48 protein-coding genes and 2 pseudogenes (1 of these 50 only partly in view) are annotated in these 56871 nt (G+C 71.0%); 26 read left to right on the top strand and 24 right to left on the bottom strand.

Features of this window, described 5'->3' with window-relative positions; translation table 11 throughout:
* Positions 1–1098 carry the 3' portion of a hypothetical protein gene (locus UWG_RS0113645; RefSeq protein WP_016907775.1) on the top strand. Its footprint begins 147 nt before the window's first position, so only the last 1098 of its 1245 coding nucleotides appear in the window; its start codon lies off the left edge, out of view; the stop codon is at positions 1096–1098.
* Between the two features lie 197 nt (positions 1099–1295).
* Here UWG_RS0113645 and prcB read toward each other — a convergent pair whose 3' ends face one another.
* The 5 genes and pseudogenes from prcB to UWG_RS0113620 form a co-directional block, all read right to left on the bottom strand.
* The gene (gene prcB / locus UWG_RS0113640) at positions 1296–2141 is read right to left on the bottom strand and encodes a proteasome subunit beta (RefSeq protein ID WP_016907774.1); all 846 of its coding nucleotides are present in this window, start codon (positions 2139–2141) and stop codon (positions 1296–1298) included.
* A 477-nt stretch (positions 2142–2618) separates the two neighbouring features.
* Positions 2619–3419 (bottom strand): annotated as a pseudogene (locus UWG_RS30040) (histidine kinase dimerization/phosphoacceptor domain-containing protein); the annotation flags it as partial.
* Positions 3420–3498: 79 nt separating this feature from the next.
* The gene (locus UWG_RS0113630) at positions 3499–4395 is read right to left on the bottom strand and encodes an alpha/beta fold hydrolase (protein WP_016907772.1); all 897 of its coding nucleotides are present in this window, start codon (positions 4393–4395) and stop codon (positions 3499–3501) included.
* Between the two features lie 233 nt (positions 4396–4628).
* Complete coding sequence (locus UWG_RS0113625; RefSeq protein WP_016907771.1) at positions 4629–5195, bottom strand: Uma2 family endonuclease; 567 nt, start codon at positions 5193–5195, stop codon at positions 4629–4631.
* A 124-nt stretch (positions 5196–5319) separates the two neighbouring features.
* A complete protein-coding gene (locus tag UWG_RS0113620; protein WP_016907770.1) occupies positions 5320–5898 on the bottom strand; it encodes a TetR/AcrR family transcriptional regulator in 579 nt (192 codons plus the stop codon).
* A gap of 321 nt (positions 5899–6219) precedes the next feature.
* On the opposite strand from UWG_RS0113620, the gene UWG_RS0113610 reads away from it, so the two are divergent.
* Positions 6220–7464 carry an oxidoreductase gene (locus UWG_RS0113610; RefSeq protein WP_050988568.1) on the top strand — a complete coding sequence of 415 codons (1245 nt, stop codon included), beginning with the start codon at positions 6220–6222 and terminating at the stop codon, positions 7462–7464.
* Between the two features lie 339 nt (positions 7465–7803).
* Here UWG_RS0113610 and UWG_RS30035 read toward each other — a convergent pair whose 3' ends face one another.
* The gene (locus UWG_RS30035; RefSeq protein WP_016907768.1) at positions 7804–8943 is read right to left on the bottom strand and encodes an FAD-dependent oxidoreductase; all 1140 of its coding nucleotides are present in this window, start codon (positions 8941–8943) and stop codon (positions 7804–7806) included.
* 88 nt (positions 8944–9031) lie between these two features.
* On the opposite strand from UWG_RS30035, the gene UWG_RS0113600 reads away from it, so the two are divergent.
* A complete protein-coding gene (locus UWG_RS0113600; RefSeq protein ID WP_162130082.1) occupies positions 9032–9625 on the top strand; it encodes a TetR/AcrR family transcriptional regulator in 594 nt (197 codons plus the stop codon).
* A gap of 37 nt (positions 9626–9662) precedes the next feature.
* Here the strand turns inward: UWG_RS0113600 and UWG_RS33965 are convergent, their stop codons facing one another.
* The 7 genes from UWG_RS33965 to UWG_RS33680 all read right to left on the bottom strand — a co-directional run bounded on the left by UWG_RS33965 (position 9663) and on the right by UWG_RS33680 (position 15527).
* Positions 9663–9794 carry a hypothetical protein gene (locus UWG_RS33965; RefSeq protein WP_016907766.1) on the bottom strand — a complete coding sequence of 44 codons (132 nt, stop codon included), beginning with the start codon at positions 9792–9794 and terminating at the stop codon, positions 9663–9665.
* Between the two features lie 244 nt (positions 9795–10038).
* On the bottom strand, positions 10039–10578 hold the full coding sequence (locus UWG_RS0113590) for a hypothetical protein (protein WP_016907765.1): 540 nt from the start codon (positions 10576–10578) through the stop codon (positions 10039–10041).
* A 20-nt stretch (positions 10579–10598) separates the two neighbouring features.
* Complete coding sequence (locus UWG_RS0113585) at positions 10599–12587, bottom strand: hypothetical protein (protein WP_016907764.1); 1989 nt, start codon at positions 12585–12587, stop codon at positions 10599–10601.
* Entirely contained in the window at positions 12584–13747 is a 1164-nt protein-coding gene (locus UWG_RS0113580; protein WP_016907763.1) for a 5'-methylthioadenosine/S-adenosylhomocysteine nucleosidase family protein, read from the bottom strand. Before UWG_RS0113580 ends, UWG_RS0113585 begins: the two co-directional genes overlap by 4 nt.
* Positions 13748–14491, bottom strand: coding sequence for an NUDIX hydrolase (locus UWG_RS0113575; protein WP_029391426.1), 744 nt, complete (start codon positions 14489–14491; stop codon positions 13748–13750).
* 386 nt (positions 14492–14877) lie between these two features.
* Entirely contained in the window at positions 14878–15210 is a 333-nt protein-coding gene (locus UWG_RS0113570; RefSeq protein ID WP_016907760.1) for a helix-turn-helix domain-containing protein, read from the bottom strand.
* Entirely contained in the window at positions 15207–15527 is a 321-nt protein-coding gene (locus tag UWG_RS33680; RefSeq protein ID WP_016907759.1) for a site-specific integrase, read from the bottom strand. The genes UWG_RS0113570 and UWG_RS33680 overlap by 4 nt, the downstream gene beginning before the upstream one ends.
* Positions 15528–16425: 898 nt before the next feature.
* Here UWG_RS33680 and UWG_RS32165 point away from each other — a divergent pair.
* Positions 16426–16584 (top strand): annotated as a pseudogene (locus tag UWG_RS32165) (DUF255 domain-containing protein); the annotation flags it as partial.
* Positions 16585–16846: 262 nt separating this feature from the next.
* Here the strand turns inward: UWG_RS32165 and cas6e are convergent.
* Genes cas6e through UWG_RS0113530 form a run of 5 tightly spaced genes read right to left on the bottom strand, consistent with a single transcriptional unit; the run spans position 16847 to position 21943 of the window.
* Positions 16847–17578 (bottom strand): type I-E CRISPR-associated protein Cas6/Cse3/CasE, encoded by a 732-nt coding sequence (cas6e, locus tag UWG_RS0113550; protein WP_016907756.1) that lies wholly within the window; start codon positions 17576–17578, stop codon positions 16847–16849.
* Positions 17575–18414, bottom strand: coding sequence for a type I-E CRISPR-associated protein Cas5/CasD (gene cas5e, locus UWG_RS0113545; RefSeq protein WP_016907755.1), 840 nt, complete (start codon positions 18412–18414; stop codon positions 17575–17577). Before cas5e ends, cas6e begins: the two co-directional genes overlap by 4 nt.
* Positions 18411–19766 (bottom strand): type I-E CRISPR-associated protein Cas7/Cse4/CasC, encoded by a 1356-nt coding sequence (locus UWG_RS0113540; protein ID WP_016907754.1) that lies wholly within the window; start codon positions 19764–19766, stop codon positions 18411–18413. The genes cas5e and UWG_RS0113540 overlap by 4 nt, the downstream gene beginning before the upstream one ends.
* Before the next feature lie 4 nt (positions 19767–19770).
* Positions 19771–20370: a type I-E CRISPR-associated protein Cse2/CasB gene (gene casB / locus UWG_RS0113535; RefSeq protein ID WP_016907753.1), complete on the bottom strand. Its 600-nt coding sequence runs from the start codon at positions 20368–20370 to the stop codon at positions 19771–19773.
* Complete coding sequence (locus UWG_RS0113530) at positions 20363–21943, bottom strand: type I-E CRISPR-associated protein Cse1/CasA (protein ID WP_272943193.1); 1581 nt, start codon at positions 21941–21943, stop codon at positions 20363–20365. The genes casB and UWG_RS0113530 overlap by 8 nt, the downstream gene beginning before the upstream one ends.
* A 56-nt stretch (positions 21944–21999) precedes the next feature.
* Here UWG_RS0113530 and UWG_RS0113525 point away from each other — a divergent pair, with 56 nt between their 5' ends.
* Positions 22000–25020 (top strand): CRISPR-associated helicase/endonuclease Cas3, encoded by a 3021-nt coding sequence (locus UWG_RS0113525; RefSeq protein ID WP_078495653.1) that lies wholly within the window; start codon positions 22000–22002, stop codon positions 25018–25020.
* A gap of 276 nt (positions 25021–25296) precedes the next feature.
* Positions 25297–27339: a thioredoxin domain-containing protein gene (locus UWG_RS0113520; RefSeq protein WP_016907750.1), complete on the top strand. Its 2043-nt coding sequence runs from the start codon at positions 25297–25299 to the stop codon at positions 27337–27339.
* 52 nt (positions 27340–27391) lie between these two features.
* Here the strand turns inward: UWG_RS0113520 and UWG_RS0113515 are convergent, their stop codons facing one another.
* Positions 27392–28003: a TetR/AcrR family transcriptional regulator gene (locus UWG_RS0113515; RefSeq protein WP_016907749.1), complete on the bottom strand. Its 612-nt coding sequence runs from the start codon at positions 28001–28003 to the stop codon at positions 27392–27394.
* A gap of 149 nt (positions 28004–28152) precedes the next feature.
* Between UWG_RS0113515 and UWG_RS0113510 the strand changes: the two genes are divergently transcribed.
* A complete protein-coding gene (locus UWG_RS0113510) occupies positions 28153–29367 on the top strand; it encodes a pyridoxal phosphate-dependent aminotransferase (protein ID WP_016907748.1) in 1215 nt (404 codons plus the stop codon).
* 162 nt (positions 29368–29529) lie between these two features.
* A complete protein-coding gene (locus UWG_RS0113505; RefSeq protein WP_016907747.1) occupies positions 29530–29934 on the top strand; it encodes an SCO4983 family protein in 405 nt (134 codons plus the stop codon).
* A 174-nt stretch (positions 29935–30108) separates the two neighbouring features.
* Here the strand turns inward: UWG_RS0113505 and UWG_RS0113500 are convergent, their stop codons facing one another.
* Positions 30109–31962: a phosphoenolpyruvate carboxykinase (GTP) gene (locus UWG_RS0113500; RefSeq protein ID WP_016907746.1), complete on the bottom strand. Its 1854-nt coding sequence runs from the start codon at positions 31960–31962 to the stop codon at positions 30109–30111.
* 396 nt (positions 31963–32358) lie between these two features.
* Between UWG_RS0113500 and trhA the strand changes: the two genes are divergently transcribed.
* On the top strand, positions 32359–33150 hold the full coding sequence (gene trhA, locus UWG_RS0113495) for a PAQR family membrane homeostasis protein TrhA (RefSeq protein ID WP_016907745.1): 792 nt from the start codon (positions 32359–32361) through the stop codon (positions 33148–33150).
* A 59-nt stretch (positions 33151–33209) separates the two neighbouring features.
* Here trhA and UWG_RS0113490 read toward each other — a convergent pair whose 3' ends face one another.
* Together UWG_RS0113490 and UWG_RS0113485 are read right to left on the bottom strand one after the other, a co-directional pair.
* Positions 33210–34814: an N-acyl-D-amino-acid deacylase family protein gene (locus tag UWG_RS0113490; RefSeq protein WP_016907744.1), complete on the bottom strand. Its 1605-nt coding sequence runs from the start codon at positions 34812–34814 to the stop codon at positions 33210–33212.
* A 43-nt stretch (positions 34815–34857) separates the two neighbouring features.
* Positions 34858–36174, bottom strand: coding sequence for an amino acid deaminase (locus UWG_RS0113485; RefSeq protein WP_016907743.1), 1317 nt, complete (start codon positions 36172–36174; stop codon positions 34858–34860).
* Between the two features lie 378 nt (positions 36175–36552).
* Here UWG_RS0113485 and UWG_RS0113480 point away from each other — a divergent pair, with 378 nt between their 5' ends.
* The 4 genes from UWG_RS0113480 (at position 36553) to UWG_RS0113465 (ending at position 40574) form a co-directional block, all read left to right on the top strand.
* Complete coding sequence (locus UWG_RS0113480; RefSeq protein WP_237720082.1) at positions 36553–37572, top strand: sugar kinase; 1020 nt, start codon at positions 36553–36555, stop codon at positions 37570–37572.
* Between the two features lie 52 nt (positions 37573–37624).
* Positions 37625–38416, top strand: a complete 792-nt coding sequence (locus UWG_RS0113475; RefSeq protein WP_016907741.1) for an IclR family transcriptional regulator — start codon at positions 37625–37627, stop codon at positions 38414–38416.
* On the top strand, positions 38409–38825 hold the full coding sequence (locus tag UWG_RS0113470; protein ID WP_016907740.1) for a RidA family protein: 417 nt from the start codon (positions 38409–38411) through the stop codon (positions 38823–38825). Before UWG_RS0113475 ends, UWG_RS0113470 begins: the two co-directional genes overlap by 8 nt.
* 264 nt (positions 38826–39089) lie before the next feature.
* On the top strand, positions 39090–40574 hold the full coding sequence (locus tag UWG_RS0113465; RefSeq protein WP_016907739.1) for a GntP family permease: 1485 nt from the start codon (positions 39090–39092) through the stop codon (positions 40572–40574).
* Between the two features lie 85 nt (positions 40575–40659).
* Here the strand turns inward: UWG_RS0113465 and UWG_RS0113460 are convergent, their stop codons facing one another.
* Positions 40660–41709 carry an LLM class flavin-dependent oxidoreductase gene (locus UWG_RS0113460; protein ID WP_016907738.1) on the bottom strand — a complete coding sequence of 350 codons (1050 nt, stop codon included), beginning with the start codon at positions 41707–41709 and terminating at the stop codon, positions 40660–40662.
* A gap of 259 nt (positions 41710–41968) precedes the next feature.
* Between UWG_RS0113460 and UWG_RS0113455 the strand changes: the two genes are divergently transcribed.
* Positions 41969–42847 carry a S1 family peptidase gene (locus UWG_RS0113455; protein ID WP_016907737.1) on the top strand — a complete coding sequence of 293 codons (879 nt, stop codon included), beginning with the start codon at positions 41969–41971 and terminating at the stop codon, positions 42845–42847.
* A gap of 170 nt (positions 42848–43017) precedes the next feature.
* Here the strand turns inward: UWG_RS0113455 and UWG_RS0113450 are convergent, their stop codons facing one another.
* The gene (locus UWG_RS0113450) at positions 43018–44049 is read right to left on the bottom strand and encodes a chitinase (protein WP_016907736.1); all 1032 of its coding nucleotides are present in this window, start codon (positions 44047–44049) and stop codon (positions 43018–43020) included.
* 363 nt (positions 44050–44412) lie between these two features.
* Between UWG_RS0113450 and UWG_RS0113445 the strand changes: the two genes are divergently transcribed.
* The 12 genes from UWG_RS0113445 (at position 44413) to UWG_RS0113390 (ending at position 56845) form a co-directional block, all read left to right on the top strand.
* Positions 44413–45675 (top strand): Nramp family divalent metal transporter, encoded by a 1263-nt coding sequence (locus tag UWG_RS0113445; protein ID WP_050988570.1) that lies wholly within the window; start codon positions 44413–44415, stop codon positions 45673–45675.
* 370 nt (positions 45676–46045) lie between these two features.
* Positions 46046–47848 carry a hypothetical protein gene (locus UWG_RS0113440; RefSeq protein WP_237720079.1) on the top strand — a complete coding sequence of 601 codons (1803 nt, stop codon included), beginning with the start codon at positions 46046–46048 and terminating at the stop codon, positions 47846–47848.
* The gene (gene cpaB, locus UWG_RS0113435; RefSeq protein ID WP_016907733.1) at positions 47845–48579 is read left to right on the top strand and encodes a Flp pilus assembly protein CpaB; all 735 of its coding nucleotides are present in this window, start codon (positions 47845–47847) and stop codon (positions 48577–48579) included. Before UWG_RS0113440 ends, cpaB begins: the two co-directional genes overlap by 4 nt.
* A gap of 7 nt (positions 48580–48586) precedes the next feature.
* Positions 48587–50302, top strand: coding sequence for a CpaE/TadZ family protein (locus UWG_RS0113430; RefSeq protein WP_016907732.1), 1716 nt, complete (start codon positions 48587–48589; stop codon positions 50300–50302).
* Between the two features lie 3 nt (positions 50303–50305).
* Positions 50306–50707 carry a TadE/TadG family type IV pilus assembly protein gene (locus UWG_RS0113425; protein ID WP_016907731.1) on the top strand — a complete coding sequence of 134 codons (402 nt, stop codon included), beginning with the start codon at positions 50306–50308 and terminating at the stop codon, positions 50705–50707.
* A gap of 51 nt (positions 50708–50758) precedes the next feature.
* Entirely contained in the window at positions 50759–52159 is a 1401-nt protein-coding gene (locus UWG_RS0113420) for a TadA family conjugal transfer-associated ATPase (protein WP_016907730.1), read from the top strand.
* Between the two features lie 159 nt (positions 52160–52318).
* Entirely contained in the window at positions 52319–53263 is a 945-nt protein-coding gene (locus UWG_RS0113415; RefSeq protein ID WP_016907729.1) for a type II secretion system F family protein, read from the top strand.
* Between the two features lie 70 nt (positions 53264–53333).
* On the top strand, positions 53334–54224 hold the full coding sequence (locus tag UWG_RS0113410; RefSeq protein WP_050988569.1) for a DUF5936 domain-containing protein: 891 nt from the start codon (positions 53334–53336) through the stop codon (positions 54222–54224).
* Positions 54225–54680: 456 nt separating this feature from the next.
* Entirely contained in the window at positions 54681–54887 is a 207-nt protein-coding gene (locus tag UWG_RS0113405) for a hypothetical protein (protein WP_016907727.1), read from the top strand.
* 50 nt (positions 54888–54937) lie between these two features.
* On the top strand, positions 54938–55468 hold the full coding sequence (locus UWG_RS0113400) for a hypothetical protein (protein WP_016907726.1): 531 nt from the start codon (positions 54938–54940) through the stop codon (positions 55466–55468).
* Between the two features lie 31 nt (positions 55469–55499).
* Positions 55500–56084, top strand: coding sequence for a hypothetical protein (locus UWG_RS0113395; RefSeq protein ID WP_016907725.1), 585 nt, complete (start codon positions 55500–55502; stop codon positions 56082–56084).
* A 2-nt stretch (positions 56085–56086) separates the two neighbouring features.
* A complete protein-coding gene (locus UWG_RS0113390) occupies positions 56087–56845 on the top strand; it encodes an OmpA family protein (protein WP_016907724.1) in 759 nt (252 codons plus the stop codon).
* Positions 56846–56871 lie beyond the last annotated feature (26 nt).

Genomic DNA, 56871 nt, shown 5'->3' with positions numbered 1-56871 from the left:
CAGCACGAACTCGACGTGCGCCTGCCGGGCCCGGACCGCGAGCTGATCGAGGCGCTGGACGAGACGCAGCGCACGGGGGACTGGCGGCCGGTGGGTCGCCTCCTCGCCTTCACGGGGGACGAGTGGGAGCTGCGCTGGCAGCGGGTGCAGTCGATCGCGGGCGCGGCGGCTGTCGAACTCGCCCGTGAGCGGGAGGCGTTGCGCGAGGCGCAGGACGACAAGGGCGGCCGCAAGGGGCGCCGTGGGCAGGCTTCGCCGCTGGAGGACTCCGTCCCGGGTCCCTCGAAGGTGTCGTTCACCAAGGGCGAGCCGGCCTCGCCGCCCGAGGGCGGGTTGAGCGGTGCGGCGTGGCTGCGTACCTGGCGCGCGCAGGAGCCGCGCGACCCGGGCGGGGCGCAGGTGTACGCGCAGTTCCTCACCTGGCAGGCGCTCGCCGACGACTCGGCCGACCGGCAGATCGTCCTGGAGGAGGCGCGGAACGTCTGCAAGGACGCGCAGCGGCTCCAGGCCGACGACCCGACCCCGTACGTCACCGAGCTGGTGCTCGCGCGCCATCTTGGCTACCGCAAGGCCGACTTCGAGTCACTCTGGGCGACGGTGCGCCGCCACGCCCCCGACCACATGGGCGCCCACCTCGCGGCGCTGCCGTACTGGTCGCAGCAGTGGGCCGGCTCCAAGGAGGAGGCCGACGCCTTCGCGCAGACGGCGGCGAGCCACGCGACGCAGGGCAGCCTCCTCCCCGCGCTGCCGCTCTTCGCCGTCCACGACCACCTGCCCGACGTGAACATGGTGCGCGGCCTCTACCAGAGCGCCGAGATCGAACGGGCCATCGAGGCCGCCGAGTTCGCCGTCGACCAGGCGGCGGAGGACCACCCGGTACGCCCGCACGTCCTGCACCTGCTCGTCTGGTTCCTCGTGCGCGCCGAGCGGTACGGCGAGGCGATCGACGCCGTACAGGTCGTCGACGGCTACGTCGGCGCGCTCCCGTGGGCGGGCGCCCCCGACCCGGCCGCCGAGTACGCCGCGTACCGTGCCCTCGCCCTCGCCGGCTGGGAGGCGACCGGGGGAGCCCGCACCGAGCAGCCGCCGACCGCCTGATCGGACGGGGGCGCGGTGACGCGCCGGCGCGGGAGTTCCGCCTCTCCGGGCAGGGCGCCGGAAGAGGGGCGTCCGTCGCGCCGTCGGCCCGGGTGCGGCCGGCGTCGTCGCGCGCCCGAGGACACGGGAACCGGCCGACCCGGAGGTCGGCCGGTTCCCGGTGCGCGGGCTCCTCGGCCGTCCCGGCCGGGGCGGCGTCAGAGTACCGGTGCCTGGGGTCCGTTGGGGGATTCCATGCGGTTGTCGACGACCGACTGCGCGACGGAGGAGATCTCGTCCTGGGAGAGCTGCCGGTACCCGTCCTCGGTGACGAGGGCGACGAGGGGGAACAGGCGGCGGGCGAGGTCGGGGCCGCCCGTGGCCGAGTCGTCGTCGGCGGCGTCGTAGAGCGCCTGGACCGCGGCGGTGACGACGTCGCTCTCCGACATTTCCGGCCGGTAGAGCTTCTTCAGCGAGCCGCGCGCGTACACGGAACCCGAGCCGGTGGCGGCGAAGCCCGTCTCCTCCGTGCGGCCGCCGGTGACGTCGTAGGTGAAGATGCGGCCGCACGCGCGGTCGAGGTCGTAGCCGGCGAGGATCGGCACCACGGCCAAGCCCTGCATGGCCATGGCAAGGTTGCCGCGGACCATGGTGGTCAGCCGGTTGGCCTTGCCGACGAGGGAGAGCGCCGTGCCCTCGATCTTCTCGTAGTGCTCCAGCTCCAGTTGGAAGAGCTTCACCAGCTCGACGGCGAGGCCGGCCGTGCCCGCGATGGCGACGGCCGCGTGCTCGTCCGCGGGGAAGACCTTCTCGTACTCGCGGTGCGCGATGACGTTCCCCATCGTCACCCGGCGGTCGCCCGCGACCAGCACCCCGTCCGCGTAGGTGACCGCGACGATCGTGGTGCCGTGCGGTGCCTGGAACTCGCCCTCCACGCGCGGCAGCTCACGGTGCGAGGGGACCAGCTCCGGGGCCTGCGCGGAGAGGAAGTCCAGGAAGGACGACGTTTCAGAGGCCATGAAGGCGGCGGGCAGGCCACCGCTGGGGTTCGGTTGAGGACTCATCACAATCCTTCCTTGACGCGAGAGAAGCACGGAACGCGTCCGTGGACGTGCCTCCGCCTGCCGCACCTTACCCGCGCCCCCTCGCGGTTACGCCATGAAATCACTCACCGCGTCCGTGGCCGAAAACCGCCTGCACGCATCCGGCCTGCCGAGGAAGCGGCACCGACGACCTCGCACTCATGCTCGCTGGTGCGGCGAGCCTCCCCTCGGGCGGGGGCACGCATGCCGACGCTCGCCTTCACGGACGAGCCCGAGTCCCCGACGCCGGAGGACGACGGGCCTGCCGGGGGGCGACCGGGCGTCGGCCGCGCACCGAAATCCGTGCCTCGACCGGCTTCCTCCGGCGCTCGCCGCTCCGGCCGGCCGTTCGTCGTCGAGCGTGCGGGACCTCGTCAGTGCGCTCGCCGACCGTTCCGTGTCGTACGCACGGACCGACGGGGCCGATGTCTAACCGTCCGACCCGTGTGGACGCGAGCCGCCCGTCGGGGGCGTTCCGCTCTCCGTTCCGGTGCCGTCGCGGAGGGCGGTGCGGTGGTTCGGGTCGAGGAGATCGAGCAGGTGCCGCAGGTCGCCGATGGCGTGCCGGCCGGTGTCGGTGACGGCGCTGAGGGTCCGGTCGAGGCGTTCGGGCGCCGCGGTCAGACAGCGGGCCGCCTCCGCCTGCACGACCATGGCCGTCACATGACGGGTGACCACGTCGTGGAGACCCCTTGCGATACGGGCGCGTTCGACGGTGCGGGCCTCCTCGGCGACGCGGCGGCGGCGCGCGGCCTCCTCGGCCCGAGCGGAGCGCAGCCGCACCCCGAAGCCCCACGCGAGGGCCACCGCCGCGAAGAACGTCACGAACGCTCCGAGCCCCTCACCGGAGCCGAGCCGACCGAGCGCAACCGCCAACGGCACGTACGCCACGGCGAGAAGGACGAACGTGGGGCGCCGATGGCGGTCCAGGTGCGCCCCCGCACTCAGCAGCGCGATGGGCAGCCCGCTCCCGGCGAACGTGTGGTACCCCCGTAGCTGGTCGACGGCGAAGCCGAGCACGACCAGCACGACGCAGACGAGCGGCTGCCGGCGCCGCAGCGCCAGCGGCAGGCACTGCAGGACGACGGCCGCGACGGCCGGCGCGTCGAAGGGGCGGTCCGGCACGCCGCCGAGCTGCGTCCCGTTGTTGTGCAGCGACGGCAGGAGCGAAGCGACCAGGAACGGCAGCCCCACCGGAAGGTCGCGGACCGTGACGGGAAGCCACCGCCACTGCTCCCGGAGTCCTCGCGGACTCGTCATCGCGCAAGCCCGACATCGGTACGGAGCCGCTCCCGCAGCGCGCCGCTGCGGTGTCGACTCCGCACGCGGCGTGGGGATCTCACGTGCGGTCCGCCTGCGCGGCCACGCGCTCGACCGCCTTGGCGGCGAGACCGGGCTCGTCGAGGTAGAGGTAGTGCTCGCTCTTGGACGCGGTGGCGAGCGAGCTGTTGCTGGAGATCTTCAGCCACTTCTTCTGCCCCTCGGACCACGAACGCTCCAGGGCCTTCCCGTGCTCGGGGATCTCCGCGAGGTACTGCTTCCCGTGCTTGAGCACCTCCACCGGGATGTCCCCGGCGGAGCGCACCTTGCCGTCCCGGATCACCAGCTTCTCCGGGTTCTGCCCGGAGGAGATCGCGACGAACTGGTCCCGCACCTGGGCGGCCGGTCCTTCGGCGGACTCGGGAACGTCCCGCTTGACGTCCGCGTTCTGCGTCGGCGGGGTGGCGTCCATCAGGACCAGGCCCGCGACCCTGTCCTGGTGGTCCGGCGCGTAGCGGGCGGCGAGCAGTCCGCCGAGCGAATGCCCGGCCAGGACAACCGGGTGGTCACCGGCGACCTCGTCCAACACCCCGTTCAGCACCTTCCCGCTGTCCTCGATGCTCTGCGCCTTCTTGGGCTTGTCGCTCGTGCCCGCGCCGAGACGGTCATAGGAGCAGACACGGTGCTTCTTGCTCAGCTTCTTCTGGAAACCGGCCATCTTCTTCACGTTGTCGCCGCCCCCGTGCATCAGCATGACCACCGGCTGATCCTCCGCCGCTCGTCCGGAGCAGGTTACGTGCACCGACCGACCGTCGACCTCGATCTTCTTGCTGCCCTGCAGCGCCTGCTCCGCCGAAGCGGAGCTGCCGGCTGCGTCGTTGGCCGGCGACGTCCCGTCGTCGCACCCGACAAGCCCCACACCGGCGACGGCACAGCACAGAGCGATCACGGCAGGGGTCTTGCGGTTGCGGGTCATCCGGCTCTCCAGCGAATCGAGGTACGTCAGCGGTCCGCGGCAGCCCGCCGCGACCAGCCAGAACGCTACGTATCCACCTCCCGCGAATCGTCACCGCACGGTGGACACCTGCACGTAGCTCTCACGGGGGACAGGACCAAGTCGCAGCGGCACCAAGCCACTTGTCCGGGGCGGGGCGGCGCTCGTCGTGGAACCCGACGGCCGTACAAGGCCGACCGAGCTCGGTAGCGGCCTTATACGGCCCCGAGGTCGACCGTGACGGAAAAGGGCGCGGTGGCCTTCACCGTGCCGGTGAACATCTCGCCGTCCCGATAGGTCCTGCTGGCGGGATCGAGAACGTAGGTGTAGACGATCGGAACGCCGGTGGCGGCCTGTTCGATGCGCCAGTAAAAGGGGATGCCGGACTTGGCGTACTGGTCCACCTTCACGATCCGGTCCGTGGTCTCCGAACCGGGGGACACGACCTCGACCACGAGGAGCACGTGCTCCGGGCGGGTGGGCGTCAGGTCGAGGGTCTCCGCGCGGTACACGATGACGTCCGGACGCCGGTTGGTGAGAGGCACGTCCTGCAGGCGGACGTCGAAGTCCGTGTCGGCGTTCCAGTCCGAACCCGCAGCAGCATCCAGGGCGTTGGCCAAGAGCCGGGCAAGCCGGTTGTGCCGCTTGGACGCGCTCGGGCTCACCACGACCATCCCGTCCACGATCTCGATGCCGGCGCACTGCTCCTCGGACCAGGAGTCGTACTGCTCCGCGCTGATCTGCATGTGCATCCACGAGGGCGCGACCATCTCTGCGGACATGGCGTACCTCCTTCGAGGATTTTCGTCAGCCCCGGCGCTGCTCGACTCAGCGTAGCGCCCTCCCGATCGGGACACCGGCCACGGTGGCGACCGGGCGCTCAACGAAGGGCGGGAGACGGCGGGTTCAGCGCTCGCTCTTCAGCTTGGCGCGGTGGAGGGCGCGGTCGATGACGTCGGTCAGGAAAGCAGGGGTAACCGCTTCCCCCTCGTAGGTCGCTCGGACGAGGACCGCGCCGACGAGCATGGCGAGGGAGGGCTCGACGTCGTCGGGTCGGAGGTGCGCGGTGAGGAGGGTGCGGACTCCGGTCGTGGCGGTCTCGTACAGGCGGTCGCGGAGGTCCCGCGCCCCTTCGTCGCGGCCGGCGCGCTCGATGATGCCTGCCATCAGTCGGTCGTACCGGCCTTCCGACAGGGTCAGTGCGAGCGCGCTCAGTGCGGCGTGGAGGTCTTCGCGGAGGTCGCCACTGGTCGACGGGTGGGTGGCGTCCTCGCAGATCTGGGCGATCGCATCCCGCATGAGGTCGACGGGCGTGGGCCAGTGCGCGTAGAGGGTCGCCTTCGAGTACCCCGCTCTCCGGGCGACCTCGGCGTGGGTCGTCGCCCCCCAGCCGTCCTCCAGCAGCGAGGTGGCGCTCGCTCGGATCACGTCGCGCCGTGTGCGTGCCACGCGGGGGTCCACGGGGTCACCGGAGAGCTTTGCCATCCCTCGAGAGTAGCGTCTCCCGGCCCGGCGATCCACTATTGAACATGCAGTACAGTACTGGCTTATGAGATCAGTAGTCGCCGAAGCGACCCTCAGCCTCGCGCCCTGGCTGCACCGCTCACTCGCACTCCGGGTGACACGAAGTCGAGTTCAAGGGGCGCAGGTTCGCGTCCGGGTGGCTCCTCTGCGCACGCCGTTCTCCGACCTCGCCGCCGTCACCGCGCGCGGAGACCGGGTCCTCCCGTCGACGCCGGAGGGGTTGAAGCCGGCGATCAACGAGAGCCGCACACGACGGACCACCGGAAAGCCGGTGCCCCAGCGATGACATCCGGACCCCGGGCCTATGAGCGAGCCGCTGCCCCGAACTTCGCCTCCCGGCTTCGACTGCCCCGCGGCACCGTCCTTCCCAACCGCCTGGTGAAGGCTGCGATGGAGGAGCAACTCGCCGGCAGGGGCGGCCGTCCCGACGACCGGCTCGTGACGCTCTACCGCGCATGGGACAGGGGCGGTGCGGCGCTGATGCTGACGGGTCACGTCATGGTGGACCGTTCGGCCGTCGCGCAGCCGGCCGACGTCGTCCTGGACGCCACCAGCGACCTCGCGCCCTTCCGCGCGTGGGCAGCGGCGGCGGAGACGAGCTCGTTCTGGATGCAGATCAACCATCCGGGCCGAGTCGTCCAGCGGGACACCGGGTCGCGGGCGCTGGCACCCTCGGCGGTCCCCGTGGACGTCGGCTCGCTCTCCAAGCTCTTTCCGGCGCCGACGCCGATGACAGCGGGCGACATCCGGGACACCGTGGAACGGTTCGCCGTCACGGCGGAGCTCGCGGAGCAGGCGGGCTTCGCCGGCGTCGAGATCCACGCCGCGCACGGGTACCTGCTCGCGCAGTTTCTCTCCCCGCTGGTCAACAAGCGGACCGACGAATGGGGTGGCTCCCTCCGCAACCGCGCCAGGCTGCTCCTCGACGTCGTGGCGGCTGTCCGTGCACGCGTGTCACCGGGTTTCGGCCTCGCCGTCAAACTCAACTCCGCGGACTTCCAGCGCGGTGGCTTCGACCTCGAAGACGCACACCACGTCATCTCCTGGCTCAGCGACAGCGTCGACTTCGTCGAGCTGTCCGGAGGGAGCGTCGAGTCACTCGCCACGGCCGGCCATCCGGCAGACGGGCGCACCCTGGAGCGCGAGGCGTACTTCCTCAAGCTGGCGGGAGAACTCGTCGAGGACACGTCGGTCCCTCTCATGCTCACCGGCGGCGTCCGCCGGGCGCCGGTCGCCGAAGACGTGATCGCAAGCGGGTTCTCCCTCGTCGGCGTCGCCACCGCGCTCGCGCAACGGCCCGACGCCCCACTCGGCTGGCTCGCGGGCGAGGAAGGCGAGGTCGCACCTCCGCGCTCCGCGCTCCGCTCCAGGCCCCTCCGCGCGGCGGCGGTACAGGCGAGCATCACCGCGCGCCTGCACGACCTCAGCCGCGACCGCCCGGGACGACCACTCGCCCCGACCGCCGCCCTCGTCGCCGACCGGTACCGGCGCTCCCGCGCCAAGCGCCGCAACCGTCGGGAGGGGTGACAGACGGGGGAGTCCCTCGACGCCACGGGGCGGGGGCGGGCCATCTCTCCGAAGCCCGCCGTCACCTGCTCCAGGTCGCCGGCTGGCTCGGCGTCACCGCGAGCACCGCATCGAAGACGCGAGCCGACGCGGGCGATCACCGCGACCGTACGCCCATCCTTCCGAAGTGACGGTGTGAGCAGCCCGGTTCGCGCTGACCCGTCGCGGCCGCCGACGGCCCGGGGGTCGTCAAGACCGGACAGAGCGTCCTCGACCGCGCCATGCGCGCGGAACTGCACCCCTGCAGCCGTCAGTACGGGCGCGGCGACGGCATCCAGGGGCAGCGGTCGCCGACGGGTCTTACGCCTGTGCGTCCGCGTGCTCGGACGGTCGACGGGTCAGGGACGCCAGGCGCATGCTCGCGTTGCGCAGGCCCAGGCCGATCCGGCTGGCCGGCACGAGAAAGTGCGAGTTGGTGCCGGCGCGTCGTTGGGCCGCGCGTATCAGGGGGCGCTGGGCGGCTTCGTAGGCGGTCAGTGCCGTGCGGTGGTCCGCGGGGTGGGCGGCCAGGGCGTCCGCGAGCGTCTTCGCCCCGATGATGGCGTTGCTGGAGCCGTCACCCAGCAAGGAGACGCAGTCGGCGGCGTCGCCGAGCAGGCTGACGCGTCCACGTGTCCAGACGGGGACCGTGACGCGGGTGACGGCGTCGAAGTACACGTCGTCGGCGGCGGCCCACTCGGCCGTCACGTCGTCGCAGATCCAGCCCCTGCCCTCGTAGGCGCTTTCGACCATGCGCTTTCGTGCCTGCGGGTCGAGGCGGTCGAGGTGCTCGTTGCTGCGGAAGATGAACGCGGCGAGCGGGTGTCCGGCGCCGGGGTGGAGGGACAGCGAGATCCCGGGCCGGTTGAAGAGCCGCAGTTCGCGCGGGTCGCCGGCGTCGAGGGCGGTGCGCATCGTGCCCACGTACATCCCGAAGGGAGAAGCGAAGTTCTCCTCCGGGCCGAAGGTGAGCCGTCGTACGGCCGAGTGCAGCCCGTCGGCGCCGAGAACGAGCTGAAATCGGCGGGTTGAGCCCGAGGCGAAGCGGACGTCGACCCCGGCTTCGTCCTGCGTCAGTTCGGAGATCGAGTCACCCACCACGATCTCGGCCTCGCCGCGGGCCGCGCTCAGCAGTGCCGCGGCGAGATCGGCGCGGGGCACCTCGACCTCCCGGTCCGGTTCCGAGGCTTGCCGGGTGTCCATGGCGATGCGGGGTCGGCCGGTCTCGTCCACCACGACCAGCCGGTCCACCCGGGTGGCCTTCTCGCGCAGGGCGGGCCAGATGTGCATCCGGTGCGCCACGGACGCCGCGTCACCGCGGACGTCGATCGGGTTGCCGCTGGAGCGCATCGCCTCGGCCTTTTCCACCACGGTCACCTGCCATCCGTTGCGGGCCAGCCAGTAGGCGGCGGTCGATCCGGCGATGCCGGCTCCTGAGATCAGCACGCTCTTTCTGCCCATGCCTCCATCATGCAGCCTCTGCTGTTCAGCAGCAAGAGCAAAAATGCAGCGACTGCAACGCGGCAGGCGGCGTTGTATTCTGTCGGCCGTGGATGACATCTCTGACAAGGGCCTCTCGCTGCGGGAGCGCAAGCGGCAGCGCACGCGTGCTCGGCTGATCGATGCCGGGTACCGGCTGTTCACGGAGCGCGGCTACGACGAGACGACCGTTGCGGACATCGCCGCCGCAGCAGACATCGGCACCCGCACGTTCTCCGCGTACTTCGAGACCAAGGAGCAGCTGCTCTTCCCCGAGGCCGATCCCCGCGTCACGACCGCGCTGCGGGCGATCGCCGAGCGCTCCCCGTCCGAGACGCCGGCCCAGGTGCTGTTGCGGGGCTTGAGCAGTGCGTCGATCGACGAGGAGGCGTCGAGCCCGGTCGCCCAGTTGCGGATGCGGCTCTTGCCGCACGTCCCCGCTGTCCAGGCCAGGGCGCTGCGGCTGCAGCTCGAGGCGCAGAGGCAGATCACCGCCGCCTTGAGGGAGGCCTTCCCCCGGCTGGAAGCGGTGCAGGCCGCGGCCCTGGTGGGCGCGTTCGTCGGAGGCGTCGCCGCGGCCTTCTACGCGCTCGGTGAGAGCGGTGACGCGGACGAGCGCACCCAGCAGGTCCGCGACGCGGTGGCAGAGATCGTCTCACCGTGACCGTGCGGGGGGCCGCCTGTGCGTTCGCCGTCCCGCGTCACCGGTGGGCGTCTCGCAAGGTGGCGTCGACGAGGGTCTCGGCGAAGTCGGTGAGCGTCCGGGGGTCGTGCTCGCCGAAGGTGGAGGTCCACAGGGCGAAGCGGCCGAAGAGCGCGGACCAGAGGATCATGGCGGTCTTCTCGGCTCCGTTCGGCCAGTGCAGGCCCTCCTTCTCGCATGCGTGGACGGCGTCGAGCCACTGCTGCCACAGCCGTCGGGCGGGATGGGTCTGTCCGGGCTCTCCGAAGGTGCTGGATGGCCCCTCCCTGACGAACTGTCCGAGCCCGAGTCGGACGCCTGCTGACTGTGCAGCGGAGGTCGACTCGCACCCTGAGGTCGGAGGTGTCGTACGCGTGCCTGGCGAGGGCCTGGTGCTACCGCTCCGTACGTCGCAGGAACTGCCAGCCCAATACAGCCAAGGCGAGCGTCTGGACGAGTGAAGTGAGTACGAGCAGGGGCCGAGCGGCGGGAGAGCACCAGAACGCGGTCGTGCAGACCATCGGCAGGATCAGGTATGTGAACAGGTCCACCGCGGTCTGAAGCCGCTTACGCATGCTGCGGCCCGTAACGTTGCGGTGGTAGATCTCCCAGCCGAACACCGTGCCCCGGGCGGAGGAGAGTTCCCCCAGACGCGGCCCCAGTTGGTCGCGGACGTAGTAGCCGATCGCCGAGATCTTCTCGTCATTGACCAGGTAGGTCCAGCCCAGGATCAGGCAAATCGCGGGCGCCGAGAGCAACAGTCGGGACTGTCCGCTGTGCACGGTGATCGCTACGACCGCGGTGACCGCAGCGAGCGTGAAGTAGAGCAGGTTGTCGCGGAACCCTATGCGGGTCTTCTGTTCCTCCTTGAGGCGGTCGTACTCGGCCAGCAGAAGTTTGCTCTCGGTGACATCGTCCATGGAGGTCACAGCCATTCCTGTGCTCGATTCCAGGATCAGTCGGCGACCTGGAAGGGCGTCAGATCGTCGGGGCTGTGCCGTTCGAGCCAGTCCTTCCCGTCCGCTGCGATCCCCTCCAGGAGGCGGAAAGTATGGGTGAAGCCGGCCGAACTGAGACTGATCTCGGAAATCTCCCGGGCGCTCTCGTCCGGTGCCAGTTGATGGGCATCGGCGTCCTTGACACGGATCTTCCGGGCTGGCCCGTTGGTGAGGACGAGTTCCAGGTCGTAGCCGACATCCGCGTTCTCCGTCACCTGCACCGAGGAAAGTGCGTCGAACCGGTAGTTGCTCCGCTGCTCGTTCCTGCGCGTCGAGTCGACGAACTTGACCTCGGAGCTGATCTCGCGGATGCCGTCCCGGGTGAACAGGAACAGGCGGATGACGTAGCGCGAGTACCGCCACGGGCCACCCCGGACCCGGGCTCGTCTGTAGGGGGGCGCCGGGGCCGCCAGGATGGTGTGCGTGATCAGGTCCCGCCAGGTGAGCCGGTGGTGCCGCAGCGCCTCGTCCACGAACGAAGTCTTGTCGCAGGTGAGCCAGGTCTCCATCTCCCGCTCGCTGGGGCGGGTCTCGTCCAGGAACGCCTTCCAACGCTGATGAGCCTTCTGCCGCGCGGCCAGCTCCTCCTGGTACTCCCGAGCCTCCCGGACCACTCGGTGTCTTTCACGCCGGAACTCCAGCCACAGCTGAGCGACCGCGTGACCCGACCAGGTCGCACCGAGCAAGGCCAGGAACGCCCACAGTGGCCGCGGCTGCGCAGCGCCCGACACCGCCGTGCCGAACGCTGACAGAACCACGGCACCGAGAACAATGAGGGATGCCACGGTCAGGACCTTCGTCCTGGCCGGCGTCCGGTCCTGGCTGCGCTGATCGAAGAGGGTGCCGTTGTTGTGGCGGTTCCTGCTCTCCTCGGCGAGGTACCGGATCAGCCAGGTGACCCGGTCCACACTGATCCGGCTCTCCCGATAGAGGTCCGCGATTTCGGCGGCCAGGCCGCTGCGGACCTCAGCGGTGTGTGCGAGCCAGGCTTTCGGGGTGAATCCGTGGGGTGTGCGGACGCTGAAGTAGTGATCGAACTTGCTGTGGACGCTTTTGGTGAACTTGTCCCCGGCCGGTCCGGGACCGTGCGGCTGTTGGGTGCTGGCCCCGGCCGCGTGGTCCGGTCGAAGTTTCCGTCCCCACCACTGGACGCCGTAGCGGGCCGCGGCGCGGCCCGCTACGAGTGCCACCAGTAACTCGAAGACCGCCTGGGCCGGATGCGCGATCCATGCCAGGGCCCCGAGGATCGCACTGCTGACCACGAACAGGACCAGCCGGAGCGGGAGGGCCGCCCGGGCAGCGGTAGCGGCATCAGTGCTCAGGCGGGGGAGGACGGCACGCGCCCCGATGGGGGAGGGCTCGAAATAGGCCCAGACCCGTCCGACCCGGTCGTTGCCGAAGCGCTCCGCCTCAGCCCGTTCGAGGGTCTCCGCCCACAGATCGTCCTTCAGTCCTCCGCTGAGCATGTGATCGAGGTGGCGAAGGATCGCATCATGCTGGCGGGACGGCAGGTCCTGCAGCTGCTTCAGTACAGGTCCGGTTGCTCCGCTCGCAGTGCCGAGCGCCGCTAGCAGGTCGAAAGTGACGCGCAGGGCGTCCTTCCACTCGTCCTCGGCGTAGGCCCGCACGAGCCCAGAGGCGTGGTGCAGCCGCTGGATCTCTTCGACGCTGAGGTCGTGGTAGGTGCGTGCGCTGAGCATGGCGAGCACCCAGTGAAAGCGTACCTCCGCGTTGTGGTAGCCGTGAGCGATCGCGTCCGTGATCATTTCGCGGGCACGGCTGGGGATTCCGTCTTCCAGAAGCTGTACTCCCACCCTGTACTTCTCCTGCGGCGAAGCATCCGGGTGGACGAAGTAGACGTTGGAGTTGTGTACGGTCTCCGCCTGGATCCCGACGTTGGAGCCGTACGCGGCCGAGCTGTACGTGGCACCGCTGCCGTCGCTCATGCCCGGTCTCCGGCTGTGGTGACCAAGGGGGCCAGCTCGGCCATCAGCGCAGGGCACTCCACGACCAGTCCGCGCAGTCTCCTGAGCGCCATGATCGCCTGCTTCGATGAATCCGGGGTGTTTCCCCCGGCCGACCGGAGGGCGGAGTCCAGGTCGGACAGGGCCTCCCGATACGTGTCCTCGTCGAGGGCGCCTTCAGCACGGTGCCGTCTCAAACTTTCACGGAAACCGTTGAGCGTCACGATCAGGTTCGTCGGGCTGGACTCAAGCGGAGCCGTGGTCATGTGAACGCTGCTGCCCGTGACCGAGCCGGCCATGATGCCGACGGTGCTGTTGTGAGCGGTGTTGCTGACGTGCCGGTCGGGCCGGTCAGCCGAAGGGGCCCTGTCGTCCCGGCGCACGGCAGCCTCCTCTTGTTCCGCTGCCAGTTCCACCACCAGTCGGATAGCGAATGCCGCCGCGTTTGCTGCGGCCTGCGGCTGCCAGTTGCGGTCGTCCGTGCTGTTCTTCGTGCCGTCCGCCCGGTCGCTGATTCCTCGAATGATGGCCACCGGGGCCCCGTTGAGATGGCCGGCCTGCGCCACACCGGCCGCCTCCATCTCGATGGCGAGTGCGTCGTTGTAGTGCTGCCGGATCCACTTCGCCTCGGCCGAAACCTTTGAGTTCTGGACGACCTCGCCGGCGGCGACCGCCCCGAAGCGAACCTGTGGCGCGTCCTCCTGACTGGAGGCAGAATCCGCCCAGTCGTTCATGCGGGCCAGGTGCGAGGCGAGCTGGCTGATGCCGTGCGGTGCTTCCCACACCCGCGGGCGTGCTTTGAGCCCGTCGTCCTCGCTGGTCCCACCGTGGTATGCGTACACGTGTGACGCCATGACGACGTCACCCAGTCTGATGGAGTCCCATAAAGCGCCGGCGACCCCGACGAACAGCACGGCCACCGGCGAGAACTCCTGAATCGCGCGTTCGGCGATCACCGCGGCAGAATGGTTCCCCTTGCTTGTCAGGCCGAGCGCGACACGGCACGACGTACCCTGCACGGTCCCCACTTCGAACCGGGTACCACGCTCATGGCGGTGCGTCTGCGGACTCGCCAGCTTCTGGCGTACGGTTTGATACTCGAGATTGAGGGCGGTGAGAATCACCACCGAGCCTTTCGACATCTATTCCTCTTCCTCTCTCGTGTTCGCTTCCGTTGCAGGCGGCGCGGGGCGGATCAGTGGTGGGAACAGCACGGTCTTCGGACCGGCCCGGTACAGTCGTGCGGGCCGTCCGCCCGTGCTCCTGCGGTTCGTGCCGACGGGAATTATGAATCCCTCCGCTGCCTGGACCTTGCGGTAAAAATTGCGAGTGTCGAGCGCGGTGCCCCAAACGGCCTCGTATACCTGCTGCAGCTCTGTGATGGTGAATTCCGTGCTGCAGAAGGCCGTGGCAAGCGGCGAGAACTCGAGCTTGGTACGTGCGTGTTCGATCCCGTCCGTTGCGATTCGACGGTGGTCGAAGGCGAGTTTCACCTTTCCCGACAGCACGGCGTGCGCGGGAACCCACGCGGCATCGGTGGCATCCGTTCCCGCGACCGGGTCGGGCAGTCCCGGAGCGATCGCCAGGTGCGCCACGGAGACGACTCGACCCCGGGGATCACGGCCCGATTCCCCGTACAGACCCAGCTGTTCAAGGTGGACCCAGCTGGACGCCAGGGCCGTTTCCTCGCTCAGTTCGCGATGAGCGGCATCCAAGATCTCCTCGCCGTCGTGGTTCAGAAATCCTCCAGGCAGAGCGGACATACCGCGGAAGGGGTCTTCGCCGCGCTCCACCAGGAGGACGTGCAGGTCGCCCTCCCGCAGCGTCAGGATCACGAGATCGACCGTCAGTAAGACAGGCGGTGGTGACCATGCGTCATGTTGCATGCCGCAAGGTACTTCAGTTACTGTCACTTGCACAAGAAGGAGGGGTTGGGGCTACTGCCGCGTTCGACCCACGATCCCGGCGCGGGGGCGGGACCGTACGTGCAGAGTCGCGGGCCCCGCCGATCGGGCATTCACAGGTCGCAGCAGCGCCCTGCGAGCGAATGCTCCGGAGCCATGCAGCTCTGCAGGACTCGCGCCGGGCACCAGCACAGGCGGCAGTAGTTCCACTTCAGCGGCTGGGTGCGACGGCAGCCGGTGCATGCGGCTGCGTTGTGGCCGCGGCCATGTAGCAGGTGGGGCAAAGGCGGCCGCTGTTTCCCCAAGCCACGCAGCTGCCGCAGGAATCGGTGGGCTTGACGTAGCCCTTCGGGAACCGTGCCATCGGCTCACTCGGGCGGCAGCGACCGGCCGTCCTGGCGCTTGGGGATCACCTTCGGTGCGGCGGTTCTCGCGCCGACCGCGGCCCATTCGGTCTCCTCTGCTAGGCCGGGACGGTGGACCTTTTCAGGTTCGGGGATCAGCAGGTCGCCGATCTCGCAGCCGAGGACCACGCAGATGACGTCCAGGTCCACCAGCTTCAGCGAGACCGGCTGACCGGACCTCAGCCCGGACACTTTGCCGACCGAGATGGCCAGGCCGTGCTCGGCCAGGCTCCGCTGGAGCGCGGACGCCTTCCAGGTACCTGTGTTCGCGGCGGTCAGCCGCAGGTTCCACCTCATCGGGCCAGTCCTTCCAGTCGCTTCGCGGCCCGTTCCGTCCCGGCGACCCAGGCGTCCTCGACCCGGATCTGTTGTACGTGGATATACCGCATGGTCACATTGATCCAGTAATGCCCAAGGGTCTCCTGAATTGCAAGCAAGTCCAGTTGATTCCCGTGGAGTTGAGATGCGCAGAAATGGCGCAGGATGTGCGGCGTCAACTTGCCCGCGCAGCTCGGCAGATGAGCCTCGACGGCCTTGTCGAGAGCGTTGCGCAGGGCGTCGTCGCCGACCCGGCGGGCGGAACCGTCGGTGCTCTTCCGCTCGCTCGGGAACAACGGGGCGCCGAGCCCGTGTGATCGTCATCGAACTGACCCCACACGTGCTCGGTGAACCACCGCAGTGCCCGATCAGCACCGTTGATCAGCGGCACCATCCACTCACGCGGGCCCGAGCCGCGGGCCCCCTTGCTGTGGCGGACATGGAGCTTGCCGAAGTGGCCCAGGGTTCATCTCGTCGATCGGGCACTCGACCACCCGGCCGGTCGTCCGGTGGAGATCGACCTTGTGCCGTAGCTCCAGGGACATGAAGTACGTGCCAAGCGCCTGCGACTGGCCCAGCCGGGTGGCCGCAGCACCTTCCCGAAGTACACGTCCGCGTCGGGGGCTCCATCTCTCACAGCGGCCGACCGAACCAGGAGCTGATTCGATCCAGATGACCGACGTCTCCGCGGACAGTGCCGTCCGCCAGCCCCGCCGAGGCCCGCGTGAGGACCAACCCGGACAGCACGTCGGTCTCGAGCCTCTGCAGTTCCTCGCCGACGCGGGCGCCCAGTGCTCACGCAGGTCCCGTACGACTGCCAGCGCCGCCAACCCGAGCCTCCTCGCCTTCGGCCCGGCTGGAGATCGGTCGGACAAGGTGAGAACGCTTCAAAAATCCCGAAGTTATGCGGGGAGCCGACAGAGCACGTGAACGAGGAAGAACCCCCTGGCCACTGGGCTGGTGACTCAGCGGGGCTCTCAGGGAAACTCACGGGATATCGCACACTGGGCGGCACTGTCACCGGTGATTGGGATCTAACGAGGACAGCCTGGCAACGGCCTGCTGCCTGTCCGGCGCCTCAGCGGAGTCGGTGGTTCGACATGTCCGCAGCCTCGTGCCGACCGTGTCCGGGCAGTGCATGAGCGCGCGTCCTCGCGTAGTTGGTGGGGTCTTTCTCCGTGCGAGGGTGGGGATATGGCCAACCGACTTGCCCAGTCCCAGTCGCCCTACCTTGTCCAGCACGCCGACAATCCCGTCGACTGGTGGTCGTGGACACCGGAGGCGTTCGACGAGGCGCGGCGGCGCGAGGTGCCCGTGCTGCTGAGCGCCGGCTACGCCGCCTGCCACTGGTGCCTGTGAACTCGTTGAACCAGGTAGTCGGCGGTGTTCATACGTCCCTGGTGGTCACGCGCTTCCCGCAGAGCTTCGGCCAGTCGTCGCGTGCCGGTGTCAGGACGACCACCGGGCCGCGATGCGGAGCGCGTGGGCGGCGCACTTGTCCATGGCGAGCTGGAGCCCGACCGGCTCGGTGAGGTGGCGGGCCAAGCCCGATGGCCGGTCCGGGAAGCCCGTTCCAGGCGTCGCGGCCCGGCCGTGATCCGGCGGTCCTCCTCGATCAAACGCTGTCCGGGGAGCGAACCAGGAGCAGTCCCGCACCGTAGGAGCGGGCTCGTCCGACGCCGTTGGCAAGGGCGTCGACGAATGCCTCGGGGTCGGTGACGGTCAGTTCCCCCTTCAGCTCCGCGCGGCCGATCCTGGCACCCTGGTGCTTGGCTGTCAGGCTCAGCTTGGGCAGCACGCGCACGGCCATGGAGTCTGTCACCCCGTGCGCCCCGATGCGACGGACACCGAGGGGACCCACACGTTGCTCACCCTCGGCCTGGAGGCGATCGGCGAACCACTGCCGGACATGACCGGGGGTCGTGTCGGACAGCCGTTTACGGGCTGCGCCGTCGTGTTCGCGCGTGCCACGCTGGCGCGTGGGGTTCACCACGATCCGGAAGGCGTACGCCTCTCCGGGGTGGACCGCCATGTCGACCGGCAGGGTAGTGATGTCGTCGGTCAGAGCCGCTCGGGGGACGAACGACCAGTCCGGCTGGACGCGGGACTGCACGATCAGGACCAGCCTGTTGTTCTTCAGGTCCAGTGACCAGACGTGCAGGATGCCCATCTGGGCCCGCGGATCCGGCTCATTCGGCGCGATCCACCCGTTGAATCCCGACATCACCAGGCGATGCATGATGTGCGGGTCGAGAACGGCCTTCTGTGCCAGAACATGGCGGGCGTCGAGGTGAAGGACGCTGTGGCAGGCCACGAAGCGTGCAACGGCAGCGGAGGCCGTGGTCATAGCAGGTGCTCCCATCCGATGGACTGGCCCGGTTCGATGCACACGCGTCGTTCCCAGCGGGGCGCGTAGCTGCGGTGGGTGGGGTGAAAGCTGACCGGCTGGTCGTTGATCCTTGAGGCGCCGGTAGTGCCGGGCGCCACCTCTACCCAGGCCCACGGCTGTTCGGAGGTGGCCTGCGGGAGCAGGCGGACGGCAGCGAGGACCTCCTCGATGCATCCGGGGTGTACCCCACCGGAGATCTCTCCTGCGGGCGGGCAGGATTTCCGTCCGAGCCACAGGAAGCGCCGAGGCTGTTCCAGAGCCACGGCCAACTCGTCCAGCATCTGCTTGTCCTCATGCTCAACCGCCGCGACGAACTGGGCATCCGCTAGGTAGGAGCGGTTGGTGATGAGGGGATCGCGGTGTCCCGTGCGGGCGAGGAGCTGGCCACTGTTCGGATCGGGGGCGATGCCCTTGGGCGCCCCGTACCAGCCGCCGGCTGAGGGGCCGGGCATGACACCGAACACCCGGCCGGGCACGTTGTCGAAGAGAGGAGCAGTGGTCCGGTTCAACCGGTGGTCGGTGATCAGGTCACGGGGGCGAAGGGGATACCGTCCACCGCCGACGGTGTGGTAATCCTCCACTGGGATACCGGGCCGGTCGGCACGCACTGCGAACCGGAGTTCGTCGAGCGGCGTGATCGGGTCCTCCCGGCTGAATCCCGCGGCGGCGGCGAGCAGACCGACGAAGCCTGATTTGGTGGGCCTGAGGTGGGTGTCCCGCTGGTCGAACCGCGAACTCAGCCCCCAGGACTGGAGAGGGCCGGCCAATCGGGCCAGGAGTACGTACGGGCTCACGGGGCGGTCATTTCCTCGACGGAACCCGCCTCGGTGGCAACAAGTGCCCCTTCCTGGCCTGCGAGTTCGGTGAGCAGTTCTTGGACGTCCAGGTCGTAGGTGAGGACGCGCCCCCCGCCGATGTCGGAGCGCTTACGGGTGACCAGACGGTGCTGCGCGAGGAGCCTGCGGGCGGCTGCAAGAGCGACTCTGCCACTCGCCCGCTCGTCGATCGGCGATTCGAAGGCCGCGGCGTAGTTGAACGGGCGCGCCCCCTCGAAGGCCAGGACCAGTTTGGGTAGGGAGCCCGTGGAAGCGGTGGTGTTCTTCTTCGCGTGGGGCATGGCGTCGACAAACGCCTCGACGAACTGGCGCTCCGCCGCGCGGGCGGCCTCGTCCACTTCCTCAGGTGGCATCCCGCCGGCCGCCAGGTTGTTCCGCAGCTGCACCCGGTCCAGTGCCGCGTGTCGGTAGAACGTCCCCGAGATCAGGGACTGGTAACCGGTCATCCCCGCGCCCGCATCGTCCGCCGCGTCCAGGAAATCCAGCGCGTTCGCCTTGCGCCGGACCTTGGCATCGTCCGCGGCGCTGTAGAAGTCGTCGATCTGGTTGGCCCTGTGCACAGTGAAAGCGGGGCCGGTCATCACAGCACCGTCCACATTGGGTGAGTCCGCGATCTCGGCGAGGAAGCGCCCGTACAACGCGATGTCGATGGCGTCCCTGGGCGCGAGTGCCGTGAGCACCCCGGCACGTACCTCCCTCGGCAGGGGAGGGATGCGCTCCTCGCCTGCGCCCCCCTCGCCATCGGCCGTCGACTCGGTTTCCGCAGCCGCCCGCTTCTTGCCCCCGGAGCTGCTCTTTGCCGCCTCACGTGCGGCTTCGAACTCCTTGACCCACTCGGCCACGACATCCCGCTTGGCGTCGATGGAAGCGGCCAGCTTCTCTCCGGCGTCCTCGGGAGCGAAGACCAGCACCTTGGTCAGGTCGCGGGTGCGTTCCTTGTCCCCGAACTTGAGCCCCACGCCCTCCAGAACGGCCTTGGCGGTCGGGAGGGCTTCGACCCGCTCCCAGCCCAGGGCGCAGAGTGCGTCGGTGGCGAGAAGTGCCCACTGACGGGTGCGCATCCCCATCGTGTAGCCGGCCAGCGCCCCCTCGCCCGCGTTCGCACGGTCACGGCCGAGCGTTCGTTCCGCCCGTCGTCGCGCCTGCGACGTGATCAGGTTCCGTGTCTCGCCACCGAACGGGATGATCTTCGCCATCCCGTTCTCATCGCGGACCGGCAGCACTGCCACCAGGCTTTCGAGCGCGTGGAGGGAGAGGAACTGGTGGCAACCGAGCTGTTCGTACACGGCGTTGCTGCGAATGATCGTCACGTTGTCAGTCGTTCCTCTTCGAAGGGAAAACGGGGGTGTAGAAGTCGCGGGCCCAGTCGTAGGCGACCGACCCGCCGGGTGACCGCCACTTCGTGAGGTCGTCCGCCAGCCGCGCCCAGGACGGGGGCGTCACGTCGCAGGCGCGGGCGCGCTCGATCGCGTGCTGCAGGTGCCGCAGGGGGAGCTCGTGCGAGGCCACCAACCGGTCGAGGAGCCGAGTGGCCCCGGGATCATTGGGGCCTCTTCCGCTCGGACTGCCGATACGGCGGAGCGCGCGACCTGTTGACCCTGAGCCGGAAAGCGCTCTGCTCCGGCCGGCATGGAAGCGCGCGAAGAGGAACGCCACCTTTTCGTAGGCGAGCCGCTGCTCCTCCTCCTCTGCGAAGTTGGCAGCGATCAGCCTCGGCTCGGTCAGGGCTTCGGGCCTCCTCAGGTCGGCGAGTGCACCGGTGTCGTGCGACCACACCAGGCGGCACAGGTAGCGGCTGAGCTGCTCGGACCGGGGGCGCTCATGAGTGGCCGTGCCCTTGGGCGCCCCAGCTACGTCGTCGACACTCTCCGCGATCAGGGCCTGCAGTTCCGGGGGCAACTGTGGATCAGTCATCGGGATTCCCCTTGAGATAGGCGGGGCACTTCGTGGCATTCAGCATCTGCTTGAGCCGTATCTCGGCCTGGATCCGGGCCCTCATCCCGCGCTCGCCGGGCGGCAGCGAGGCCAGGCGGGACCGCAGGGCGTTCCGCATGGCCGTCCGGATCTCCCGTCCGAACGCTTCCAACGGCCCGGCGTCGGGTCGTTGGTTCGCGTTCACCGCGTCGAGCAGTGCGTGGAAGGGAGCGGCGGCCCCGGCCCACATCTCCCGCGATCCGTTGAACCGGGCAGTCTGCGGCTTTCGGTCCGCCGGCTTGGCATTCGGGTACGCCGCCTCACGGGCGGCGACCGCCGCCGACCACAGCGCTTTCGCCGCGTACTCGCACATCGCCGATCCCTCGTCGGCCGCCCACTTCAGGTCGACCCGGAGACTCGACGTGTACGGGAACGAGTCCGACACCCACCTGACGGCGGCTGACTTGCGAGAGACGAGTCCCACTGCCCACAGGCTCACCGATCTGTCGGGCAGGTCGGCGAGGCGGTCGTACAGGTCCGCGCCCTTGGGCCGGTCCGCGGCCGACGCGTACAGCGCGTGAGCCCCTTGCCAGACGGCCCGGTCGACACTCGGGCGCAGCGGCCCTTCGTAGTTCCCGGACCGCGTCAGCACGGCGTCCTGCAAGTATGCAGGGGGCAGCGGGGCGAGCAGTTCGCCGGCGGCCATCAGCACCCGGTCGACCATCAGCCGACCGTCGACCAGAACGGGTCGCAACAGGATCGACCTTCCGAGGAAGGAGTGCAGGTCCGCCCGGCCGTCGGGGAGGCGCGGCTCCTTCCCGGAACGGAAGGTGCGCCGGCGTCGGCGCCCGTCCGTCCAGGAGTAGTTGAAGGTCGGCTGCGGATCCCTGCCGGGGACGAGGTTCAGCCGCAGCGTGTCGCCGAGCGTCGGCCCCATCGCGATCACCCGGATACGGGAACCGAGCCGCCCGACGGCCTGGTAGGTCAACTGCCGCCCCAGCCAGTCCGCTTTGGCCATCGCCCTGCCGCCGAGACCGTAGGCGTGCTGGGCGAGCATCGCCCTGAGCGCGACATCTGGCCGCATGGGTTCGGGGTCGTGCAGATGGGACTTGTCGAAGAACTGGTTGTAGTCGCCTGCGCGTTCGATGACGACCTGTGCATGACCCACCCCGTGGCCGTCGAGGAAGGGCGCGAGTTGTGCGTTCTGTCCCAACGGCCGCTCCGGATGGAAGAGGTCCCAACGGTCGTCCGGCTCACCAGCAAGCCAGTCGGCTGCCGGACTCAGCGACTCCTGGCCCTCGACCCAGTGGCTCCACTCCTCGGGCGAGGTGGGGACGTGATCCGACGAGTAGAGGATCGCCAGCAGGTACTCGAAGACGGCGACATCTTCCCCCGCGGTTGAACCCGAGAGCGCGAGGACCCGGTCCGCGTTGCGCAGGAGATCCACCAGGCTCATCATCCTGACGACGGCCCTGCCGGAGGCTTCGTCCAGTGTCAGTGCCGGCTGGCACGCTTGCGTGCGTGGATCCCACCGCCATACCGGATTCGAGGCATCACCCGAATCTCGGTACATCGTTGTCGGTTGACCATTTGGCATGTGTCGGACGCTAGCAGTGGCGGGGTGATCGGATGAGGGATTCCCGGAAAATCGGTCTCGGGTGGATACTCATCTGGGGCAAGACGGACCGGCGTGGAGTCAGTGACCGCCGTGGCGAGGGGAGTTGGAATCCGCTGCTCGCTCACATGCTCGATGTGGGCGCAGTCACAGGTGAGTTGTGGGACAACTATCTCGCACAGCCGGTACGTGACCGTCTCGTCGAGGCCCTTGGCGCCGGAGACAAAACGGTGGCGCGGAGGAACGCCATGTTTTACGCCGCCTTGCACGACCTGGGCAAGGCGTCCGTCGGCTTCCTCCACCAGTTCGGCAGCGGGCGCTGGGTCCGCTCGCGGATGCGACAGGCCGGGAGGACGTGGCGCGCACAGGCGCGTGGGGCAGGACTGCCTCTGCCGGAGGAATCGGGATTCGCCCCTTGGGCGGGACACGAGCACGTCACGGCCCATCACCTGCCGCGCCTGCTCGGCTGTACCTGCCGACACTGCGGAGGCAAGGGTGAGGCGGGCCGCGGCCGTGGTCTCCACCGCATGGCGCTGCTCCTGGGCGGCCATCACGGCCACATTCCCCACCTTGAGACCGTTCACAGAGCAGCTCGCGCGGCCCGGCCGGACGACTGGGACCCGTACTACCGGCACATGATCGAGACCCTTGCCCGCCTGTTCCGAGTTGACCTGGAACGCCTGCCCGAGCGCACAACCCTCGAACGCCCCGTGACACTCCCGCTGTTCGCGGGTCTGGTCGTGATGGCCGACTGGATCGCCTCCGACGAGACCCTCTTCAACTACCGCCTCCTCACTCAGACCGTGGAGCAGTGGTGGAAGGCTTCGCAACGGCAGGCGGAAGCCGCTCTTTGCAAGCTGCGTCTGCACTCCTGGGTGCCCGGACCTGCGGAGTGGGCAGAACTCTTCCCTGAGGCACCCGTCCCCCGCCCGTTCCAGGCCGCTGCCATGAGGGCCGCGCCCAACGACGGCCCCGCGCTGGTGATCGTCGAAGGTTCCACTGGGGCGGGGAAGACAAGCCTCGCCCTCTGGTACGCCCATCATCTCGCTCGCGTCAACGGCTACCACGGGCTGTACGCGGCAATGCCCACCCGAGCAGGGACCGATCAGGCTGCTGCCGAGTACCTCTCCTTCCTCACCCGCGCATTCGGCACCCCCACGGACGTCAACTTGGCGATTGTCCACAGCACGGCGGAAGCCTCCCCGGCCGTCAATCGGTTGCTCGACGCCGGGAAGCGGAGGTCTGGCCGTGAACGTGCGACCGATTGTCTGCCGTTCATCGAGGACACCCTGCCCTCCGCGGACGATCCGGAGCTGCCAGGCCGGCCCGTCCTCGACCCGTGGTACCTCCGTAGGTGCCTTGGCGTGGTCTCCACGTTCGGTATTGGCACCGTGGATCAGGTTGTCCTGGCCGCCCAGGCGTCAGAACACTGGTTTCTCCGGCTCTTCGGTCTTGCCAACAAGACGGTGATCATCGACGAGGCCCATGCATACGAGCTGTTCCAGGAACGGCTCCTGGAGGCCGTTGTCAGCTGGCTCGCGGATGCCGGAGCCTCGGTGGTGGTGCTCTCTGCCACCCTTCCGAGCGGCGCCCGGCAGGCTGTAGCCGACGCCTGGTGCCGGGGCCATCATGCCCAGCCGCGTCCACTCCGGGCCGAGGGTCCCGTCACTCTGATCGACCGAGGGGGCCGAGTCACCGGTGTGCGACCCGACGAGGCGCCTGCTCCGAGGCACACCCGCCTGGACCTCGTCCGTGACCCCGGACCGGCAGCGCTGGCCGACCTCATTCTCCGCGAAGCCGCCGACGGAGGGTGCACCGCAGTGATCCGCAATCGGGTCGACTCGGCCCACGATCTCTACTCCGAGGTATGTGAGCGGGCCAGGAAGCGCGGTTGGCGACCCGAAGAAGTGGTCCTCCTGCACGGGAAGTTGCTGCCACGCGACCGTCTGTCCCTGGAGACACGGCTGCGGGATGCTCTGGGGCCGGGGGAAGACCGCACCCAGCGCAATCCCGCCCGGCCGGAGCGCCTCCTCGTGATCGCTACACAGGTACTGGAACAGTCCCTGGACTTGGACTTCGACCGTCTCTACACGGACCTGGCCCCCGTCGACCTGCTCATCCAACGCCGGGGGCGCCTACACCGACACGCCCCCAACCAGGCCGGTCGTCCGACCCCCTTGCGTGAGGCGCGCATGACCGTCCTCCACCTGCTCGCCCCGGACGGCCTTCCTCTGGTAAGCCCTCCCACCGAGAACAGCCCGGGCAACTTGGACGCGCACGTGTACGCCCCCTATTCGCTGACGATGTCCTGGCACCTCCTCAACGACCTCGTTAGCACCCCGTCCACCTGCGTGTCCTGCTCGGGCGAACGGAAACCGGAACGACAGGACGGAGCCGCCTGCTTCGATGCCGCGCGAGACGGCGCCTCGCTGATCGAGAGGGCCTACCACCCGGCGCCCTTCCCCCGCACGCCCATCGGCTCCTTGCTCAGAGCCACCTGGGAACAGTGGCTCGATGATCTCAGCGATCATGACAACACTGCCCACACCCGCGCCCTGTACCCCTACGGCCTCGACGGAGAGCCGACGGGGATCGAAGCCCTGAAGAGCGGCGAGGCGCATGGCAAGGGCGATCGCAGCACCGGCGCACTGTCCGCACGGTCGCGTCTGAGGGAACCGGGCACGGCGGTGGTCGTCCTCTTCCGCCAGAACCCCGAGGGTAGGAATCCGTTCTACAGCTATGACCCGGTGGGTGAACTGGCCGCCGATCTTGGCGACCACAGTGCTCAGCACGACCAGGAGGCCCTTGATGCCCATCGGGCCCAGCAGCGCGAGTTGCTTCTCAACACCTGCGAAATTCCCACCAGTTGGCTCGAGTACCTCTCGCCGGTCTCCGAGTGGCCGCCCTTCTCCGACAGACCGCCGCTACGGAACAGGGCTGTGGTCGTTCTCGATTCCCGAGGTAGATGTCTCAGCGGGCCGAGAGGGCCTCTCGCCTACACCCCCACACGGGGCCTGCACCTCGTGCGGTGCTAGCGATACGCTGCCCGTCCCTGTTCCCGCTCAACCGCAGGGATGGGCCGGATATACCGAGGTTCCCGGCTCTCTTCTCCCCGCGCCAGCGGGGCCTTCGGGCGATCGGAGCGGCTGAGGGCCGGCCGCGCGGGTCACCCCACGCCTCACGGGCTCCGCGAACTCGTCCAGCCATTGTCCCGATGCCTCAGCCCTTCGCCCTGGGGAGCGGGGCGGGCACGGCGCAGGGGAGCTGAGGGCTTCCTGGCTGGAAGCTTATGGAGTGAGAGGCTGGAGCGTATGAATCGCCTGGCCCGTGCCACCTCGCCGTACCTGCTCCAGCACGCCGACAACCCCGTCGACTGGTGGCCCTGGTCGCCGGAGGCGTTCGAGGAGGCCCGGCGGCGGGACGTGCCTGTCTTCCTGTCCGTCGGCTACGCCGCCTGCCACTGGTGTCACGTGATGGCGCACGAGTCGTTCGAGGACGAGGAGCTCGCCCGGTATCTCAACGAACGGTTCGTGGCGGTGAAGGTCGACCGCGAGGAGCGGCCCGACGTCGATGCCGTGTACATGGAGGCTGTGCAGGCGGCGACAGGGCAGGGCGGCTGGCCGATGACCGTCTTTCTCACGCCGGAGGGTCGACCCTTCTACTTCGGGACGTACTTCCCGCCGGCGCCGCGCCACGGGATGCCGTCGTTCCGGCAGGTGCTCGAAGGGGTCGAGGCCGCGTGGCGGGATCGGCGGGGCGAGGTCGCGGACGTCGCCTCGCGGATCACGGACGACCTCGCCTCGCGTGCGATCAGCGGGGCCGGTGCGCAGCCGCCGGGGGAGGAGGAGGCCGGCGCCGCGCTCCTCGGGCTGACGCGGGAGTTCGACGCGCGGTACGGCGGGTTCGGTGGTGCGCCGAAGTTCCCGCCGCCGATGGTGCTGGAGTTCCTGCTCCGCCACCATGCGCGCACCGGTTCGCAGGGCGCCCTCCAGATGGTCGAGGCGACGTGTGAGGCGATGGCGCGCGGCGGGATCTACGACCAGCTCGGCGGCGGTTTCGCGCGCTACTCGGTCGACGCGGAGTGGACGGTGCCCCACTTCGAGAAGATGCTCTACGACAACGCGCAGCTCTGCCGCGTCTACGCGCACCTGTGGCGGGCCACGGGTTCGGAGTTGGGCAGGCGGGTCGCGCTGGAGACCGCCGACTTCCTCGTGCGCGAACTCGGCACGACCCAGGGCGGGTTCGCGTCCGCGCTCGACGCCGACAGCGAGGACGGCGAGGGTCGCCACCGCGAGGGCGCCTACTACGTGTGGACGCCGGCGCAGCTCGCCGAGGCGCTCGGCGACGAGGACGCCGAGGCCGCCGCCGAGCGGTACGGCGTCACCGCGGAGGGCACCTTCGAGGAGGGCGCCTCCGTCCTCCAACTCCCCGACGACGCACCACCGTTGGACGCCGGACGCGCCGACTCGCTGCGCGCCCGGCTCCTCGCTGCCAGGTCGGCGCGCCCGAGGCCGGCGCGGGACGAGAAGGTCGTGGCGGCCTGGAACGGCCTCGCCGTCGCGGCCCTCGCCGAGGCGGGCGCGTACTTCGAGCGCCCCGACCTCGTGCGCGCGGCCGAGCGCGCGGCCCGTCTGGTCGCCGAGGTCCACACGGACGCGCGCGGCCGGCTGGTGCGCACCTCGCGGGACGGCGAAGCGGGCGCGAGCGCGGGGGTGTTGGAGGACTACGGCGACGTGGCCGAGGGCTACCTCGTGCTCTACGCCGTCACGGGCGACGCCGGGTGGTGGGAGCGTGCCGGCTCGCTGCTGGAGACCGTTCTCACCCGGTTCGGCGGCGAGGAGGGCACCCTCTTTGACACCGCCGACGACGCCGAGGCGCTCATCCGCCGCCCGCAGGACCCGACGGACGGCGCGACCCCCTCGGGCTGGAACGCGGCGGCGGCAGCCCTCCTCTCGTACGCGGCGTACACGGGCAGCGAGCGCCACCGCAACGCGGCCGAGCAGGCGTTGGGCATCCTGCGCCCGCTCGCGGCCCGGGCACCCCGCTTCCTCGGCTGGGGCCTGTCGGCGGCGGAAGCCGTCCTCGACGGGCCGCGCGAGGTCGCCGTCGTAGGCCCGCACGACGCGTCGGCGACGGCCCGGCTCCATCGCACGGCACTGCTGACGACGGCTCCCGGCGCGGTGGTCGCCGCGGGCGAGCCCGGCGGCGAGGCGGCAGTCCCGCTCCTCGCCGACCGGCCGCTGCTCGACGGGCAGCCGGCCGCATACGTCTGCCGCGGCTTCGTCTGCGCCCGTCCGACGACGGACACCGAGGAGCTGGTGCAGCAGTTGGAGCCGTCGGTCGACGGGGCGTAGGTACGGACGGTGGCCGGGGTCCGCGGCCGCTCCGCACGGCAGGGGTGATCTCTCAGAGAGTGAGCCCGCGCTCCAGTGTGGCCAGTGCGCGGTCGACGAGCGCGGGCAGGTCGTCGTGCATGCCGGAGTCGATCCAGCCGAAGACGACCTCGGTGAGGGAGGCGAGCAACGCGGTGCAGACGACGCGGAGTTCGACGTCGTCGAGCGGGCGTCCGGTGCGGTCCGCGAGGACGCGTGCGAGGAGGCGTACCGTCTCGGCCCCGTGGTCGGCGGCGCGGCTGCGGAGTGCGGGGATCTCCCTCAGCAGGTGGAGCCGGAGCTGCATCTCGCGCCCGTCGCGCAGGTAGACCGCGTGCAGGGCCCAGGCGACGGCGGCGCCGACGGCGCGGACGGGGGACTCGGCGGCGGGGCGCCGGGCGAGTGCCTCGCCGATCAGTGCGTCGTAGTCGTCGGGGAGGACCATGTCCTCCTTCGTCGGGAAGTACCGGAAGACGGTGCTGGGGGAGACCTCGGCCTCCTCGGCGATGCGGTCGACGGGGGTCGCGTCGTAGCCGTGGGCCTCGAAGAGGCGGTAGGCCGCCGCACGGATGGCCTGTCTCGTGCGGATCTTTTTCCGCTCGCGCAGCCCGAGCGCGGGTGCGGAGCCGGTGGCTGCGGAGGGCATGCGGTCATTGTCGGCCATCGTCCGCGCCGACGGCCACGGCCGTGCGCGCGGGGACGTGCGTCCGACGCGTCCGGTTCCGTCGCTGCGTGGCAGCGCTGGGTGAGGGAAAACACGGAGCGGGTCGTGCGGAGCGCCCGTAAGGTGGCGATATGCAGGTGATCCAGTCGACCAAGCTCGCCAACGTCTGTTACGAGATCCGGGGCCCGGTCCTTGAGGAGGCGATGCGGCTGGAGGCGGCAGGTCACCGCATCCTCAAGCTCAACACGGGCAACCCGGCGGCCTTCGGGTTCGACTGCCCGCCGGAGATCCTCGAGGACATGCTCCGCAACGTCGGCACCTCGCACGGGTACGGCGACGCCAAGGGCCTCCTCGCCGCACGCCGCGCCGTCGTGCAGCACTACCAGAACCAGGGCATCGAGGACCTCCACGTCGAGGACGTCTACCTCGGCAACGGCGCGTCCGAGCTGATCCAGATGTCGATGCAGGCGCTCCTCGACGACGGGGACGAGGTCCTCGTCCCGGCCCCCGACTACCCGCTGTGGACGGCCTCCGTCTCCCTCTCGGGCGGCACCGCCGTCCACTACCGCTGTGACGAGCAGGCCGACTGGATGCCCGACCTCGCCGACATCGAGCGGAAGATCACCGACCGCACCAAGGCGCTCGTCATCATCAACCCGAACAACCCGACGGGCGCGGTCTACAGCGAGGAGATGCTGCGGGGCCTCACGGAGATCGCCCGCCGCCACCAACTCGTCGTCTGCTCGGACGAGATCTACGACAAGATCCTCTACGACGGCGCGGTCCACACCCCCACGGCCACCGTCGCGCCCGACCTGATGGTGCTCACCTTCAACGGCCTCTCGAAGGCGTACCGCGTCGCCGGGTACCGCAGCGGCTGGCTCGCCGTGTGCGGACCGAAGGACGAAGCGCAGAGCTACATCGAAGGGCTCACGATCCTCGCCAACATGCGGCTCTGCGCCAACATGCCCGCGCAGCACGCGGTCGCGGCGGCGCTCGGCGGCCGGCAGTCGATCCAGGACCTCGTGCTGCCGGGCGGGCGGCTGCTGGAGCAGCGCGACGTCGCCTACGACCTGCTCACCCAGATCCCCGGTGTCACCTGCGTGAAGCCGAGGGGTGCCATCTACGCGTTCCCGCGCCTCGATCCGAAGGTCTACAAGGTCAAGGACGACCGGCAGATGGTGATCGACCTGCTCCGCCAGGAGAAGATCATGATCGTCCACGGCACCGGGTTCAACTGGCCCGAGCCCGACCACTTCCGGATCGTCAACCTCCCCTCGGCCGACGAGCTCGCCGAGGCGGTCACCCGGATCGCGCACTTCCTCGACGGCTACAGCCAGGTCTGAACTCCCGCGCACAGCGCGTCGATCGGCACTCCGGTCGGCGGGCTGCGTGCTGTCCGGGCGGTCACGCGGCGTCCGCGAGCGGATACTTTCTTGATCAGTGCCAAATTTAGACTAAGTCTAAGTTAGGATGGTTTCCTGAAGACGCAAGCCGGGAGGCGATCCATGTACGAGCCGATCCGAACCAAGTCGGTCCATTCCGTGCCGGACGCTGAGCTGCCCCGTCGTACCCGCGAGGAGGAACTCGACATCCGGCTCGCCGGGCACCTCACGGCGCTCCTCACCGTGACCGACGAGCTCCGCGCGCTCACCCCCAGCGCGGAGCTCGACGACGCCGCGCACCGTCTCGCCGCGCACGCCGCCCGCCTCAGCGGAGGCGTCCGGCCGCTGCGGGCCGCGCCCACCTCGGCGCCGTCGGAGCAGGCGCACCTCGCCTCGCTCCACCAGCGCGCCCACATGCTCGCCGACTACGCCCTCGCGCTCGCCACGACGCGGGACGACGCCGAGGCGGCCGCGCTCGCCGCCGAGCGCGCCCGGAGTCACGCGGCCCGCCAGCCGGCGGCAGCCTGACCCGACGCGCCCCGTCCGCAGGGTTTCCACGGGCAGCCCAGAGGGCCGCCTCCCGCACTGGTGGGAGGCGGCCCTCTTCGATCGGGCCTGACCGACGGCTCCGTCCCACCCCTGCGGTGGTGCGACGGAGCCGCCCCGATCGGCCGTGCGCCGGGGCGTGCCCCGGCGGGTCTGTCAGCCCAGGCGTTGCACCAGCGCCCGGTACTCGTCCCACAGCTCCTTGGGCGTGTGGTCGCCGAAGGTGTTGAAGTGCTCGGGGACGAGGGCTGCCTCGCTGCGCCAGACGTCCTTGTCGACGTCGAGGAGGAAGTCGAGGTCGGCGTCGGAGAGGCCGAGCCCTTCGGTGCCGAGCGCGTCCTTGGTCGGCACCCTGCCGATCGGCGTCTCGACGGCCTCCGCCTCGCCGTCGAGACGCTCGACGATCCACTTCAGGACCCGCGAGTTCTCACCGAAGCCGGGCCAGACGATCTTGCCCTCGTCGTTCTTCTTGAACCAGTTGACGTAGTAGATCCGCGGGAGCTTCTCCGGGTCCGCCTGCCGGCCGACCTCGACCCAGTGGCCGAAGTAGTCGCCCATGTTGTAGCCGCAGAACGGGAGCATCGCGAAGGGGTCCCTGCGGAGTTCGCCGACCTTGCCCTCGGCCGCCGCCGTCTTCTCCGAGGCGACGTTGGCACCGAGGTAGACGCCGTGCTGCCAGTCGAAGGACTCGGTCACCAGCGGGACGGCGGTGGCCCTGCGCCCGCCGAAGAGGATCGCGGAGATCGGCACGCCGCGCGGGTCCTCCCACTCGGGCGCGATGATCGGGCACTGGCCGGCGGGCACGGTGAAGCGGGCGTTGGGGTGGGCGGCGGGGGTGCCGCTCTCCGGCGTCCAGGCGTTGCCCTTCCAGTCGGTGAGGCGCTCCGGCGGTTCCTCCGTCATGCCCTCCCACCAGACGTCGTCGTCCTCGGTGAGCGCGACGTTGGTGAAGACCGAGTTGCCCCAAAGGGTCTTCATCGCGTTGGCGTTGGTGTCCTCGCCCGTGCCGGGTGCGACGCCGAAGAAGCCGGCCTCGGGGTTGATCGCGTAGAGGCGGCCGTCCTCGCCGAACCGCATCCATGCGATGTCGTCGCCGATCGTCTCGACGGTCCAGCCGGGGATCGTCGGCTGGAGCATGGCGAGGTTGGTCTTGCCGCACGCGGAGGGGAAGGCCGCCGCCACGTACTTCACGGCCTCGGTGCCGCCGCGGGGCGGGGTGAGCTTGAGGATGAGCATGTGCTCGGCGAGCCAGCCCTCGTCGCGGGCCATCACCGAGGCGATGCGCAGCGCGTAGCACTTCTTGCCGAGGAGCGCGTTGCCGCCGTACCCCGAGCCGTACGACCAGATCTCGCGGGACTCGGGGAAGTGCGAGATGTACTTGGTCGGATTGCAGGGCCAGGGGACGTCCTGCTCGTCCTCGGCGAGCGGGGCGCCGACCGTGTGCACGGCCTTGACGAAGAAGCCGTCGTCGCCGAGCGCGTCGAGGACGGGCTGTCCCATGCGCGTCATCGTGCGCATCGAGACGGCGACGTAGGCGGAGTCGGTGATCTCGACGCCGAGCGCCGAGAGCGGGGAGCCCAGCGGGCCCATGCAGAAGGGCACCACGTACATGGTGCGGCCGCGCATGGAGCCCCGGAAGATGCCCCCCTCGCCCGAGAAGATCTCGCGCATCTCGGCGGGGGCCTTCCAGTGGTTGGTGGGGCCCGCGTCCTCCTCGCGCTCCGAGCAGATGAAGGTGCGGTCCTCGACGCGGGCGACGTCGCTCGGGTCGGAGGCGGCGTAGTAGGAGTGGGGGCGCTTGATCGGATCGAGCTTCTTGAACGTTCCCTTTTCGACGAGCTCCTCGGCGAGGCGGTCGTACTCCGCCTCCGAGCCGTCGCACCAGACGATCCGCTCGGGCTCGGTGAGTGAGGCGATCTCCTCGACCCACGCGACGAGTTCACGGTGGCCGGTCGGCGGGGTGGCAGGGGTCGCCGGAATGGTGTTGGGAGCCGCAGTACTGCGCGCCACGATCGCTCCAGACGTTTGAGGGTGTCCGCGGACGCCGGCAGGCGCGTCCGCGTTTCGTTGTCCGACTCTCAGCGCGCCCCTTGGGGGCCGCGACCCGGACGCTGCGGTGTTCTGGGCGTCCCAGGCGTCTCCTGTGTCCCGGTGTCGTTCGTTGCTCCCGACCGTCGGAACCAGGCGATGCTCATCCGGTGCCGCTTGTGCTCATCTGATCATGCGAGGCGAAGGGGGGTTCTGTCCAGACGGCGGGGATGTGTCCGAGGCCACTTGATGAGATCCATGCTCATGTGTGCAGTGTCTTTTACCCGGGCATGGTCGACGAGTTCCCTCTGTGCGGTGCAATGGCGCTCACACCGGTCCGGCGAGGGTTACCTACGGTTCCGTAGTTACGATGTCGCCATGACTGCCGCCCCGCTCCCGCCGCGTACGGAGCAGACGTCTGCGTCCTCAACTCCCGTACAGGACACGCCCGCAGAACCGGCCCCGCCCGCCCAGCGCGTCTCGCTCGCCAAGCCGGCGGCGCGGCTGAGCGCCTCGGCCGGGCAGGCCGCCGAGGCGCTGAAGCCCCGGCTCCGCGGCTGGCTCCACGCCGGTATGTTCCCCGCCGTGCTCATCTCCGGCGTCTTCCTCACGGCGCTCGCCGGCAGTACGCGCGGACGGGTCGCCTGCGCGGTCTACACGCTCACCGCGTGCCTGCTCTTCGGTGTCAGCGCGCTCTACCACCGCGGCAACTGGTCCCGCCGGGTCGACGGCGTGCTACGGCGGTTGGACCACGCCAACATCTTCCTCATCATCGCCGGCACCTACACGCCGCTGACGATACTTCTCCTTCCCGACGGCCGCCGCGACCTGCTGCTGTGGGGGATCTGGGTGGCCGCGGCCGTCGGCATCGCCTTCCGGGTCCTCTGGGTCGGTGCGCCCCGCTGGCTCTACACGCCGTGCTACATCGCCATGGGGTGGGCCGCCGTCTTCTTCCTCCCCGACTTCCTCCGGACGGGCGGCATCGCGGTGCTCGTCTGCGTCGTCGTCGGCGGGCTGCTCTACAGCGCGGGCGGTGTGGTCTACGGGATCAAGCGGCCGAACCCCTCGCCCCGTTGGTTCGGGTTCCACGAGGTCTTCCACTCGTTCACGCTCGCCGCGTTCGCCGTGCACTACGTGGGCATCTCGCTCGTCGCCTACCAGCACACCTGACAACGCGGGCAGGGGGCGTACGGAACTCCCGTACGCCCCCTGCCCGTCGGGCGGTGCCGTCAGGCGGCGCGGCGGACCGAGCGGCCCGGCAGCGCGTCGGTGCGCCGACCGTCGCGGACGGTGAAGCGGCCGTCGACGAGGACGTGCGGCAGGCCGCTCGGCAGTGCCCGCGGCTCCTCGAAGGTGGAGCCGGCGGCGACCGTGGCGGCGTCGAAGAGGACGAGGTCGGCGCGGTAGCCCTCACGGACGAGGCCGCGGTCGGGGAGGCGCAGGCGCGCGGCGGGGCGCGACGTCAGGTGCGCCACGCACTCCTCCAACCCCAGCACGCCCTCCTCGCGCACGTAGTGGCCGAGGTAGTGGGGGAAGGTGCCGTAGGCGCGCGGGTGCGGCTTGGCGCCCTGGAGGATGCCGTCGCTGCCGCCGGTGTGGACCGGGTGGCGCATGATGGCGCGGACGTTCCCCTCGTGGCCGACGTGCTGGAGGATCGTCGTCCCCAACCCGTCCTCGACGAGCAGCCGTTGGGCCGTGGTGAAGGGCTCCTCGCCGCGCTCGGCCGCGGAGGCCGCCACCGTCTTCCCGACGTACGCCGAGAGCGCCGGTTCCGAGGTGCCCGAGATCTCGATCGCGTCCCACTCGATGGGGACGCCGTGGCAGCCGTCGGACCCCTCGACCTCCATGACCTGCCGGATGCGTGCACGCTGCTCCGGATCGGCGAGGCGGGCGAGGACGGCGTCCGGGCCGCCCTCGTGCGCCCAACTCGGCAGCATCGCCACGAGAGTGGTGCAGCCGGGGGTGTACGGGTACGTGTCGAGGGTGATGTCGGTGCCCGCCTCGATCGCCTCGTCGAGGAGCGTGAGGAGCTCGCCCGCGCGGCCCCGGTTGACGCCGAAGTTCATGGTGGCGTGCGCGAGGTGGAGCGGGCAGCCGGAGCGGCGGCTGACGTCGACCATCTCCGCGTACGCCTCCAGCGCGCCGGCGCCGTAGGAGCGGTGGTGGGGGCAGTAGTAGCCGCCGTGCTCGGCGACCGTGGCGCACAGCTCGGCGAGTTCGGAGCCGGAGGCGTACATGCCGGGCGTGTAGGTGAGCCCCGAGGACATGCCGACGGCGCCCTCCCGCATCCCCTCCGCGACGAGCCGGCGCATCCGGGCCAGCTCGGCGTCGGTCGCGGGCCTGTCCTCCCAGCCGACGGCGAGCATCCGGACGGTGCCCTGCGGCACCAGGTACGCGGCGTTGACGGGGGCGCCCTGGCGGTCGATGCGGTCGAGGTAGCCGCCGACGGAGCGCCAGTCGAAGTCGAGGGAGTCGTCCCCGGGCGGGCTGCCGTTCCAGCCGGCGATGGCGCGGCGGACCTCGGCGAGGGTGCGGTCGTCGGAGGGCGCGTAGGAGAGGCCGTCCTGGCCGAGCACCTCCAGGGTGACGCCCTGCGCGACCTTCGCCGAGTGGTCGGGGTCGCGGAGGACGGCGAGGTCGGAGTGGGCGTGCATGTCGATGAAGCCGGGGGCGAGGGTGAGGCCCGCGCCGTCGAGCGACTGCGGTGCGGTGGGGCGGCGTTCGCCCTCGCGGGCGATCTCGGCTATGCGTCCGTCGCGGAGCGCGACGTCGGCGCGGTAGGCGGGGCCTCCGCTGCCGTCGGCGACGTCGACGTCGGTGATCACCAGGTCCATGCGGTGCCTTCCTGTGACGGTGGCTGGGGTTGCTGGGGGCCGGTCAGAAGAAGGTGCGGACGTACTCGACGACCGTTCCGTCGGGTGCCGTCATCGGGATGAGCTGCCACTTGTCGAACATGGTGCAGGGGTGGGACATGCCGAGCGCGACCCAGTCGCCGACGGCGAGCGGGGCGTCCGGTTCGGTGCGCACCCAGGCGTGCTGGTCGGAGAGTGCGGTGACGGAGACCCCGGTGGCGGCGCGTACGGGGCCGCCGTCGGCCGGGCGGATCTCGCGGGGCTGGGGGAGGTGGATGTCGTAGGCGGCGTCGCGCTTGCCGGCGTTGAGGAACGCCTGGTCGGGGGAGGGCCGGGAGACGACCTGGGCCCACAGGCGCAGGGCGGGCCGGAGGGCGCCCTCGTCGGGGACGCGATTGAACGGGGTGAGTTCGCGGTAGTGGCCCTCGTCGTGCGAGACGTAGGCGCCCGAGCGGAGGAGCTTGAGGACGGGGTGCGACAGCGGGGGCAGCTCCTCGAAGACCTCGGCGACGGCGTCGAACCAGGCGCTGCCGCCCGCGCTGAGCACCACCTCGGTCCCGGAGTCGAGCCCGTCGAACCGGCCGGAGGCGTCGAACTCGGCGAGGAGCGCGGTGAGTCGGCGCAGCCACGCGGTCACCTTCTCGTGGCCCTCGGCCGGGGTGCCGGCGGTGGCGCCCGGGACCTCGCCCTCGTATCCGGCGACGCCGACGAGCCGTAGCGTCGAGGTGCGCGCGACCGCTTCCGCGATCCGGGCGCACTCCTCCTCGGTCCGCGCGCCGGTCCGCGCGCCTTCGCCCGCGGCGAGTTCGACGACGACGTCGAGCGGACGCCGAGCCTCCGCCTCCCGCAGCGCCTCGTCCATGAGCGCGACGCCTGCCGGGGAGTCGACGTAGCAGACGAACCGGAACGACGGGTCGGCGTCGAGGTCGGCGGAGAGGGCGCGGAGCGCGGCGGCGTCGACGAGCTCGTTGGCGAGGAAGATCCGCTCCATGCCGAACGCGCGGGCCACGCGCACCTGGTGGGGCACGGCGAGGGTGATGCCCCAGGCGCCGAGGGCGAGTTGGCGGCGGAAGAGCGCGGGCGCCATCGACGTCTTGCCGTGCGGCGCGAAGGCGAGGCCGTGGCGGGCCGTGTACGTCCCCAGCTGGGCGAGGTTGTGGTCGAGCCGCTCCTCGTCGAGGGCGAGGACGGGCGTGGTGAAGCCGCCGGTGAAGAGGTTGCGGTGCTGCGCGGTGAGTTCGCCGACGGTGAGCCCCTCGGCGTCCGGTGGCAGCCCCTTGAAGCGGTGGTCGACGCGCTCCTCGGCGAGGCGGGTCTGGGCGGGGACGGGGGCGGCGGCCATGCGGACTCCGGTGGCGGTGGTGCCTGGGGGCACGGACGGACGGTGCGGGCGACGCGGCGGGTGCCGTACCGCGGTGTGCAACGGCGCCCGACGGCCGGGGCGTTGACGGACGGCGGGCCGGTGGCCGGGCGGCCGAGCACCCCAGGGCGCTGTTGCGATGTGTGCAACATGCATTGCGTATATCGCTTGTTGCTGTCTAGCATCCCGGCGAACAGCAGGTCAATGGAGACCGCAGACCGTACGAGCGGAAGGCGACCGCCCTCCGCGCCCGACGCCGTACCCGAGGAGCCGCAGGCAGTGACGGACGCGAACCGCCCCCCGCACACCGACGAAGCGCTGCCGGACGTCGCCTGCGACGTCGTCTGCCTCGGCGAGTCGATGGTGACGTTCCTGCCGTCCCGCCCGGGCCCCCTCGCCGACGTGCCGTCGTTCACGCGGGCGATAGGCGGCGCCGAGTCCAACGTCGCCTGCGCGCTCGCCGGTTCGGGACACAGCACCCGGTGGATCAGCCGCGTCGGCGCCGACGGCTTCGGTGACCACCTGGTGCGCACCGTCGCCTCGCACGGCGTCGACACCTCGGCCGTCCGCCGCGACCCCGTGCGCCCCACCGGCGTCTACTTCCGCACCGACGGGGAGCGGGCGACCGGAGCCGAACAGGCGCCGGGCGACGGCGAAGTGGCGTACTACCGCGCCGGCTCGGCGGCCTCCGCGATGTCCCCCGCGACCACCGACCTCGCCGCCGCCGACGCGGGACGCGTCCTCCACCTCACCGGCATCACCCCGGCGCTCTCCGCCGACTGCCTGGCGCTGGTCCGTGCGCTCACCGCGCCGCGCAGGACCCGGCCGCTCGTCTCCTTCGACGTCAACTACCGCGCCTCGCTCTGGCGTTCGGCGCCCGGCACCCCCGAGCTGCTGCTCGACCTCGCCCGCGGCTGCGACCTCGTCCTCGTCGGCGAGGACGAGGCGGCCGCCGCCTGGGGCGTCACCGGAGGTCCCGAGGCGGTGCGCGCGGCACTGCCGGAGCCGTCGCTGCTCGTCGTCAAGAGCGGGGACCGCTCGGCGACGGCGTTCACCGGCGACGGGCTGCGCGTGCGCGCGCCGGGACTCGACGTCGATGTCGTCGCGCCCGTCGGCGCGGGCGACGCCTTCGCCGCCGGCTTCCTCTCGGGCACCCTGCGCGGACTGCCGCTCACGCAGCGGCTGCGCCACGGCCACCTCCTCGCCGCCGCGGCGCTCACGGCGCCGGGCGACCTCGCGGAGCCGCCCGCGCCGGCCGCGGCCGACCGGCTGGCGGCACTCGACGAGGAGGCGTGGGGCAGGCTGCGGCTCGCCCCCGGATGGACCGAGAACGGCCGACTCGGGGCCGCCGCACCCGCATCGGAGGACCACGCCGTATGACACCGCCGTCCGCGACCCGCAGCCCGAGCGGGGCCGAACCGGGCGGTGCCCGGTGAGCCAGACCGTCGACCGCGCGCTGCGCATCCTGCCGCTCCTCGCCGAGGGGCCTGCCAACCTGGAGCAGGTCGCCTCCCGGCTGGACGTGCACAAGTCCACCGCGCTGCGGCTGCTGCGCACCCTCGACGAGCACGGCATGGTCTACCGCCAGCGGGACCAGCGCTACCGCCTCGGTGCCCGGCTCTTCTCCCTCGCCCAACAGGCCGTCGAGAACCTCGACGTGCGCGAGATCGCGCACCCGCACCTCGCGGAGCTCAACGCCGCCTGCGGGCACACCGTCCACCTCGCCGTGCAGGAGGAGGACGAGGTGGTCTACATCGACAAGGTGGAGAGCCGCTACCCGGTCCGGATGTACTCCAGGATCGGCAAGCCCGTCGCGCTCACCGTCGCGGCGGTCGCCAAGCTCTGCCTCGCCGACCTGCCGGAGCCGGAGCGGCGCGCCCTCGCCGACCGGCTCGACTACCCCCGCTACACGGCCCGTTCGATCCGGAGCGCCGCCGAGTTCCTCGCGGAGCTCGACCGCGTCCGCGAACAGGGCTGGGCCACCGACCTCGGCGGCCACGAGGAGTCGATCAACTGCGTCGCGGCACCCATCCGCGGCGCCGACGGACGCACCGTCGCGGCGATGTCGGTCTCGGCACCGAACGTCGTCGTCTCCGGCGACGAACTCCTCACCCTCCTTCCGCGCGTACGGCGCACCGCCGAGGCGATCAGCGCCGAGTACGCCGGGAGACCGACCCGTACCGCTCCGCCCCGGAGACGTTCAGGAGAGCCCCACCATGACTGAGAACAACCTCGCCAAGACCGCGCTCACCCCGCCGACGCACACGACGCCGCCCGCGAAGTTCTCGCACGGCGTGAAGAAGGGGAACATCCTCCAGGTCGCGGGGCAGGTCGGCTTCGGCCCCGCCGTCGAGGGGAAGGGGCCCGAGCCGGTCGGGCCCGGGCTGCGCGAGCAGACCCTCCAGGCGTTCGCCAACGCGGAGGCCATCCTCCGCGAGGGCGGCGCCAGTTGGGAGGACGCGGTGATGATCCGCGTCTACCTCACGGACACCGCGCACTTCCCCGAGCTCAACGAGGTCTACAACGAGTACTTCGCAGACCTCGAGCAGGCCCCGGCGGCCCGCACCACCGTGTACGTCGGCCTGCCCGCAGGGCTCCTCGTCGAGGTCGACGTCCTCGCCGTCCTCGGCTGACCACGCCCGTCGCGCCGCGCCGCCCCGACCGGCGGGGCGGCGCGGCTCCCGACTCCCCGCATCCCCGGGGCGGACGGCGCCCCGAGCGCGCACACCCTCCGCGAGTGCCGTCCCTGCGCACCTCCCCGCACGCGCCGCGCGTACCCCGCCGCCATCCCGGCCGACGGACGCGCCCGCGCTCCCCGCACCACCCCTGGCTGCCCCCATTCCTCCCGCGCCGCTCTCCAACCGCCCGGCGCTGCACGCAAGTCACGAGGTCACCGCATGCTGCTCGCAGAGAAGGCCCCGCCGCACACCGGCGGGCTGCTCGCACTGATACCCGGCACCGCAGGGCTGCTCACCGTGGCGGCTCTCGGTATCGCCCTCCTCCTCGTCCTCATCATCAAGGTGCGGTTGCAGCCGTTCGTCGCGCTGCTCGCCGTCTCCATAGCCGTCGGCCTCGCAGCCGGGCTCTCGGTCACCGAACTCTTCGGCACCGTCCAGCAGTCCGACGTGTCCTCGCTCATCGAGGACGGGATGGGCGGCATCCTCGGCCACGTCGCCATCATCATCGGGCTCGGCACGATGCTCGGCGCCATCCTGGAGGTGAGCGGCGGCGCGGAGGCGCTCTCCTCGCGGCTCCTCGGGCTCTTCGGGGAGCGCAGGGCGCCGCTCGCGATGGGGCTGACGGGCCTCATCTTCGGCATCCCCGTCTTCTTCGACGTCGGCATCTTCGTCCTCGCGCCGATCGTCTACGCCGCGGCGAAGCGGAGCGGCAAGTCCGTGCTCGTGTACGCGCTGCCGATGCTCGCCGGCCTCTCCATGACCCACGCCTTCCTGCCGCCGCACCCGGGCCCCGTCGCCGCGGCCGGGCTGCTCGACGTCGATCTGGGATGGATCATCCTCATGGGCGTCGTCTGCGGCATCCCCGCCGTGCTCGCCGCGTGGGTGTACTCGGCGTGGATCGGGAAGCGCGTCTTCGTCGAGGTGCCGCAGGAGATGGTGGAGGCGGCCGAGGAGTCGAAGCGGGCCGTCGCCGCCGACAAGGCGGCCAACGGGCCCGCGCGGAAGGGGGGTTCGGCCGGCGACGCGGCGGAGCACCCGGTGGCCGTCTCCACGGTGCTCGCGATCATCGGCACCCCGCTGATCCTCATCCTCGCCGCGACGTTCTCCTCGATCGCGCTCGATCCCTCGACGCCGCGGTCGGTCGTCGAGTTCGTCGGGCACCCGTTCGTCGCGCTGACCGTGGCGCTCTTCCTCGCCTACTACCTCCTCGGCATCCGCCGCGGGTGGAGCCGCAAGTCCCTGGAGACCGTCTCCACGGCCTCGTTGAAGCCGGTGGGCAACATCCTCCTCGTCGTGGGCGCGGGCGGCATCTTCGGTGCCGTGCTCCAGGGGTCGGGGGTCGCGCAGGCGCTCGCCGACGTCTTCAGCGACGCGGGGCTCCCCGTGATCCTCCTCGCCTGGCTGATCTCCGTCGTGCTGCGGGTCGCACAGGGCTCGGCGACGGTCGCGATCGTCGCCACGGCGGGCATCGTCGCGCCGCTGCTGGACGCGGGGGACTTCTCGCAGGCGCACGTGGCGCTCGTCGTCATGGCGATCTCCGCCGGGTCCATCTTCGCCTCGCACGTCAACGACGGCGGGTTCTGGATGGTCGCCAAGTACTTCGGCATCTCCGAGCGGGACACGCTGAAGTCGTGGACCGTGCTGGAGACCGTGCTCTCCGTCGCGGGGTTCGCGGTGGCCGCGCTGGTGAGCCTCGTGGTGTAGGACGCGGGGCCGCCCCCGCGGCGGCCCCGCCCGGCGCGGTGTCCGGGCCGAGCGCTTTCCGCCCGGACGTTCCGCGCCCGTCGCCTCAGGCGAACGCCGGCATCAACTCGTCGTGGATCAAGCGCAGTTGCGTGTCGACGTCCGCGACGCCCGGCAGGTCACGTCCGGTGAAGGTGCGGACCAGGGTGCGGTCGGTGACGGCGCAGATCACGTGGTTGACCCCGGTCGGGGCGATCTCGCGGGCGATCTTGCGGCGGCACTCCTCCGGCGTTCCCGAGACGGAGAGCCGCTCCGCGACCTCCGGGCTGGTGAGCTCGATGCCGCGGGCGAGGTCGCCGGCTCCGATCGCCTCGATCGCCGGCGCCAGCTCGTCCGGGTCGACGCCGTTGCGCCGCAGTTGCTCCTCGGGCATCGAGGAGGCGTAGATGCCGACCATGCTGCGCGCCGCCTCCTTCGCCTTCGCGGAGTCCTCGCCCACGGCGAAGACGATCCAGGCGCCGATGTCGAGCGACCGCCAGTCCTTGCCCGCGCTCTCGGCGCCCTCCCTGAGGTGCGCCACGGCGTAGTCGTACGCCTCGCGCGTGTAGCTGAGGGCGTGGTGGCAGCCGTCCGCGAGCGCGCCTGCCGCCCGGAAGGAGCGGGGGCCGCGCATCGCGCCGAGCTTCAGCGGCAGCCGCTCCTGCACGGGGCGCGCGAAGGTGAAGAGTCCTTGGTAGCGGTAGAACTCGCCCTCGTGGGTGAGCGCGCCGTCGTCGAGGAGGGTGCGGACGACGGGGAGCGCCTCCTTGGTGCGGCTCAGCGGGCGCGTCTCCCGCCAGTCGATCCCGTACTGGGCGAGGAGGCCGAAGTTGCCGCTGGAGAGGACGCCTTCGGCGCGGCCGTCGGAGAGCTCGTCGAGAGTCGCCAACGCCTGGGCGAGCAGGCTCGGTTCGCGGAGTGCGACGGGCGAGACGCTGGGGCCGAGCCGGATGCGCTCGGTGCGGGCGGCAGCGGCGGCGAAGAGCTGCCACAGGTCCTTGTGCCAGGTCTCGTCCGCCGCGTAGCAGGCATGGAAGCCGAGCCGGTCGGCGAGGCCGATCGAGGCGAGGGACTCCGTGAGCGGGTAGTCGGGGAGCATCGCGTAGCTGAACTTCACCGGTTCACCTTCTCTTCGGGACGTCGTCGTCCGAGGTGCGCGAAGTGCCGCGGACGCTCCACTGTCCAGCCGTCGGGCGCACGGGGGAAGAGGCCCCGATGTAGGGACCGCGTGATGTTCGTGCGCCCAACTGCGCCCGGGGCGCGCTCAGTTGGTGGCCGACGCGCGCCCTTGTGCCGTGCGGGGGGCTGCTGAAGGATGCCGCGGTAGACCGAACGGACCTTCGGTAACGCAGGTTCCTTAAGAGAGGACCCCACACATGAAACGACCTCTCGCGGGCACCCTGGCAGCCGGCCTCCTCGGAGCCGCCGCGCTGACCGGTCTCGCCGCGACACCGGCCGCAGCAACGAGCGCGGACGCGCAGCAGGACCGCCCCACCTCGGCCTCCCCCCAACGCGCCGCGGCCGCCCCCGACTTCGAGGGCTCCGTAGCACTGAGCAACTGCTCGGGCTCGCTCGTCAGCCTGCCCGACTCCCAGCCGTCAGAACCGGCGCTCGTCCTCTCCAACGGCCACTGCCTGGAGGCGGGCATGCCGGGCCCCGGGACGGTCGTCGTCGACGAGCCCTCGAGCCGCGGCTTCACGCTCCTCGACGCCTCGGGGCAGGACGCCGGTACGGTCAGCGCCGTCAAGGTCGCCTACGCGACGATGACCGACACCGACGTCTCCCTGTACCAGGTCGGCGAGAGCTACGAGGAGATCGAGTCGGAGTACGGCGTCACCGCGCTCGACCTCGACGCCGAGCACCCGGTGGCGGGCAACGACATCACCGTCGTCTCCGGGTACTGGAAGGAGACCTTCGGCTGCGCGATCGACGCGTTCGTCCCCGAACTCCGGGAGGCCGACTGGACGATGAAGGACTCGCTCCGGTACACCGCCGAGTGCGAGACCAAGGGCGGCACGTCGGGCTCGCCCGTCGTCGACGACGCCTCGGGCAAGGTCGTGGGCGTCAACAACACGCGCAACGAGAACGGCGAGGAGTGCACCCTCGACAACCCGTGCGAGGTCGACGAGAACGGCAACGTCACCGTCCACGAGGGCATCGCCTACGGGCAGCAGACGTACCTGCTCGCGGCCTGCGTGGGCAAGGGCAACGAGGTCGACCTCGATCTGGAGGGCTGCACCCTGCCGAAGCCGTGACCGGCGGTTGAGCGCCGCACGCGGGGACGCCCCCGGGGCCGTGAGGGCCTCGGGGGCGTCCTGTGCGGTACGGGGCGGTGGGGCGGAACACCCCGTACCGTGCCGGCCCGTTCCCAGTCCGGGCCGGGGTGGCGCGCCCGCGGTTCCGCGGGCGCGCGGGCGGTGTCGGCTCAGAGGCCGTGGACGTGCGGACCGACCGTGCCCGACCAGGAGTCGCCGGCTGTGGCGTCCCAGTTGGTCGACCAGGCCATGGCGCCGCGGATGTCGGGCCAGGTCTCCTCGGGAGTGAAGCTGCCGCAGTTCTCGCCCTTGGCGAGGCAGTCGAGCGCGTCGTTGACGACGGACGGCTCGATGTAGCCGGAGCCGGCGGCGTCCGGAGAGGCGGGGAGGCCGAGGCCGACCTGCGAGGGGTCGAGGCCGCCCTCGATCTGGAGGCAGGCGAGGGAGGTGAGGAAGTCGACGCTTCCGGAGGAGTAGACCTGCCCGTCGCAGCCGTTCATCGAACCGCTGTTGTAGTACTGCATGTTGACGACGGTGAGGAAGTCCTTGATGTTCAGCGCCGTCTTGAAGTAGTCGTTCTCCGGCGACTGCATGTCCACGGTCTGCGGCGCCATCGTCACCACGACGTCGCTCTTCGCGGAGTGGATCGACTCCAGCGCCTCGGTCATGTAGGTGGCGTTGAGGCCGTTCTCCAGGTCGATGTCGACGCCGTCGAACCCGTACTCGTCCATGAGGCCGACGATGCTGTCGGCGAACGCCTGGGCCGACGCGCTGTCGCCGACCTGCACGGCGCCCTTCTCGCCGCCGACGGAGATGATGACGGACTTCCCGTCGGCCTGCTTCGCGGCGACGTCGGCCTTGAAGTCGTCCTCGGAGTAGCCGAGTGCGGAGTCGAGGTTGAAGTCGACCTCGCCGGGAGAGCCAGTGGCGTCGGCGAAGGCGACGGCGATGATGTCGTAGTCGTCCTGGACGTCGGCGATCGTCTGGACGGTGGCGCCGTTGTCGAAGTTCTGCCAGTAGCCGGTGACCGCGTGCGCCGGGACGGCCGACGCGCCCACGTTCGGGCCCGGTCGGGCCGTCTCGCCTGCGCTGGCGTTGGCGGCGCCGACGGCGAAGAGGCCGCCCGCCGCGAGGGCGCCCGCGGCGAGGCTGACGACGGCGCGGTTGCGGATACGGGCCGCTCTGGTACGTGTTCGAGCCACAACTTCCTCCGGTGTGGGGGGACTTGGGGAAGGCGCGGGCCCTGCGCTCGTGTACAACGTGGTCCAGACCAATGGGGATGTCAATACCTAGGACGCTCCCCGCTCCCTCTCGCGGCAGCAGGGCAACTCGTGCGCGGCCTCTTGTGCGCCGACCGAACCGGCGGTTTCATGCGCGGACGATCAGTGGGCGCCCGGCGTCGCGATCGCCGACCCGACGGAACCAGCACGGCAGGAAGGGCGGTACCGATGGCCACCGACGACGCCGCACCGTTCGACGGCGCACCCACCCGGCCGGGCGACGCCGAGGCGGAACCGCGTGCACCGCAGGCGACTTCGGAGACGCCCCCGACCTCGCGCCGCGCCATGTGGAAGCGGATCGGTCCGGGCGTCGTCGTCGCCGCCACCGGTGTCGGCGCGGGGGACCTCGTCGCGACGCTCGTCGCCGGGAGCAAGTTCGGGTACACGCTGCTCTGGGCCGCGGTCATCGGCTGCATCGTCAAGATCGCCCTCGCCGAGGCAGTCGGCCGCTGGCACCTCGCCACCGGGCGCACCCTGTTCGAGGGCTGGCGCGAGCTCGGCGCGTGGACGACCGTCTACTTCGCCGTCTACGTGGTCGTCTGGGGGTTCGTCTACGGCGCCACCGCGATGTCGTCGAGTGCGCTCCCCCTCCAGGCGCTCTTCCCCGACACGCTGCCGCTGAAGTACTGGGCGATCCTCGTCGGGCTCTGCGGGCTGGCGTTCGTGTGGGCCAACCGGTACGCGGTCGTCGAGAAGGCGATGATGGTCTTCGTCGGCGCGATGTTCCTCGTCGTCGTGTACGTGGCCGTCCGGGTCGCGCCGAGCGTCCCCGACGCGTTCGCCGGGCTCGCGCCCGTCCTCCCCGACGGCTCCCTGCTCTACACGCTCGGCCTCATCGGCGGCGTCGGCGGCACCATCACGATGGCCGCGTACGGGTACTGGGTGAACGCCAAGGGCTGGACCGACAGCCGGTGGATGCGCATGATGCGGCTCGACAACCGCGTCGCGTACCTGACCACCGGCGTCTTCGTCGTCGCGATGCTCATCATCGGTGCCGAGCTGCTCCACTCCACCCAACTCGCCCTCACCGACGGGGACCGGGGGCTCCTCGACCTCGGCGAGGTCCTGGAGGACCGGTTCGGCGGCGTCACGTCGACGCTCTTCCTCGTCGGTTTCTTCGCCGCCGCCTTCTCGTCCGTGATCGGGGTCTGGCACGGCGTGAGCCTCATGTTCGCCGACTTCGTCGAGCAGATGAGGCTCGCCCGTGCCGGACGCCGCGAGGCCGCGGGGAAGGAGGGCGACGCCGTCGGGCTCGTCGCGCGGGGCGAGCGGGAGCGCTCGCTGCCGTTCCGCGCCTACCTGCTGTGGCTGACGTTCCCGCCGATGGTCCTCCTCTGGCTCGACGAACCGTTCGGCCTCGTGATCGCTTACGGCGTCCTCGGCGCCTTCTTCATGCCCTTCCTCGCGCTGACGCTCGTATGGCTCCTCAACTCCTCGCGCACGCCGCGGGAATGGCGCAACCGGCCGCTCAGCAACATCCTGCTCGTCCTCTCCGGGCTGCTTTTCCTCGTGCTGTGCGTGCAGGAGTTGCGCGACCTGCCGTGGTGACGTCCGCGCGGTGACCGGGCCCGGCACGCCGCGTGCCGGGCCCTCGCGCGGTTGCCTCCGCGCTGCGCCTGGGTAGGGGATGCCGTGGAGTTCCGGGAAAGGTTCTCTGGCGGCTGCGCCGCAGATAAGGTGTTATGTCGTCAGCCGGGATCAACGGCTGGGTGCAGACTGGAGGTTGGCCGTCCGTCGCGCAGTGCGCCGGCGGACGAACGGGAGCGTACGAGCCGACGAGGGGGTCGGCGCCGCGGCGCGCAGCCGGTGCGGAGGCCGGCGGAGCCGCGGTGCAGGAGGAAGCGAGGCCCAGGGCGGCCGGACGGGCGTGCAGGGGCCGGTCCGCCACCACCCGGGTCCGGACCAGGGGAGCCGGGACGTGACTACAGCCTTAGCGGTCGCCAGCCGCGACCACGTGCTGCCCCCGCCCGACCGGCACACGCCGCGCGCGCACGTCTTGCACGCCCCGGAGGAGCAGCCGTTCGAAGCCGCGCTCGAAGAGGCGCACGCCCTCCTGGAGCAGCACGGATACCTCATCGCCGTCTACCCCGACGCGCTTCCGCGCGCCCACGTCCACCGCCTCCACGCGATCAGGTCCGTGCTGGAGAGCGACCGCATCGCGCTGCTGCCGACGCCGCTGCCGCCGCTCGCCGTCGGCGTGCTCGTCCGGCAGCTGCGGCAGCTCTCGCTCTGCGACTTCAGCCCCGGCGTACTGGGGGCCGCCTCGCGCCTCCTCGCGCATTACGTGTACGCCGGTGCGCTCCTGCACTCCGTGGCGAAGCTCGACCGCGTCCCGGTCTCGCTCGGCGCGCACGCCAAGTCCCTCGTCTCGCGTGCCCAGTTCGCGGTGCTCGCGGCGCCCGCACCGGAGCTGGTGCGGGTCGGCGAGTCGGAGGGCGCCGCGCTGAGCGGGCCCCGGTTCGCCACACAACTCACCCTGGCGCGGGGGCAGGCAGGCGCCGAATGGGTCGCGGGACCGCTCGCCCGGAGTTGGCGCGTGGGCGAGGTGCGCGAGGAACACCTGCCCGCCGACTCGGCCTCCTGGTGGGGGACGGGGAAGCTGACGGAGTTCGCGGCGGCGATAGCCGACGTCTCGATGCTCTACCAGCTCGTCGCCTCGGTCCGCAGGGACACCTGCCACTGGTGCGGCCTCGAACTCATCGGCGACTGCTGCGCGTTCTGCGCCTCCCCGGCCCGCCCCTCCGGTGCGGGCCACCCCCTCCGCGGCGCGTATACGGTGCGCGGCCCACGGGCGCGAGGCGGTGCGCCCGCCGAGCCCCGGGGCCCGCTCTCGGCCCGCGCCGCCGAGCGCGAGGTGCCTCGCCGGCCCCAGGTGCCGCGCCCTTCGGCACCGGCGCCCGCGTCGATCGAGGCGGGCGACACCACCGTGTCCGGCACCGGTTGGGGGCCGCCCCCTGCACCGCCGTCGCCGGCCGGGTACGCGCCCCACTCGGTGCCGCCGCCGGGTGCGCAGGGGGTGCCTTCCGCACCGGCGCCGGGTGCGCGGACGCCGCGCGTCCAGGGCGGATCGGCGCCCGTCGACTCCGCTGCGTACGCGCCGGCTTCCGCGAACGGTCCCGCGCCCGCCGATGCCGCGGTCCCCTCGTCGGCGGCGCCCGAGCCGGAGCAGCGCGAGTCGGGGCCGAGCGACGCCGTTCCGGCCGAGGAGGAAGGCAACCAGCCCGCTGCGCCGTGGACCGCGGTCCCGCCCGAGCCGCGGGGCGGAGCAGAGCCGGCTCCCCGAGTGCCGTACACGGGGGCTGCGTCGGACACCCGGGCGTCCACGCTCGGGGACTCGTCCGGGCAGGAAGGCCGTCCGCCGGCGCCGCGGCCCGGTGGGCAGCAGGCCGCGCAACGGCCGTATACGGAAGCTCCGTTCGACGCCCCGGCGCCTGGCCCCGCGCCTCGCGAGGCGGCCCCGTCCGGGACGGAACCCCAGTCGCCCCCGCCGTGGGCCGCAGGCCGGCCCGTGCCGTCCCCTGGCGAACGGCAGGCTCCCCGACCGCCGTACGCGGAAGCCCCGTTCGACGACCCGACGCCCGATCCCACACCCCGTGACGCCGTCCCGAGCGACCCGGCCGACCCGGAACACGAGCACGCCCCGCCGCAGGGCGAGCAGCCGTCGCTCGCCGACACCGCCGTCGCCGATCCCCGAGAAATCCGAGGAAAACGCCCGATATGAACTCCCGTCAGCGCCGCGGCGTCCTCCTGCTGCTCGTCTCCGCGCTCTGCGCGCTCGCCGCCTTCGCGGGGGTGCTGGCGTACGTGCGCAACGTCGAGTCGAAGGTCGGCGAGGAGACGACGGCGTACGAGCTGAAGTCGGACGTACCGGCGTACAAGCGGCTCGACGCCTCGCAGTTCGAGCGGGTCACGATGCCGAAGCGGTGGATACCGCGCACGGCCGTCACCGACCTCGGGGACATCCGCGGCAAGATCGCCGTCAACCCGCTCCGCAAGGGCTCGCTCCTCCAGTCGGACATGCTCGCCGAGCGCCCCGAACTCGCGGCGGGGGAACAGGAGATCGCCATCATGATCGACGCGGAGACCGGTGTCGCCGGGAAGATCAACCCGGGGAACAAGGTCAACATCTACGCCACGTTCGAGGGCGAGCGCGGCGGCGGCAAAGGCGGCGGCAACACCCCGTCGCAGTCGCGCGTGATCGTCGCCGACGCCAAGGTGATCGACGTGGGCGAGCTGAGCCCGCTCTCCGACGACGGCGAGCGCGACGAGCAGACCCGCCAGCGCGAGCGCGAGGGCGTGCCGATCACGTTCGCGCTCGGCACCGAGGACGCCCAACGCGTCGCCTACGCCGAGTCGTTCGCCGAGCACGTGCGGCTCGCGCTCGTCGCCCCCGGCGACGACGAGGGCGTCCCCGAGGGCGACCGTACCTACACCCTCGGCGGGGACGAGTGAGGTGCCGATGACCTGGCGCATCCAGCCCGCGGTCAGCGACCCGGAAGCGGCCCGCGTCCTGGTGGAGGCGCTCGCGAGCACGCCCGACGGGGAGCCGCTGCCGCCCGCCATCGACTCCACCCAGCTCCTCGACGTGCTCGGGCAGGCCGGCGCCGAGTCCGCCGCCGACCTGCCCGAGATCGTCCTCGTCCACGAACTCGTCGGCCCGCTCCCCGCGCTGGAGCTGATCCGCGAGGTCGCCGTCCGCTTCCCCGCCGTCGGCACCATCCTCGCCGCGCGCGACACCAGCCCCGCCCTGTACTCCTCCGCCATGGACGCGGGGGCGCGCGGCGTCGTCTCGCTGCCGCTGCGCGTCGAGGAGTTGAACGCCCGCATCGGTGCCGCGGGCGGCTGGGCGGCCGGTGTGCGGCGCCATCTCGGCGCGGGCGGGGCGGGGCCGGCCGGCGCGGGGGGCACCGTCGTCGCCGTGACGGGGGCGAAGGGCGGCGTGGGCGCGACGCTCGCCGCCGTCCAACTCGCCCTCGCCGCCCACGCGTCGGGGCGCAGCACCGCCCTCGTCGACCTCGACCTCCAGTCCGGCGACGTCGCCTCCTACCTCGACGTCCAATACCGCAGGTCCGTTGCGGACCTCGCCGGCATCCAGGACGTCTCCCCGCGGGTCCTCCAGGACGCCGTCTACGCCCACGAGTCGGGCGTCGCACTGCTCCTCGCGCCGGGCGAGGGGGAGCGCGGCGAGGAGGTCGACGACCGCGCGGTACGGCAGATCGTCGGCGCCCTCCGCTCCCGTTACGAGGTGGTCGTCGTCGACTGCGGTGCGCAGCTCACCGCGGGCAGCGCGGCGGCGGTGGAACTCGCCGACCGGGCCGTCCTCTTCACCACCCCCGACGTCGTCTCGGTACGCGCGGCGAAGCGCGCGGTGCGGCTCTGGGACCGGCTCCAGGTGCGCAAGGCCGAGGAGATCGTCACCGTCGTCAACCGGGCCTCCCGGCAGACGGAGATCCAGCCGCCGCTGGTCGCGCGCATCACGGGGACACCCGTCGCGCGCACGGCCGTACCCTCGCACTTCAAGGACCTCCAGACCGCCGTCGACGCCGGGCGCCTCCAGGACCTCGACGACCGCAGCGTCGTCAAGCAGGCCCTGTGGGCGCTCGCCGGCGAACTCGGCGTCGCGGCCGCACCGGAGCAGCCGCGCAAGGCCCGCGGAAAGGCGAAGCGCCGCGAGAAGCACCGCGGCGACAAGCCGCAACCCCCGGAGCAGGCCCAGGCGCTCCCCGGGGCGGGCTCGGCACGGCAGGCGCTCCCGCCCGGCACCGCCCCGCCCCGACAGGCGCCCGACGGCGGCCGGCCGGGCCGGCTCGGCGGCGAACGAGGCGCGGCGAGCGTGGAGTTCGCGGGGATGGCGCCGATCGTCCTCGTCGTCCTCGCCCTCGTCTGGCAGGCCGTGCTGATCGGCTACACCTTCTCGCTCGCCGGCAACGCGGCGGACGAGGGCGCACGCGCCGCGGCCTCGGCAGAGGCGTACGGCGACCCGCAGGGCGCGTGCCAGGCGGCGGCCACCGAGCACCTCCCCGCCAAGTGGCGCGGCGGCTCGAAGGTGGCGTGCTCCCTCTCCGGCGACGTCTGGAAGGCCGACGTCGACATGAAGACCCCCATCCTCTTCCCCGGCTCCGCCCTCCTCCCGTTCACGGTCGCGGGCGAGGCCGGGGCGGCGAAGGAGGGCTGACCCGTGGCGCGCGTCCCCTTCCCGCACCGGCGCCGCACTGGGCGCCTGCACCCCGAACGCGGCGCGAGCTCCCTGGAGTTCGCCGGCATGCTCCCGCTGCTGCTCCTCGTCGCCATGGCCGGCATCCAGCTCGGTCTCGCCGGCTACGCCGTGCAGCAGGCCGGCAGCGGAGCGCGCGCCGCAGCCCGCCTCGCCGGGCAGCAGGACACCGCGGACGGGTACGCGGCCGGGGGACGCGCGGCGATGTCCGGCTGGACGGCGAAGCGCAGCACCTTCGCGCTCTCCGGGGGCGGCGACGAGGTGACGGTGAAGACCACCGTCACCATCCCGTCCGTCATCCCCGGCTTCGGCAGCCTCGGCACCGCGAGCCGCTCGGCGACGATGCCGGCCGACGAGGACGACTGACGTGCCGCCGTACGCCCCGCAGGGGCCCGACACCGCGCCGAGGAGGCCGAGTTGAGCCTGCGCTCCCGCATCAACCAGGACGGCGCGGCGCCCGCCGCGGGCCGTCCCGCCGCCGACACGACGGGCCACCTCGTCCCCGCCTTCCGCACCAAGCTGCTGGAGGAGATCGACCTCGCCGAGATGTCGGCGCTCGCGCCCGACGAGCGCCGCAGCCGCCTGGAGCGCGTACTCGGCCACATCATCAGCCGCGAGGGCCCCGTCCTCGCCACCCCCGACCGGGCGCTGCTCATCCGCCGCGTCGTCGACGAGGCGCTCGGCCTCGGCGTCCTCGAACCGCTGCTGGAGGACGCGTCGATCACCGAGATCATGGTCAACGGGCCCGATCAGGTCTTCGTCGAGCGCGCGGGCCGCGTCGAACAGGTGCCGGTGCGGTTCGCCTCGGACGAGCAGCTGATGCAGACGATCGAGCGGATCGTCTCCACCGTCAACAGGCGGGTGGACGAGTCGAATCCGATGGTCGACGCGCGCCTCCCCACGGGCGAGCGCGTCAACGTCATCATCCCGCCGCTCTCCCTCTCCGGTGCCACCCTCACCATCAGGCGCTTCCCCCGCGCCTACACGCTCGAGGAGCTCATCGGCATCGGCACCCTCGACACGCACATGCTCGCGCTGCTCTCCGCCTTCATCAGGGGCCGCTTCAACGTGATCGTCTCCGGCGGCACGGGCTCCGGCAAGACGACGCTGCTCAACGCACTCTCCGCGCTCATCCCCGAGCGGGAGCGCATCATCACCGTCGAGGACGCGGCCGAACTCCAGCTCCAGCAGGAGCACGTCATCCGGCTGGAGACGCGCCCGGCCAACGTCGAGGGGAAGGGCCAGGTCACCGTCCGCGACCTCGTCCGCAACTCGCTGCGGATGCGCCCCGACCGCATCCTCGTCGGCGAGGTGCGCGGCGGCGAGACCCTCGACATGCTCCAGGCGATGTCGACGGGGCACGACGGCTCGCTCGCCACCGTCCACGCCAACAGCGCGGAGGACGCGCTGATGCGGCTCCAGACGCTCGCCTCCATGTCCGAGGTCGACGTGCCCTTCGCCGCGCTCCAGGACCAGATCAACTCGGCCGTCGACGTCCTCGTCCAACTCGCCCGCCTCTCCGACGGCTCCCGCAAGGTGGTCGAGATCGCGCTCCTCTCGTCGCACGGCAGGGAGCCCTTCCGGATCGTCCCGCTCACCCGCTTCGACGCCGCCCCCGCCACCGGCACGGGGCGCGTCGACGGCAGCTTCGCGCACCTCCCGCTGCCCCGCAGGACCGCCGACCGGCTCGCGCTCGCGGGCGAGAGCGTCCCGGGCGCGTACGGGGTCGCGACCGACGCCTCGCAGCTCTCCTCCCGTGTCGCGGAGGCGCCGACCGAGCGGGGCGCCGGCGGGCGCCACGCGGGAGGCAGGGGATGACCGGGCCCAACCCGCCTACGCACCGGCCGCGTTGGGGAGACTTGCCGGGTGCCGGACCGCCGGCCGGGCGGCCCGGCTGAGGGCGCGCCGCGCCGCGCCGCGCCGACCGCACCGTGCAGACCGCAGACGCAGGACGAGAAAGGCCACCGAGGACGCCGTATGGACAACACCGCACTCCTCGCCCTCACGGCGACCGCGTGCGCCGGTGCCGTGGGCACCGCCGGCGTGCTGGTGTACGCCTCGGGGCGCAGCCGGCGCAGGGCGCTCCTCGACCGCCTCGCCGCCGAGGCCGCGGGCGCCCGGCTCCCCGACGGCCGGGCGCGGCCCTTCTCCGGCGTCGACCGCCGGCTGCGCCGCACCGGCCCGGGCAGGCGCCTCCAGCGCAGGCTCGACGCCACCGGACTCGACCTCACAGCGGGCGAGTTCGCCGTCTACACCGCCGCGCTCGTCGCGGTCCTCTGGTTCCTCGCCTCCGCGATGCTCGCCGCCTTCTTCGGCCCGCTCGCCGGCCTCCTCGGCGCCGTCAGCGCCAACGCCTTCCTCAACCAGCAACGCAGGCGCCGCACCGAGCAGTTCATCGCGCAGCTCCCCGAGCTCTCCCGCATCCTCGCCAACGCCACCTCGGCGGGCCTGGCGCTGCGTACGGCTCTCGGTATCGCCGCCGAGGAGCTGGAGGCGCCCGCCGGCGACGAACTCGCCGTCGTCGTCAACCAGCTCGCCGTCGGACGCTCGATCGACGACGCCCTCGGCGAACTCGCCGAGCGGCTGCCGTCGCGCGAACTCGTCGTCCTCGTCACCACGTTGGTGCTCTCCAACCGGGCGGGCGGCACCATCGTCGGGTCGCTGCGGAATCTCACGCACACGCTGGAGGAGCGCAAGGAGACGCGACGCGAGGTGCGCACGATGCTCTCCGAGGTCAACGCCACCGCGTTCACGCTGCCGCTCCTCGGCCTCGGCGCCATGCTGATGATGAACTCGATGATGCCGGGCGCCCTCGCCCGCGTCACCGGGTCGCCCGTGGGGCAGTTGGCGATGCTCGTCGCCGTCGGGCTCTTCGCGGGCGGGTTCCTCGTGATCAGGCGTCTCGGCAGGATCGAGGTGTGACGGTGGGTACCGCGAAGCAACTCGCCGCCTCCGCCGCGGCGTTGGACGCAGCCGAGAGGCGGTGCCCCGCGTGATCGCGCTGGTCCTCGCGCTCGTCGCCGGCGCCGCCGTCTACGCGGCGCTCGCCGGGCTGCGCCTCTACCGCTCCGAGGCGGAACTCCCCGCCGACCTCGTCCTCGCCCACGAGATCGGCGCCACCCGCGCCTCGGCGCCCGACCGCGCCGTCGACCGGCTCGGCATGCGTCTCGCGCCGCTGGTGCTGCGGCTCATGGGGCCCCGACTCGTCGACCGCAAGCGGCGCCGGATCGACCAGGCGGGCAACCCCGGCGGCCTCACGCTCCAGCGGTACGCCGCGAGGCGCGCCGTCTACGGCGTCTTCGGGCTCCTCATGGGACTCGTCGGCATCGCGGCCGACAGCCTCCTCTTCACCCTCCTCGTCCTCGCCTTCGGCTGGACGGCCGCCGACCTCTCCCTCTGGCAGGCCGTGCGCGACCGCAAGCGGACGATCGAGCGCACCCTCCCCGACTTCCTCGACGTCCTCGCCGTCGTCGTCTCCGCCGGGCTCGGCTTCCGGCAGGCGCTGGAACGGGTGGCGGAGCGGTACGAAGGGCCGTGGGCCGACGAACTCCGCATCACCCTGCGGCAGATGGACATGGGCGTGAGCCGCCGCGACGCCTTCGACGAGCTGCGCAGGCGCAACTCCAGCGAGCAGGTCGACCAGTTCGTCACCGCGCTCCAGCAGGGCGAGGAACTCGGCGCCCCCATCGCCGACACCCTCGTGCAGATCGCCACCGACATGCGCCGGACGGACGCCCAGAACGCGCGCCGCCAGGCCGCGAAGACCATACCCAAGGCGACGCTCGCCACGATCGGCTTCCTGCTCCCCGGCACCCTCATCCTGATCGCGGCCACGTTCATCCTCGGCGCCGACACCGACTTCGGCTCGATCCTCGGGGGTTGACGCCGCGATGACCGAAAACCGCCCGCACACCACCGCCCGAAACGGGACCAGGGCGCCCGCATTTCACGCCAACTCTTCGCGGGGGCAGGCAAATGTGGCACAGTCTGCATTCGGGCAACAACAGTGGGCAACAAGAGTCGGCGCACACCCCACCGGCCTGTCGGAACCCCCCGACCCCGAGTGGCCGCGCCCCACCCGCGAGACCAGGTGCCGGAGGGAGACGCAGCACACCATGACCCCCACCCCCGCACCTCCCCTCCCACCCGGAGGTGCCCCCCATGCCTGACGCCCGGCACCCCCACGCCCACCGGGACCTGACCCTGCGCGACCTCCCTCCCCCCACCGGCGTGCACCCACCCGAAGCCGGACCGGGTCCACACCGAACAGCCGCGCCCCACGCCCCGGAAGCCCACCGAAGGGCGGCCCATCAAGCCGCCGACACTGGAGGAGAGCCCGATGTCCAAGCCGACCGAAATGATGTACAGGGCACTCACGCGCCTGCAGCACGGACGCGACGGGGAGCGGGGGGCGTCGGCTATCGAGTATGTGGGGATCGTGATCATTGTGGGGGCGATCATTCTGGGGATTCGCGCGCTGGGACTCGACGCAGTGATCTCCACAGCCATAGGGAATGCGGTGGCGAAGGTCGTCGGCGGTGGGTGAACCGCCCCGGCTCGGAGAGTGGTTCTGCGCTCCTGCTCTGTGCAATCGCCATGACGGGCCTGTTGTTTCTGGCTTTCGCCCTCTTCACGGTCGCCCAGGCCGCGTCGGTCCGGAACGGTGGGCAGACCGCTGCCGACGCGGCGGCGATCGGTGCAGCGAGAGCAGACAGGGCGGCATTCTTTGATGGCTTCGTCGATGCGCTGGGCGACGATGACGAATGGCGCGAGTGGATAGCCGGGCGTGGTGACATAGTCGCCGAAGGCTGCGGGGAGGCAGGGCACTTCGCGGGCCAGAACGACTCCAACATAGAAGGTTGCCGACCGGTCCAGAGGCAAGGCGACCTTGGGTATGCCGTCGACGTACGAACAAGGTTCGACAGCGGATCATCGATCATCCCCGGCGCCGGGAACAAGACTGCGAAGGCATCGGCGACCGCTGTGATCGTGCCGAGGTGCGAGGCCGATGGCGACTCTGACCAGATCATTCTGACCTGTGACGGCGAGGAGATCGCTATCGAGCCGGACGATGACGATTTTGATGCCAACCCAGCTGACCTGTTCGACGTGGTGCTGGTCGACTGATGAAAGACGACAACCGGAGGAAGCGCAACCCATGAGAACGCGGCGAAAAGGCGGCCAGTGGGCGGCCCTTGCGATCGCAACTGGTCTGCTCTTTGCGCTGGCAGGTTGCAGCGGAGGCGGGGACGACGAGGACGCAGACAAATCCTCCCCGAGTCAACAGGACGACAAGGGCAAGGGCGGAGATTCCTCGTCCCAGGACGGCGACGGCGAGGGAGAAGTACTTGCTGAACTCAAGGGGGGATCGGATATCAGTCTGACCATCAACTCCGCAGAGCGCGAGGAAGGCGGGTTCCTCACGCTCAACGGAGAAGTCTCGAACAGCGGTGGGAAGTTCTGGAGCGGCGTCGAATGGAAGGCCGACGAAAAGGAGTTGGCCGAGGCAAATCCGTCGTCGATGGCCGGGGCAAGCCTGGTCGACAAGAAGGGGAAGAAGAAGTACCTCGTCCTCAGGGACACTGACGGGCGTTGTCTCTGTACTGCCTTCAAGGGTGGACTGCAGGGCGGCCAAACCAAGAATTGGTATGCACAGTTCCCCGCGCCGCCTAAGGGGAACGACGCCCTCGATTTTCAGGTGGGAGACCTTCCGACGGCGAGCATCACCATCTCGGGGGAGTGACAATGGCCCGTACTGTCCTCGCGCGCGCTGTCACAGGCACGTCCGTACTGGGGCTGCTGGTCTTCGGCCTCGGCGGCGTGGCCCATGCAGACGAGGCGACACCCTCACCAAGCATCGGTGACCTGCCGACCGATCCACCCGACTTCGGCACCGACAACCCCACCACCATCCCCACCGGCGCCGCCCCCTCCCTCCCGGGCGAGACCGGCCCCGGCGACGAGGGGTACAGCGAACCCCCCGACAACTTCGAGAACGTCGGTTCCGGCTCCGAGCCCAACAAGGTCGACGCCCAGTCGGGCGGTCTCAAGCTCGCCTCCGGGGCGAAGCTGGCGCCGCCGAAGGTGCTGGACATCAAGTTCGTCACGGAGAACATGGGCGGCGACGAGCGGCGCGAGGACAGCACGGAGAAGACGAAGTTCACGCTCCAGGCCGAGGTGCTCTTCCCCAAGGACAGCAACAAGCTGAACGGAAAGGCGAACGCCAAGATCAAGGAGATCGCGGCGGAGGTCGAGAAGCAGAAGGGCTCGGAGGTGAACGTCTACGGTTTCACCGACGACCTGGGCTCCTACGAGCACGGCAAGAAGCTCTCCCGCGCCCGCGCCGCCACCGTCCAGCAGCGCCTCGCCGAAGAGCTCGGCTCCGACGTCTCCTTCAACGTCCGCGGCTACAGCGAGGATTACCCGGTCGCCGACAACAAGACCGAGGAAGGCCGCAAGAAGAACCGCCGCGTCGAGGTCTCCTTCCCGCGCCAGGAGGGGTGACGCACGCTCCGTCACACCGGAGCGTG

It is taken from the genome of Streptomyces xiaopingdaonensis (assembly GCF_000262345.1).
GTDB lineage: Bacteria > Actinomycetota > Actinomycetes > Streptomycetales > Streptomycetaceae > Streptomyces > Streptomyces xiaopingdaonensis.
Note: the sequence above shows the minus strand (reverse complement) of the source record. Positions and strands in the feature narration are given on the sequence as shown.

Excerpts from the sequence above, each read along its gene's own strand:
- cas6e (WP_016907756.1), bottom strand. The coding sequence starts at position 17,578 with ATGACCACGGCCTCCGCTGCCGTTGCACGCTTCGTGGCCTGCCACAGC.
- UWG_RS0113575 (WP_029391426.1), bottom strand. The coding sequence starts at position 14,491 with ATGCAACATGACGCATGGTCACCACCGCCTGTCTTACTGACGGTCGAT.
- UWG_RS0113630 (WP_016907772.1), bottom strand. The coding sequence starts at position 4,395 with ATGACCCGCAACCGCAAGACCCCTGCCGTGATCGCTCTGTGCTGTGCC.
- UWG_RS0113455 (WP_016907737.1), top strand. The coding sequence starts at position 41,969 with ATGAAACGACCTCTCGCGGGCACCCTGGCAGCCGGCCTCCTCGGAGCC.
- UWG_RS0113400 (WP_016907726.1), top strand. The coding sequence starts at position 54,938 with ATGACGGGCCTGTTGTTTCTGGCTTTCGCCCTCTTCACGGTCGCCCAG.
- trhA (WP_016907745.1), top strand. The coding sequence starts at position 32,359 with ATGACTGCCGCCCCGCTCCCGCCGCGTACGGAGCAGACGTCTGCGTCC.
- UWG_RS0113395 (WP_016907725.1), top strand. The coding sequence starts at position 55,500 with ATGAGAACGCGGCGAAAAGGCGGCCAGTGGGCGGCCCTTGCGATCGCA.
- UWG_RS0113445 (WP_050988570.1), top strand. The coding sequence starts at position 44,413 with ATGTGGAAGCGGATCGGTCCGGGCGTCGTCGTCGCCGCCACCGGTGTC.
- UWG_RS0113530 (WP_272943193.1), bottom strand. The coding sequence starts at position 21,943 with ATGTACCGAGATTCGGGTGATGCCTCGAATCCGGTATGGCGGTGGGAT.
- UWG_RS0113480 (WP_237720082.1), top strand. The coding sequence starts at position 36,553 with ATGGTGACGTTCCTGCCGTCCCGCCCGGGCCCCCTCGCCGACGTGCCG.
- cpaB (WP_016907733.1), top strand. The coding sequence starts at position 47,845 with ATGAACTCCCGTCAGCGCCGCGGCGTCCTCCTGCTGCTCGTCTCCGCG.
- UWG_RS0113515 (WP_016907749.1), bottom strand. The coding sequence starts at position 28,003 with ATGCCCTCCGCAGCCACCGGCTCCGCACCCGCGCTCGGGCTGCGCGAG.
- UWG_RS0113405 (WP_016907727.1), top strand. The coding sequence starts at position 54,681 with ATGTCCAAGCCGACCGAAATGATGTACAGGGCACTCACGCGCCTGCAG.
- UWG_RS0113580 (WP_016907763.1), bottom strand. The coding sequence starts at position 13,747 with ATGTCGAAAGGCTCGGTGGTGATTCTCACCGCCCTCAATCTCGAGTAT.
- UWG_RS0113390 (WP_016907724.1), top strand. The coding sequence starts at position 56,087 with ATGGCCCGTACTGTCCTCGCGCGCGCTGTCACAGGCACGTCCGTACTG.
- UWG_RS0113620 (WP_016907770.1), bottom strand. The coding sequence starts at position 5,898 with ATGGCAAAGCTCTCCGGTGACCCCGTGGACCCCCGCGTGGCACGCACA.
- UWG_RS0113590 (WP_016907765.1), bottom strand. The coding sequence starts at position 10,578 with ATGGCTGTGACCTCCATGGACGATGTCACCGAGAGCAAACTTCTGCTG.
- UWG_RS0113610 (WP_050988568.1), top strand. The coding sequence starts at position 6,220 with ATGACATCCGGACCCCGGGCCTATGAGCGAGCCGCTGCCCCGAACTTC.
- UWG_RS0113490 (WP_016907744.1), bottom strand. The coding sequence starts at position 34,814 with ATGGACCTGGTGATCACCGACGTCGACGTCGCCGACGGCAGCGGAGGC.
- UWG_RS0113570 (WP_016907760.1), bottom strand. The coding sequence starts at position 15,210 with ATGAGGTGGAACCTGCGGCTGACCGCCGCGAACACAGGTACCTGGAAG.
- UWG_RS0113470 (WP_016907740.1), top strand. The coding sequence starts at position 38,409 with ATGACTGAGAACAACCTCGCCAAGACCGCGCTCACCCCGCCGACGCAC.
- UWG_RS0113520 (WP_016907750.1), top strand. The coding sequence starts at position 25,297 with ATGAATCGCCTGGCCCGTGCCACCTCGCCGTACCTGCTCCAGCACGCC.
- UWG_RS30035 (WP_016907768.1), bottom strand. The coding sequence starts at position 8,943 with ATGGGCAGAAAGAGCGTGCTGATCTCAGGAGCCGGCATCGCCGGATCG.
- UWG_RS0113465 (WP_016907739.1), top strand. The coding sequence starts at position 39,090 with ATGCTGCTCGCAGAGAAGGCCCCGCCGCACACCGGCGGGCTGCTCGCA.
- casB (WP_016907753.1), bottom strand. The coding sequence starts at position 20,370 with ATGACTGATCCACAGTTGCCCCCGGAACTGCAGGCCCTGATCGCGGAG.
- UWG_RS0113505 (WP_016907747.1), top strand. The coding sequence starts at position 29,530 with ATGTACGAGCCGATCCGAACCAAGTCGGTCCATTCCGTGCCGGACGCT.
- UWG_RS0113415 (WP_016907729.1), top strand. The coding sequence starts at position 52,319 with ATGGACAACACCGCACTCCTCGCCCTCACGGCGACCGCGTGCGCCGGT.
- UWG_RS0113585 (WP_016907764.1), bottom strand. The coding sequence starts at position 12,587 with ATGAGCGACGGCAGCGGTGCCACGTACAGCTCGGCCGCGTACGGCTCC.
- UWG_RS0113525 (WP_078495653.1), top strand. The coding sequence starts at position 22,000 with ATGAGGGATTCCCGGAAAATCGGTCTCGGGTGGATACTCATCTGGGGC.
- UWG_RS0113430 (WP_016907732.1), top strand. The coding sequence starts at position 48,587 with ATGACCTGGCGCATCCAGCCCGCGGTCAGCGACCCGGAAGCGGCCCGC.
- UWG_RS0113510 (WP_016907748.1), top strand. The coding sequence starts at position 28,153 with ATGCAGGTGATCCAGTCGACCAAGCTCGCCAACGTCTGTTACGAGATC.
- UWG_RS0113485 (WP_016907743.1), bottom strand. The coding sequence starts at position 36,174 with ATGGCCGCCGCCCCCGTCCCCGCCCAGACCCGCCTCGCCGAGGAGCGC.
- UWG_RS0113625 (WP_016907771.1), bottom strand. The coding sequence starts at position 5,195 with ATGTCCGCAGAGATGGTCGCGCCCTCGTGGATGCACATGCAGATCAGC.
- UWG_RS33965 (WP_016907766.1), bottom strand. The coding sequence starts at position 9,794 with ATGATCCTCTGGTCCGCGCTCTTCGGCCGCTTCGCCCTGTGGACCTCC.
- prcB (WP_016907774.1), bottom strand. The coding sequence starts at position 2,141 with ATGAGTCCTCAACCGAACCCCAGCGGTGGCCTGCCCGCCGCCTTCATG.